Here is a 57,671-nt window from a genome sequence, read left to right on the forward strand (position 1 = left end):
CCTCGTTACTGACGATGACCCCGTAGTTGATCGCGCCGAGCCAGCCACTCATGATGATCCCTACGCTGCCGGCGTGATACATGCCACTGATTTGCTGGCCCAAAGCGCGGCTGACGGCGAGCCCTTCGAACTTGGTACCGAAACTCGCCCCGGATTCATGCATCGTGTAGTGCTGGAACGTTCGCGGCGTGGCGGCTTCGGCGCGGTCGATTTTCTCGCGCACACCCGGGATGTACTTTTCGAGCGCCTCGATCGTCGACTCGACCAACTCCAGTTTACTCGCTTCGTAGTCGACGGGATTCAAATCCGCCCAATCCGACCAGTTCGCATTCGTGCTGCTGACGATTGCAAAACGTTCTTTCTTGGTCGGTCGGGTGCGTGGGTAGTAGAAACTGAAGGTTCGCGAGGTGATGTCACGGCTGAGCAACAGGTCGGTACGGAACTCTTTGGCCGTGCTGGTGAAAAACAGATCGCCGCTCGACTCGTCGATCTCCTCGCCCGGCTTGAGCGCCATGTAGACCTGCGTGCTCGAGTTATTCAGTCGCACCGCCTGGGTCTGCTCCACGAAGTCACGATCGAGTTTTTCGGGGCCGATCATTTTGAGGATCGTCGTGCGAAGGTTCGCGTTGCTGATGACGGCGCGGCAGCGGATCGAGCGGCCATGGACGCGCACGCCCGCGACGCGGCTCCCTTGCAGGGGGCTCTCGGAAACATCAATTTTCTCGACAGGACAATTGATACGAATATCAACGCCGTTGGCGGTGAGCTCCTTCTTCATCCGCGCGACGAGGTCGTCCGTGCCACCCTCATAAATGAACACGCCCTTGCTCATGAAGTTACTGAAGACGATCCCGTAAGTGATCGCCGGGTCCTCGAGTGTCGAGCCGTTGGCGTAAGTGATCGGCTCCATCAGCAATCGCACGACATCGTCGCGACCGGGAAAGAATCGGTCGAAAAGTTGCCGGGTTGTGGTCGCTTGATCGTCGTAAAAATTCATCCCCCGCGCGGTATCGAAAAACTCGTTGACGGTGCTCTCTGGGATCGCGAAGCGGGTCGTGAGCAAACGCGTGAAGTCGTCGCGGTTGAAGGTTGTCGTGAGCGAAAATTGCGGGTTGTCGAAGCGAATGTTCTTGAGCTGCACGATGCGATCGGCAATATCGCGGCTCCAATACCGCCGACACGACTTGACCATGCCATGGGGGAACCCATGCAGCGAGATGTCAAAGGTATGCCCGCCGGGGCGAAGAAACCAAGTCGCCAGTCCGCCGAGCTTGTAGTGCTGCTCGAGCAGGAGCACGCGGTGCCCGGCCCGACCAAGAACGTTGGCCGAGGTCATCCCCGCCAATCCGCTGCCGATCACGACCACGTCGTACTCGTCGGCAATCCCTTTGAGAAAGTCCTTGGCCATGAATTCTGACTTCAGTTGCTATACGTGGATCGTGGGGAAAACAGGAGCGTCAGGCGGCACGCCGAAAGCGCGAGCGCCCCCAATTGTAAGGAAATTCCGCTGTCCGTCGCGGGGACGCCACCAGAAAAGAGAATGCGGCGGCTCACGAATCGCCCAGTCGGGGCGTTGAGTCTTTGCCGCTGCAACGCTACCCTGCCAGCAACGCTGTGAAGCATTTTTCGTAGCAACCGTCGCCAGACGGTGGAGAATCGCAGCCAACCCAAATTCCTCGCTCTGGCGGGCGTAGCTACCTCGCACTGTTTTTGATGTGATCGCTCCAAATTCGGCCTCGAAACTTCCTGACGATCAACGGATTGTCATCACGGGCATCGGCCTGACTTCGCCCAATGGCAACGATTTGGCCTCGTTCCGTGACGCGCTGCTGGAAAAACGCAGCGGCGTCCAGCCCTACGAAATCCGCTACTTCGGCAAAACACTGGCCGGGATCTGCGATTTTAACGCCACCAAATACCAGTCCAAAAAGGACATCCGGCGCGGCACCCGGGCTGGCAGCGTCGGGATCTACACCGCCAACGAGGCGATCGCGGATTCGGGATTGGACTGGAAAAATGTCGACAAATCTCGAGTGGGCATCTACGTCGGTGTGACCGAACACGGCAACGTGGAGACGGAAAACGAGATCTACATCATCAAGGGATTCGACTACGACACGAGCTGTTGGTCCCATCATCACAACCCGCGCACCGTTGCCAACAACCCCGCCGGGGAAATCGCCCTCAACCTCAGCATCACCGGGCCGCACTATACGATCGGCGCCGCCTGCGCGGCCGGAAACGCGGGGATCATCCAGGGGGCACAGATGCTGCGATTGGGCGAATGCGACTTGGCCATTGCCGGGGGCACCAGCGAAAGCATCCACACCTTCGGCATTTTTGCCAGCTTCAACAGCCAAAACGCATTGGCGACCCACACCGACCCGACGGCCGCATCGCGACCGTTTGACAAAGACCGCAGCGGGATCGTCGTCGCGGAGGGTGGGTGTTTGTACACTCTCGAGCGGCTCAGTGACGCCCGGGCTCGGGGCGCGGAAATCTACGGGGAGCTCGTGGGGTACGCGATGAACACGGATGCCACAGATTTCGTGCTGCCCAATCCCGAGCGGCAGGCGCAGTGCGTGCAGATGGCGTTGGACAAAGCGGGTTTGACCGCAAATCAAATTGATATTCTCAGCACGCACGCGACGGGCACGATGAGCGGCGATTCGCAGGAATGCAAAGCCCTGCGAACGATCTTCGGAGACTGCGACAATGTCCGGATTAACAATACCAAGAGCTACATCGGCCACGCCATGGGAGCGGCCGGGGCATTGGAGTTGGCGGGGAATTTGATGTCGTTTCGCGACGGCGTGGTGCACCCGACCATCAATGTCGATGAACTCGATCCAGCCTGCGATCTGCCTGGACTGGTGCTCAATGAACCCGAGCAGAAATCTCGCATTGATTACATTCTGAATAATTCATTCGGGATGCTGGGCATCAATTCCGTGGTCATTATCGGTCGGGTTTAATCGCATAGGCCTTGTGCGATTGCCCTCCGCCCCTGAAACTGTTGCCCCCGTGGTCCCCTTCCGTCCCCTCACGTCCAACCGCGTCCATGACCCCCGCTGAAATTCGCGTTGAAATCTTAGATATCCTCGAAGACATCTCTCCTGATGACGATCTCAATAGTCTCGACGATCAAAAACCATTTCGAGACCAACTGGAACTCGATTCGATGGATTTTCTCGATATCGTGATGGAGCTGCGCAAGCGGCACCGGGTGCAGATTCCCGAGGAGGACTACGGCAATCTCGCCAGCATGCATTCGACGGTGACCTATCTCGAACCGAAGATGAAAGATCTCTAAGCGATCACCGCGTGAATAAGCCCGTAGCTACGTTGGCGAGAACGTGAATCCCACCGTCCGACGACGATAGCTACCCTTGGATTCGATGTCTTTTACTGGCCCGCTATCCATTCGGCTCGTCCCAACCCCACCCGCCAAATAGCTCGAAGCGAATAGCTAGAAGCTAACCAATAGCTTCCCATGTACGATACGATCATCATTGGCGCGGGCATGAGCGGTTTGGCCGCCGGTATTCGCTTGGCCCATTTCGACCAACGCGTGTGCATTCTCGAGCGGCACTACACCATTGGGGGCCTGAATTCGTTCTACCGGATGGGCGGCCGAGATTACGACGTCGGTTTGCACGCGATGACCAACTTCGCTCGCAAGGGTGACAAACGCGGTCCGCTAGCCAAATTGATTCGGCAATTGCGATTTGGATGGGAGGATTTTAAACTCGCCGAGCAGATTGGGTCGTCGATCCGGTTCCCATCCGTTTCACTGGATTTCAATAACGACATCGAGCTGCTCGAAAACGAAATCGCGTCTCGATTTCCCGACCAAATCGATGGTTTCCGCACACTCTGTGGATCGCTGTTGGATTACTCCGACATGGATGGTGGTTCACCGGAGTTCATGCGGAGTTCCCGCGAGGTGCTCGGCGAGCATCTCACCGATCCGCTGCTGATCGAGATGCTGCTGTGCCCGTTGATGTGGTATGGCAATGCTCGCCAAGACGACATGGATTTTGGTCAGTTCTGCATCATGTTCCGCGCCTGCTATCTCGAAGGGTTTGGGCGTCCCTACAAAGGCGTGCGGACCATTCTCAAGAACCTCGTGCGCAAATTCCGGGGACTCGGGGGCGAACTCAAACTACGCCATGGGGTCTCACGCATTCACGTTGAGAATGGCCGGGCCGTTGGTGTGGTGCTGGATGATGGAACCGAAATCGAGGGCAAACGCATCCTGTCGTCCGCCGGCAATATTGAAACCATGCGGATGTGCGACGACATCACGACGCCTGAGATTGCCAAAGCAGGCCAATTATCGTTCATTGAGTCGATCAGCATTCTGGATCGCGATCCCAAAGAACTCGGCTTCGACCGGACGATCGTCTTCTACAACGACTCGGAAAAATTTCACTGGCGACGCCCCGATGATCACCTCTGTGATTCGCGAACGGGCGTGATCTGCAGTCCCAACAACTATATTTATGACGCCGAGGAAGGGAAACTGCCCGATGGAGTCGTACGGATCACAACGCTCGCCAATCACGATCAGTGGTGCGGACTGAGCGAGGCGAAGTACCAAGCTGAGAAGGTGACGCAGTACGATGCTGCGGTCGCCTCGGCGGTCCGTTTCATGCCCGATTTCCGCTCAAATGTGATTGCAACCGACGTATTCACGCCCAAAACGATCCGTCGTTTTACGTTCCACGACAATGGCGCGGTGTACGGTGCCCCCGACAAACAGCTTGACGGCTGCACTCATCTACCCAATCTATACCTATGTGGCACCGACCAAGGGTTTGTGGGCATCGTCGGCGCCATCGTCAGCGGGATTAGCATGGCCAACCGCCACTGCCTTCTCGAGGACGGCTAGCGACGCCAAACCGCTAGCGACGCCAATCAAAAAAACCTCGCGTGACATTCATCACACGAGGTTTTGATTTACGATCAGATTTCAGAGAGCCCAGGGGCTCTTTGAATTAGATATCGGACGCTTTCTCAGCGGCAGCTTTCTCAGCAGCGGCTTTATCAGCAGCAGCCTTGTCGGCGGCGGCTTTCTCAGCAGCAGCCTTGTCGGCGGCGGCTTTATCAGCAGCAGCCTTGTCGGCAGCGGCTTTATCAGCAGCGGCCTTGTCGGCGGCGGCTTTGTCAGCAGCAGCCTTGTCGGCGGCGGCTTTGTCAGCGGCGGCCTTATCGGCAGCAACTTCTGGAGGAGCTGGAGGAGCATCCTTCTCGTCGCTGCTGCTAGGCACGGCGTCGCCGTCCTTAGCCGACTTGTCGTCCTTCGCTTCGGCAGCAGCAGGTTCGCTGGTCGTGCTCACGCTACCGGGAACAAGCGATTCGCCTGGAGCGAGTTCGATGCCGTCGGTCGATTCCACGCTGGCCGATTCCACGACCGATTGACCTTCACCGCAACCAACGCAGCCAGCACCTGTTTGGGGCGATGCTGGTGCTGCACCGCCACAGCAAGGCTGGGCAGGTTTCGCATGGTGGTGGCCGTGATGATGTCCATGATGCGCGTCGCCACCACAGCAAGGCTGCGGTGCGGGCTCACAGCAAGGCTGTGGCGCTGGCTCACAGCAAGGTTCAGCGACTGGTTCACAGCAGGGCTGTGGAGCAGGCTGACAGCACTGATGCTTTGCAAACAGTTTATGAAACAGACCGGCTTCCGCAGGACTGCTCAAAACTACCGAGGCGCCTACGAGCAATGCGAAGGCGGCCGTTCCTTTCACCAAATTCCGACTCATCTAATTCTCCCAAAAGTTTCGGAGTTTTCGGTGCGATCCGAGTTCGCACACTGGAAACATTTGAGGTGCAACCAAGCACCCCTGTGAATTGATTTCACCAGACGGCACCGCACACTGCGAACCGACCGACCCAGAGACGAAAGGACGCCCATTGATTCCAAGGGGCGACTTTGCGGCAACTTTACCGCTTTCGTTCTGCGTTGCTGCCTACATTAGCCACGGCAAAGGCAATGTCAATTGCCTAAACCTCCTAAATCGACAACTCGGCCGCGCCGAGTGCGGTTCACGACCAACGATCGCGAGACCATCGCGCCGACGACCAAGACAACAACGTGATGTTGCGATTGTCCCGCAATCTCTGTGCCAGAGGCCGTGCTGCACCTCGGCGCCCCATCAGACACCGCAGTCAATCGGGTGCGAGGCACTTCCCAGAGAATAGAGGCTCACCAGCGGCATGCATACCCGCCGCGGGAACACTTTAGAGGAACCTAATTCGACATTAACACCGATGCGCGGCGATCGACCAGCATGTTCGAATTCGCGTCACCGACACGTGCTCGTGGCGACCAGAGCACGTCGATTGTGTTCAGACCGATCGGTCTTAGCGAACCGGGGCGGCTTCATCCTGATCGGGCGAAGTCGCCGTTTGTTCATCCGGCTGGCCACCGAGAATTTTTGCCATTTGGTCGCCATTTTCGAAATCGAGCACCATTGGGGGCTCGTCCGCGCTCATTTCCAGAACGAGACCGGAAATTTTCCAGCCATCTTTCTGTAGCATCACCGACCACACGACTTGGTAGGTTTGCGGCTCTCCGGCCGACTCACCCGATTCGCCCGGGACCGCTGGCTCGGTCCAAATGCAATGCACTAATCGCCCGGTGACATTCTCCGCTTCACCCGACGCGTCGATCGGCATTGGAGTGCTACGCGTGACGTCAAAATGGGCGTCCGGTGATCCAATGGGCTGGACGACCTGACCGATTCGCTGCAACTCCGACTGGGCGCGATCGGTCAGCAGGCTCATGGCATTGTGATTTTCACCTCCCCGGCGGATGCGGTCGAGGAAGTGGCTGACCACCGCCTCAGCATCCGATGCCTGTTCGGGGGTTTGTTCCGCCGCGACAGCAGTCGTCGCCGTGGCCGCTGGCGCGCTGGCAGTTTCCTGTTTGCTACAGCCACACAGTGCCGCGCCGCTGGCGAGCACGAACAAACATCCATAATGTGCGAATTGGCGCTTCATTTGATTGATTACCGTCGAGGATCCAGTGATTGGTTGGGGGGAGCGTCGAGATCGAGCGAGTCGATCGATCTACCCGTTTACTCGCTGCACGCATCGAAGGTCAAGGTCGAACCCGATTCCAACGAGAGTGCTCCCCGAGCGTGGGAGGCTAGGCTGTACCGTTCGGTTCTCGCCCCGAATCGGATAAGATCTCGCTCGGGCGAAAGGTGAACCCATCGACCTCAGTTCCCATTTCGCTCTTTGATACCCGCCCAACATTTGCCCCCTACTTATGGAAGCACCTATGAATATCAACGAATATTTCGATGGAAACGTCAAATCGATCGGTTTTGAAAACAGTGAAGGACGCGTGACGTCGGGCGTGATGGCAGCGGGCGAGTACGAATTCGCCACCAGCGAAAATGAATTGATGAAGGTCGTCTCGGGAACCCTGTCGGTACAACTGCCCGGCCAGAACGCATACGAAGACTTCTCGACCGGTCAAGAGTTCAAGGTTGCCGCCAACTTGAAATTCCAGGTCCGCGTGAGCGAGCCGACTGCCTATTTGTGTTTCTATCGCTAAGGGTCCCTTGTTCGCACGCCATTCTCAACGAAAGCACTGGGCATGACTCCCGTTCGAATCGCAATCGTGGGCGGAGGATTGTCGGGGCTCGCCACCGGAACGCATCTGCGACTGCTGGCGGACACTCACGACCTGCCACTGGAAATCACACTTTTTGAAGGGTCCGACCGGATCGGCGGCGTGATTCAGACCGAGCGAATCGTCGGTCGTGGCGGCGAGCCGTTTATCGTCGATCATGGCGCGGACATGTTCACGACGAACCCGCCGGCGGCAATCGACCTGTGCCGGCGACTCGGGGTGGAGGACCGCCTGCTGCGTCCTGAACTCGCAGGCCGCGGGGCGATGATCGCCCGCGGCGATCGCCTGATTCCGATCCCGGACGGGTTTGTGTTGATGCGGGCGACCAAAATCATATCGATGCTGTCCACGCCCTTGCTCTCCCCCGGCGGCAAGTTGCGACTGCTCGCAGAACGATTGGTTCGCCCCCGAGATCCATCCGTCGAGGACGAGAGTGTCGGTTCGTTTGTCTCTCGTCGGTTGGGCCGCGAGTGCCTCGACAACATCGTCGCGCCCTTGGTCGCCGGCATCTACACCGCAGATGTCAACCGGCTCAGCATGGCTGCCACGATGAAACCGCTGTGGGACATGGAGGCGACCGACGGGTCGCTCGCGCGGGCAACCCTGCGGCGAAAACGCTCGGGTGATGACGCAACCGAACGCACGAGCAGTGGAGCACGGTACGAACAGTTCCGAGCCTTTCCCGGTGGCATGATCGAATTGATTCAAACCCTTGCCGATCGACTGGGAAATGAATGCATCCGCTTGCGTTCGCCCGTTGAGTCCTTGCAGACCACCGCGACCGGGATTCAGCTCGGTCCCCACGGTGAATCGTTCGATCGCGTCATCTTGGCATCCCCCGCCCCGGTGTCCACCAAACTGCTCACCACGTTGCAGTCATCGTGTGATAACGGGGCGCAGTCCGACGCGATCGATACCGTTGTCTCGAACCTGGCCGCGATCCGTTACGCATCGACCGCGATCGTCGTGCTCGCTCTCCCGCGTCACGCGATCGCTCGACTGCCGAAAACCTTCGGCTTCGTCGTCCCACCGAATGAGCAGCGGGCGATCCTGGCGGGCAGTTTTGCGAGCGAAAAGTTCGCTGGCCGGGCGCCACACGATCACGTCATCGTGCGCGCGTTTGTGGGCGGTGCGTTGCATCGAGCGATTCTGCAGCAGAGTGACGAGGCGATCGTCGAGATCGTTGCCAACGAACTCGGTGAGTTGATCGGACTGGATCGTTCACGCAACATTCACGATTTCGCGGCATTCGTAAAAGTCGTGCGTTGGAACAACGCCATGCCTCAGTACGACGTCGGGCACGTGAGCAGAGCCGCCGCGATTGATTCTGCGATCCGCGAGATCCCAAACATTGAACTGGTCACCAATGCGTACGGAGGCGTGGGCATCGCCCCGGTGATCGCCGCCGCCGAGCGGGGTGCCCAACGCGTCCTCGCATCGCTTCGCAAGGGGTGACGAGCACCTCGGTCCTCGGTTGGTTGGCGAGCTATCTCGCATGGCCCGATGGGCCGTTCCGCAGGCTCTCGAAACTGGCGAAGTCGAGGGTGTTGGCGACGTCACCAGCCGTCAGGCCGCCCCGGCGGGCTTGCAGGATACCGAACCGCATCACATCGAGACCCTCGACGTTGTGTGCGTCGGTATTGATGACGATGGGGATGCCCATCCGCTTGGCTGCGGCGAGATGGGTGTCGTTGAGGTCCAGCCGCGCGGGATTCGCATTGAGTTCGAGAAACTTTCCATGCTGCACAGCCGCCTGCATGACAGCGTCCATGTCGACATCGTAGGCTTCGCGGCGGTTGATTAATCGTCCCGTGGGGTGCGCCACGCAATCGACGTGCGGGTTTTCGATCGCTCCGAGGATGCGGTCGGTGATCTGATCTCGTGGTTGCTTTTGCCCGAAATGCACGCTCGCGAGAACCCAGTCCGCTTGGCTGAGCACGTCGTCGGGCAAGTCCATTCCGCCGGCTTCCAAAATATCGCATTCGATGCCGCGGAGGATCGTAAGCCGTCCTTCGTATTCCGCTCGAATCTCGCCGACAATCTTCCATTGCTCGAGCAATTGATCGCCGGAGAGTCCGCGTGCCACGCTCACCCGTTGGCTGTGGTCGGTGATCGCGATGTACTGCAAGCCGCGTTGGATCGCGGCATCGGCCATTTCGCGGATGGTATTCTGGCCATCGGTGGCGGAGGTGTGCATGTGCAAGTCACCGCGAATGTCCTCCAGCTCGATCAAATCGGGCAACTCGTTTTTCTCAGCCCACACGAATTCCTGCCGATCCTCACGCAACTCCGGTGCAAAGACTGGCAGACCAATCGCCGCGTACACGTCCTCTTCGGTGGCCCCCGCGACACAGGTCTCATCGTCGATTCGAAAGACGCCGTATTCGTTGATCTTTAACCCGCGTTCTTTGGCGATCCGGCGCACATGGATATTGTGTGCTTGGCTGCCGGTGAAGTACTGCAGGGCGGCGCCGAACTGTTCGGCTTCGACCAAACGCATGTCGACTTGGAAGGCTTTGGCGAGTCGGATCGAGATTTTCGTATCCCCGCGCATGATCGTGGAGACGCGTCTCGGGTAGGCTTCGAAGTGATCCATCACGGCATTGCGATCACCGGCCACAGCCAAAAGATCCAGATCGCCCACCGTCTCGCGCCCGCGACGGTAGCTGCCGGCCCACTGCATTTGCGAGATCCCCTTGCATCCCCGCATGTGTTCGCCGAGCTCGTAGGCGATGTTGTCTGCCGAGGCCCAGTAAATTCGTTCGGAGGCGGCTTTGGCGATCGCGAGCCCATCGAGGATCGTGCTCTCGGTTTTTTTGCCGAAACCTTTGATCGACGCGACCTTCCCCGCGTGACACGCAGCGGCCAGATCATCGAGCGAGTTCAGCTCCAACTCCGCGTGCAGTTTACTCGCTTTTTTCGCACCCAAGCCTGGGATGCGTGCCATCGCAATCACCACTTCGGGAACGGCCTGTCGCAATTCGATCAATTGCGGCAGCGACCCCGTCTGAAGTAGTGTGCCGATCTTTTCAGCGAGTGTTTTGCCGATCCCTGCCAGACTGGCGAGATCCCGATCCGGGTCCGCCGCAATTTGTGCGATCGGTTCGTCGAGGTCACGGATCGCCCGGGCGCCGTTCTGGTAGGCGCGGATACGAAACGGATTTTCGCCGCGAAACTCGAGCAGTTCGGCGAGTTCCTCAAAAACGGCCGCGATCGCGGAATTGTCCATCAGAAAGCATCCTCAAAGGAAAGGGAGACTGAGAGCTTGAGAATCGGGTAGACTAGTAGGCCTAATCGGAGCATCGGAAAAGGAGTAGGCTTCTCAATGGATGTTAACACATGACAGCAATTCCTCGTCGACGTCGCAAGCGTCCTGTCGGTGGCCAAGTTTCGGAGTCGACAGGCAAGTACGTTCACGATGGGGCCGGTCCGTCGTCGCCGGCATTGGTGGGGCGGACGTCGGTCCCTGCGCCGGTGAACCCCTCTCAGCAACCACCCGCGGTGCGTCCACGAGACCCGACGGCGCTCACTGGACTTGCGGTCTGGATTCGCCAGAACCAACCGAGCCGCGATAAAATTCATGCCGAGCAAGCAAGAATCCACGCGGAGATGTTGCGTCTGAGCCGGGCGATCGACCGACCCAACTTCCGCCGTGTCGGACGCGATGACCTGGTTCGATTGATTCACTTGATGGACGAAGCATTTTTTGAATCCCGTGTGTTGCCTGTCGCGAAATCCGAAGGGCTCGATTTCAAGTTTTCCTCGCGGATGACGAGCGCCGCGGGCAAACTCGTCACCCACTATCCCCAAGGCCACAAAAACGCGCCGCGAACGTTTGAATTGATTTTGTCGTCAACGCTGCTGTTCCAAACCTTTGAGGACGTCAACCGCCCGGTAACCGTAACGGGTCGCAAATGTCGCGATCGCCTCGAAGCGATGCAGCGGGTTGCCGAGCATGAGATGACTCATCTGATCGAAATGCTGATCTGGAACACCGGCAACTGCTCCCAGTCTCGATTCCAAGGCATCGCCAATGCATTCTTCGCTCACACCGACTATCAACACGACCTCATCACTCAGCGTGAACGAGCAGCGGCGAAGTTTAATATTCGCGTGGGTGACATGGTCTGCTTTAACAGCAATGGGGCGAAGGTCTTCGGACGCGTCAACCGTATCACGCGCCGGGCGACCGTGCTGGTGATCGACCCCAAGGGAGAGCGTTTCAGCGACGGCGGGCGGTACACCCGCTGGTACGTACCGCTCGAGCAATTGCGGCCGGTCTCCTAGCGAGAAGACAGTAACGAAGCTCGCCGACCCCATCTCGCCGACACTCTGCCAATCGATTGCGCTGAGCGATCAGCGCCGACCTCAACGGTGATGTTGATTGCGGTGTTGGCCGAAGGCCATTTGACCAGGCGGATAGACCGGAGCGGTCCCGTAAACACGTTGGTGAAACATCGCTAAGGAACGTAACGCGTGTGCGCGATAGCCAACGCCAGCATCATCCAGGTCCACTCGCCGCATCGCTGCGGTCAGGTAACGTACTGCCGAGACCACCCGATCGTTGACAATCTCTTCATCGGGCAAGTGCGTCAGCAAAAACTCGAGGATATGTCCGGTCGTTTGAACCTTGCGTGACAGATCACCGTTGTCCTGGGGTGATTCAAACCAGTCGGTACTGAAGGAACCGTCTCGGTTTTGCAGCGTGTAGGTGTACTCGACGAAATCGTCAAGGAACTTCTCGGCGCGTTTCCATTGACCGTCGACCGGTTTCCCCTCGAGGCGACGTTTCCGCAGTGCGTGGGCAAAGCTCATCAAGCGATGCGTCCCCCCGCACGCAGCCCCCACGATGGGTTGATCCAATTCCGCAGCGATCAACCGTTCAAAGTCCCAGGTTTCGCCCCCGACACCTTCCCAGGTGGCATTGGTATCGAGGTAATGGGCCAGTCCGATCAAAGTGAAGGTGAGTTCTTTGCCGTCTTCGCATGCGGCAGCCTCGACCTGCACGAGATCCTCAATCGTGAACCGTTTGTTCTCAGCGTACAACGGATAGTTAGCCGGCACACTCGCGAGCGATAAGGTCGCCAGCCACTGGGCCTGGTGTCCTTGCAGTCCCGTGCCTTCGCGAACCTTGATTTGGCCTCGCTCGGTCGTCATCAAACGATTGCCGCGGCAGACATTATTGCCCGCCATCCAGGCGATTGCGCTATAGTTTCGGCGGCGGGCGATGATACGCGTGTCGGTACCGTAGATCATGATCGCATGCATCATGCCCCAGTTGCTCCGCGCATCGGCCTGCTCGGTTCGAGCGTGGAAACTGCGGAGTGTTTGCAAAATGGGTTGTTGCAGCCGAGCGATCGCAGGATCGAGTTGGGCCACGGCGCCCATGCCAGCATGCGATTTCGCCCGCCCCGTCGCGTCACGCAGGGTGTGCTCGCCCATCGAGGGTTTCGCGGCCGCGTCTTTGGATCCGTACAGACTCTCGATTGTCTTGCTGGTGCCGTCTTGGACGTCGCGTAGATCTGCGGTGTCTTGAGCGGGTTGAAGCGGATCGAGCGGTTCGATTTCGATCGGCTCGATGACGAGCGGCTCGACGTCGACTGACGACAGGTCCGAGGGGGCATCTCCGGCGTCTTTCGTCTCGTGAAGCGTTGTGCCGTCCCACCCATCGACCTCGGCGGGTCCCGCCGCGTCACCTTCATTGTTGCCTTCGTGAGCGTTTGTCTTGCTTTCCAGCGGTATCTCGAGGATCTCGGTGTCGGGCTGATCGGGCAGTTCATCGAGTGCGGGCAGCTGCTCGGTTTTCACCGTCCATGCAGGAATATTCTCCAGTGGAGGCATCTCTTGCACGGGTGATAATTTCGGCAGCCCACTGCCGACCGTTGTTTCGCGCGGCGGGACGACCTCGCTCTTGACAGGGCTTTTTTGAGGCGGTGCCAACTCCGGCAGCGGATCTCGCAGCGGTTGTGGCTGTGACGCTTCGCCGCGAGGTCGCCACGCGTCCTGGGATCGATCGGGTTGATCGTCAATGACCTCAACGGAGGTCGTCACTTCGTCCACAGCGGTCGTTTCGGCGGGCTCGATCCACGCGGGAAACCCACGCCGACTCGCTGTCAGGACAGCCTCTTGTCCGGCGAGTTGCTGCTCGACCACCGCCGTTTCGGGAGTATCCGTGGTCGCGTTCGAAGTCGCTGGCGACAGTGAAATCGCTTCGTCGGCGGGCGTGGCGGGCTGAAGATTGGCCGTTTGTGTCGGCGGTTGGAACGCTGGCACACGCGCCTGCCAACTCCGCTGTGGCTCCCCGAGTTTCGCAATTTCCCGCGTCACCAGAATCGGTGGCGGAGTCGGTTGGGCGACCGCCGCCGCGACGGGGGCGCGGGCCGCTGCTTGGGGCGCGGGCAACACGCTGTCGGCGACTTTCGTGACGGCCGGTTCGGGCGGCAGCAACTGAATCGAGGTGCCCACGGGATTGTTGTATTCCCCAGGCAGTAACCCCAGCACCGAATGCACCGTGGGCGTGGGCCGGAACGTCGGCACTTTGATCTCGACGACTCCGCCGTCAGCCGGACTCGTTGCCCGCGACACTTCCTCCGCAGCGCATGGCAGGGCCGTACCGAGCAGCGTCGGTGACGTGCATCCCATCATCAACCACAGCGCCAACCTTCGGCGACGAGGGCTACAGACAGCGGTTTGGCAGGATGGGTAAAGTACTGGCACAACGACTTCTCCGGAGACAACGGGTTCTACCGTACCTATCGGATCGCTGCGTGGATAAATTCACCCGAATGTTCGCTCCCGGAGGCATCTTTGGATGCGATGGGGTTTGCCTGATCCAACAACAACCTGTCAGCCGATAGAGGTCCATACCCCATCAACATTCCACCGATACGCTCTGTCAAAGACAAATCGTAACTTGGGGAAAGTGGGGAACGGAGACGGACTCGTCTGGGTTCGTCTTGCAACCGATCTCTCCGTTGGAGTAGCTTCCCCACTGGTTCTCTTCGCCGCCTGCGCGAAGCAAATTCGCACGTTCCGCATGGATGCTTGCCGTGTCGCCCCAACCGAAACCATCGCGTGTAGACGCTCAACCCGATCCCGACACGTTTGCACCCTCGCAGGATGCCTCCGGTTCGTTGTCGCAGGTTGAACAGGTGCGGATCATTCGCGACACGATGATGTGCGAATCCCGAGCCATTCGCGAGGCAACCGTGTTTGCGTCGTCCGCCGCCGCTGAGGCTGCGCAACGGGTGGCGACGTGCGCAGGTTCCGTCGTCTTAACGGGCGTGGGCAAGGCCGGCTGGATCGCACAGAAAGTCGTGGCGACCCTGGCCAGCACCGGTTCCCCATCCCACTTCCTACATCCCAGTGAAGCCGTCCACGGTGACTTGGGCCGCGTGCAAGCAAACGATTGGGTGATTGCTTTTTCGAATTCGGGACGCAGCGAAGAAGTCGTCCGGGCATGCGAATACCTCAAGACCCAAGCCGCTGGGCTGGTTGCGATCACGGCGGACGAAACCAATCCGCTGGCCGAACTCGCTGACATTGTTGTTCCGATGGGCCGCCACCGCGAAGCCTGCCCTCACGGATTGGCACCGACCACCACGACAGCGGTGATGCTGGCCATCGGTGACTCGATCGCCCTGCTCGCTTCACGCCTGCGTGGATTTGGCCCAGCCGATTTCGCGAAATATCATCCTGGCGGCGCGCTCGGCCGCAAGCTCTGCTGCGTCGATGACGTGATGCGTGGCTTACACGAATGCCGTCTCTCTCGAGATCACTTGCTCGTCCGCGATGCGATTGCGGGGAAAACCCCCGAGCGGCGCAGCGGTGCAGTGCTGTTGGTCAACGCGGACCAACATCTGACCGGCATCTTTACCGATAGCGACTTAGTCAAGTTGCTGCAGCGCCGACAAGAGAACAGTCTCGACCGGGCGATCCATGAGGTCATGATTCGCACGCCAGTCGTCATTCGCAGCGGCCGACCGCTTTCCGAAGCGGTCGCGATCCTGTCGGAGCGGCACATCAGCGAGCTGCCGGTCGTCAACGCAGAGGGGCGTCCACTCGGGATGATTGACATCACCGACCTGATCGCCGCCGGCGACGTCGCCACGGCCGACGTCGCTACGGCCGACGTCGCTTCGTCGATCCTGCCCCTGCACCCCACCCAACATGAGTCGCCCGCCACGTGAGCCCCACCATACCGACTCCCCAACGGCTGCGTAGCGACGCTGAAATTGCCGCTGAAATCACCTGCATTTTGTCCGACGTCGATGGCGTCATGACCGATGGCCGGATCACGTACCTCGCCGACGAGCACGGCTCGTGTCGTGAATCCAAGTCGTTTCATGCGCGTGATGGGCTGGGCATCAAACTATGGATGCGAAGTGGATTTCACTTTGGAATCATCACGGCTCGCTCCAGCTCACTGGTCGATCACCGCGCCGCCGAACTGGGCATCGAGCACGTCGGGCAAGGCGTGAGTGACAAATGGTCCGTAGCAACATCGATGATGCAAACGATGGGTGTTCGTCCCGACCAGGTTTGTTATATCGGCGATGACTTGCCGGACATGAATGTGATGCGGCGTGTCGGCTTGGCAGCGGCGCCCGACGATGCCGTAACCGACGTGCGAGAGGCAGCCCATTGGACTCTGCGCGCCCGCGGTGGCGAAGGTGCGCTGCGAGAACTGATCGAACGTCTGCTGCGCGGTGGTGATCGGTGGCACGAACACTTGACGAAAGAGGAGTGATGGCGAGTTCTTTTCGCGATTATCTCACCGGTCTTCTCGTGATCGTTGCCGCCGCAGGCGGCTATCATTTCACGGCATCCAAGTGGCTCGAGCCGCCTGTGGTCGAGCACGCACCGATCGCTCGTCGACCCCTGACGGATAATGATGAATCGCTGGCCGATCTCTATCCCCCCGATGCCTGGCAGCGTGGTCGGGCCATCCGTCTCAAGACTCAAGACGGCATGCTCCTATTTCAAAACTGGGAACAGAACAAAGACGAGCGTGATGGGGGCAAGAAATGGCGACTGTGGCCGATCACGATGGTGATTGGACGCGGGCTGTCCGCTGACGAATCGCGTGAACCGATTCTGATCGAAGCTGCCGAGGGCGCGGTCATCGAATTCAGCGCCGCACTGGACGTCATGAGCGGCGTGGCACCCACGATTCAGCGCGGCCAATTACTGGGAGACGTGCATATCCAACGCGTCAGGTCATCCGAAACAGCCGCGCAGATGTTGGCGCAGGCCGATCCGACATCGCCGGCAGACGGCGCGTCCGCCTATCACCTGAACAAGTCAACGCCAGCTGACAACGATGACCAAACGCTGGATATCCGCACCGCGAACGTCGGCATCGATCGGCGAAAAATCTGGACAACCGAAGCGATTGAGATGCACGTGGGCCGTGCCGTCATGGTCGGTCGCGACCTGACATTGCATCTCGCCGCCTCCCAAGGCAGCCCCACGTCCAAGTCGAGTCTCGCCCGCTCGCTCGACCGCATGGAACTCATCTATTTGCGTGAACTCACCCTGCCACTGGGAAGCTCCAGCGACCCCCAATCGCCCGGCGAGGAGGAAGACCGCGGCGTGGTGGAAGTTCACTGCGACGGGCGGATCGAGTATGACTTCGCAATGGACCAACTCTTGCTCGATCGCAATGTGCGCCTGGTCCATCGAACACCCGGCGGCGAGCCCGCTCACTCGGCATACCGCGCCGCCACGGACATCTCCACCAACGGGGCCACACCATCTGCCGAGACGATGGCAGACCTGGATCAGTTTCAGTGCAACACGCTTCGCTTGACGCTGCGAGATCCACTCAACTCCAGCCGCGAGCGGGCGACCGCTTTGGACTGGATCGATCGCCTGGAAGCCACCGGCACCCCCCTGCGATTGTCGATGGGCTCGCAACAGTTGGACCTCACGGCGGGTGAAATCCTCTTTGACCCGCTGCAGGGCTGGCTCGTCGCTCGCTCACGACCCAATCCCGCCTTGGCCGCCGGCCAGCGGGGCGCCGCCTCGCCAGGCTCAGACAGTGACTCGGTGGTGCGGATTCGCCGCGGCGATATGCACGCATCGCTCTCTCAAATCGTCTATCGGTTCGATCCCAAGGTACCTCAACAGCTCGGTTCGGTCGAAGTCGACGGCGGCGGGCAGGTGAACTACGTTGCCGCCGATTCGGTCTTTCAATCATTCTCTTGGCGTGACAGTTTGCGGGTGGCACCGTTGGACGTTGCGACCACCGACGACATGAACGTCCGATTCGGTGTGTGGTGCGAAGGAGCGATCCGTAGCCTCTTGGCCGATGGTGGATCGTTTGAAACCGATCGCATTGAAGGCGTGATCAAACCCACCACGCCAACGAGCACACCGATATCACAAACCTCAGCAGGCCAGCCGGGGAGTTCGGCAAACCTTGACCAAAGCTGGTTCCCCGATCGCTTTGCGGCGATTGGTAACGTGCGTGTGCGCTCACGATCACTGCACGCAAGCACTCCCCAAATGAACCTATTTTTCGAGCAGCGAGCGGTGCCGCCCGACGCCGCGCCCGACACCTCAGCCGATGCCGCGGAAGCCTCCTCGATACGAAACTGGGTCAGCCAACCCTCCCCAGCTCCGGATGGGACCGTTGGCGATGTCGCCAAGACAAATGCGAAGCCCAAACCAGACACACCCCCGGCGACCATTCGCGGTGACCAAGTCACTGCCAAACTGACCTTTGGGGACGGCCAATTGACCGCCACCGACTTGAGCGTCGTCGGGAACGTGGAAGTCACCCATTCGTTGCTTCTGCGCCAACAGGGATCAACTCGCTCCGCGGCGGGCGCTGCAGACGCTCGGACGGGCGAGACGATGACAGCGGTGATGACCGGCGACCAATTGAGATTGCGTGACAGCGGCGGCAGTGGTGATGTGCTGCAGCTGGGCAGCCGCACGGAAGTCCCCGCGAGACTCGAACTCGGCGATGGCTACTTTGTCGGCCCCGAGATTCAGGTGCGGCCGCATGACAATTACATCTGGATCCCCTCGGCGGGTGAGTTTGTCGTTCCCACCGCGTTCCTACCCGCACTCGGTAAGGGTATCGCCGGTAGCGGCGGCAATTCGAACCGAGACGCGGCTGATCCCGCCTCTGCGACACGTTGGACCCAGAGTCCACGCGGGCAGTTCGGAGGCTCGATGACGTTCGATGGACGCGTTGCGACGCTCAACGGTGGCGTGCTCCTGCAAGCCGCGATCGCCCAGGGACGTCAACCGAGCGAATTGAAAATGCTCGGTGATGAACTGACCTTCACGCTCGAAACCCCCGTCGACTTGCGAGCGCCAGGAACTTTCCGGGCGACTCATCTGTCGCAGATCTCGCTACGACAAACATCCGAAAATCCTGTCGAACTTCATGTGGAACGTTACGCCGACGACGGCGTCCGCGAGTCACGGCACGAGATGGTGGTATCCGAGCTGACCTGGTTCCCCGGCCAAACCGCACCCGGAGCATCAACGGATCAAGCGACCCCTTCGCCACTCCAGGGGCATATCGTTGCGCCGGGGGCAGGATCCTACCGCGGATGGTTCCGAACACCGCCTCCCCAGCCTGATACTGCGGACGTTGCGGCGGCCAATCACAGCGGCTACGCCGGAGCAGCCGTCTATAACGAGGGGATGATTGAGGACGAACGGATGCCCGGCAGTCAGCTCAATCTCGCCGCGACCACACCTCCACGGGCACCCTCCATCACGGGTGTCCATTTGATCTATCAAGACGGTATGCGCGGCGACCTCGTTGCCCGGTCACTCACGTTCGATCGCGGCGTGCGAATTGGCCGGAAAATTGTCCCCGATTTCAACACTCGCTTCGACGCAGGCGAGATGGATTTGCTCGACGAAGATGAGTTGACGCTCGACTGCGATCAATTGCGTTTGGCCGTCGATCCGACGGTGGCCGTGCGGCAATCACGGTTCGCCGAAACCGCTCGCGACTCCCAATCGAACATGGCATTGGAAGTTCAAGCGGCCGGCGGGATTCTCTTTCGCACCCGCACCGAAAAGGGGCTGTCCGAAGCGACAGCGGACCGCTGTGGATACGCCGTCGCCAAGGATCTGGTCACCATCGTTGGCGTGCCCGGACGCCCGGCGAGATTCCGGCAAACCGATATGAACGGTCGTCCCGTCGCCGATGCCGCGATCCGCAGCATAACCCTGCGACTCGATCCCCTCAAAATCGTATCATCTCAAGTCGAGGGCCTGAGCACGGGCTTGCGACCGTCCGACTTCCCCACCAAACGCTGACCACCACACCAGCATCAAAAAATCTCGTAGGCGACTAACGAATAGCGAACGATCAGCCCCGCGACGACGACACTGACCATACTCATCAATTTGATCAGGATGTTCAGACTCGGGCCGCTGGTGTCTTTGAATGGATCGCCCACGGTATCGCCCACCACCGCGGCCTTATGGGCGACACTGCCTTTGCCGCCATGGTGTCCGGCTTCGACATACTTCTTGGCGTTGTCCCACATCCCGCCGCTGTTGGCCATGAACACGGCCAAACAAAATCCGCTGGTCAAACAGCCCGTCAACAACCCCAGCACACCGCCGACACCGAGTATCAACCCGGCCGCGATCGGCAGCAGTAATCCCAATAGGCTCGGTAGGATCATCTCACGCTGGGCCGCTTTGGTACTGATTTCGATCGGTCGCTGATAGTCGGGGGTGACCGTACCATCGAGGATGCCAGGGTTTTCGAGGAACTGTCTGCGCACTTCGAGAACCATGCCCTCAGCCGCCCGGCCGACCGAGCGCATCGTCATCGCACAGAATACGAACGCGCTCATCGCCCCCAAGAAGATGCCGACGAGCACTCGCGGGTTCATCAACGTCGTGTCGAAGTAATGCAGGAAGTCTTGCAGGGATGCCTTGGCGACGTCCACACGAACGTCCACGACCATCGAACTCATGACACCGTCGTCGATGGACTGCCACGCCCCAATTTCCTGCCATTCCGCTTGTTGCTGTGCCGTTTGTTGACCACCCGGTAGGATCAAATATGTCTGCGTGCCATCGGGTGTCTTCTCAATCAGCAAATGCTCATTGATTTTAAAGTTGCCGTCCCCGGAGACTTGGGATGCAACATCACGCCCCCAACGGTCAAAGCCGTCTCGTACGCCCTCGATGTAGGCGGCTAGCAATGCCAGGGCGGTCAACGCTGCCGAGCCGATCGCGAATCCCTTTCCCGTCGCGGCCGTGGTATTGCCGAGACTGTCGAGCGCATCGGTTCGCTCGCGAACAATCGGATCCAATCCCGCCATCTCGGCATTGCCGCCCGCATTGTCAGCGATCGGTCCGTAGGCATCCGTCGCCAACGTGATGCCCAGTGTGCTGAGCATGCCCACCGCGGCAATGCCGACGCCGTACAGACCAAGTGAAAACCGGCTGATATCGTTGAAGTCACCGCCGTTGGCGAATCCAAACGCTAACAACATCGCCGCTGAAACGATCACGACCGGCAACCACACGCTCATCATGCCATCGGCAACACCACCGATGATAATCGTCGCAGGACCGGTCTCCGCCTGCGCCGCCAGGTGCTGAGTCGTCGCGTATTCGTCGCTGGTCACCCGCTGGGTCCACCAACCGATCATCCAACCCGCCATCAACCCGACGACCACGCTCACCGCGATGCCGGGCACGATACCGAACAGCATCGTGCCAGGGACCCGCGGCATCAACCACATCGCGAGCAAGACCGCCCCGATCGCGACCAACAGAGACGAACGATTGATGCCTCGAGCGAGTGCCTTTAACAATGATTTCTGTGACAGCGACTCGCCTGTCTTGACGGCATAGACACCCGCGATCGAGCAGGCGATGCCAACCGCCGCGATCGCCAGCGGCAGCAACATCGCATGCAACTGCGCCGCGACGGCGTCGTCCCCCTCCGCCAGCACTCCGTCCTGGCTCATCGCGGCGACACCGAGCGCCGACGCAGCAAGGATGGAACCGGTGTAGGACTCGTACAGGTCCGCTCCCATTCCCGCTACGTCACCGACGTTATCACCCACGTTGTCGGCAATCGTGGCGGGATTGCGGGGCGAATCTTCCGCCAGACTCTGTTCCACCTTGCCGACGAGATCCGCGCCGACGTCGGCGGCCTTGGTAAAAATCCCTCCACCCACGCGTGCAAACAACGCCTGGGCGCTCGCCCCCATCCCGAAAGTGAGCATCGTGATGGAGATCTGACGCAAACTCAGCCGAGCTTCTTCACCACCGAAAACCGGGACCAAATAGTACAGGATTCCGAACCACAGACAGAGATAGAGCAGCCCCATGCCGACCACCGTCAGCCCCATCACCGCTCCGCTGCGGAAAGCGATCCGCAGCCCGGTGTCGAGCGACTCACGCACCCCCGCGGCCGTGCGACTGCTCGCCTGCGTCGCCGTCTTCATGCCAAACCATCCGCACAATCCGCTGAACAGACCGCCCGTTAAAAATGCGATCGGCGTGAACACCGACAGCACATTGAGCCACAGTGCCGCGACGGCCAACAGTGCCGTCACCAACAGAAATACGACCGCCACAACCTTGTTCTGCTGATGGAGGTAGGCTGCGGCGCCCATGCGAACACTCTCGGCGATCGAACACATCGGCTCGGTACCCTCGTCGGCCAACATCATCTCCCGATGGAACCGCCACGCCCACACCAACGACAAAACCGAAGCGAACGTCGCCATCAACCAAACCAGAATAGCGTCCATGATGAGCTCTCTCGAAAAGGTGGTGGGATGGGATCACTGTCCCAACCGAGACCGATCTAATGGGGTTGGCGGTAGTGGATCTTGTCAAAGATCCTCATGCAGCAGGATCTTTGACAAGATCCACTACCACAAAAACTCGCTACTTCTCAGCCGCTGTGATTTTGCCATACAAATGGCCACCTTTGGCGCCATGCTGCCAAGTGCCTGCGTAGCGTCCGCTGTGAATCAGAACACGTGCCGAAAATGTCCCCAGCCCTGGGATCGCCATCGCATCGAGCGTGATGACCGGGGTCGAGCCAGCCCATAAGATGTCGAGATCCATCGGGAATTCACCGTCGACGTCGCCGTAGCGAATCTTGACCTTCATACGGTAGCGATCCTTCTCCGCCAGCGGCTCACAGGACGTGATCGTGTACGACTCCGCCTTGGCAGCGCCGTCTTCGTGGCCGTCGACGGTGAACGCGCCCGTAAACGTGGCCCCCGTCAAGTATCGCGACAACCTCACGCGGCGATCGCTTGGCGAACCTCCCTGGGCGTTCTCCACCACCCCAGGTTTTTCCGGTGAATTTGTTTTCCCCGGCGATTGGGCGAAGGCGGGCACAGCGGTTGCGATTCCCAGCAGAATGGCGAGTAATGGGCCACCTCGCGTGATGGCCGCAGGAGTATTCACGGATCGAGTCTTCATATTCGTGTCCCAGTTAGAGTGGCGAAGAGGTGGCGGTTCGTTTCCGTATTATTGCAGACGGCGCGGTCGATAGGTAGGTTTGCGGCCCTGGAGAGTCACATTCCCATCACCTTCACAGATGACAAACCCTTGAAAACGGAAGCCCACGAGCAGGAACCCGCGTCGCTCGCCAAGGATTTGTTCCCCTATCGCTCGGGTGAGTTACGCCTCGGCCGCCACACACTGCGGTATATCGACGAGGCGCCAGGAGGCGCCGACCAGTCGCCAGGGGCGGGCGACGAGACGGTTCCGACAATCCTGTGTGTCCATGGCAATCCGACCTGGAGTTTTTATTACCGCCGCGTGATCGAGCGATTTTCTCCGCGCTGCCGTGTCGTGGCAGTCGATCATCTCGGGTGCGGGCGGAGTGACAAACCACCGGTGAGCGAATTTCCTTACACCATGGCGGCGCACCGCGACAACTTGATCCGCCTGATCGATGAACTCGATCTCCAAAACATCGTGCTGCTCGCCCACGATTGGGGTGGCGCCATCGGGTTGTCGGCCGTCCACGAGCGCCGCGAGCGTCTGGCGGGAATCACCCTACTGAACACCGCTGCCTTTCCACCGCCGTACATGCCCCGCCGCATCGCCGCTTGCCGCTGGCCGATCGTGGGCACGCCCGCCGTGCGTGGACTGAACCTGTTCGCCCGCGCCGCCACGACGATGACGATGTCACGCACGAAACTGTCCGCGAACGCTACCCGTGGTTTGCTCGCCCCATACAACAATTGGGCCAACCGGGTCGCGATCGACCGCTTTGTTCGAGACATCCCGTTGCACCGGAGTCATCCCACTTTCGCGGTGCTCGCAGAGCTCGAAGCGAATTTACCCGATTTTTCAAACCTGCCGATCCAATTGATCTGGGGGATGCAAGACTGGTGCTTCCGCCCGGAATGCTTGCGACGTTTCGAACAGGTCTGGCCGCACGCCCGCGTCAGCGAACTGGCGACGACAGGGCATTACGTGATGGAGGATTCACCGGAGGAAACACTGGCGATCATCGAGTCATTCCTATCGCCACTGGGTCTGACCGGGCAGGCCGCCACATGAGCGCGTCTGAACCCGTCCTGCCAGACGATGAGGCCGATCCAGCCCATGACATTTGGCGGTTACTGTCGGCCGCCGCGCCGCACCGCGCCGCGGCGATCCGCATGGCCTGCGTGCTCGAAGCGACCGCGCCCAAGGTCGGCAACGTGCATCCGGCCGCGCATTTTCATGATCTGAATTACAGCCATTTTGTCGCCGCCGCCGATGCGGCGGCCGAGGGACTCAGCGAACTCAACGACGCCGGCCAAGTTGGGGCGGCCATTCGTTCGGCCGTCGCCGCCTCCGTGCTTGCGACCGGCACCAACGTCAACTTGGGCATCGTGCTCTTGCTCGCCCCCTTGATTGTCAGTGAACCGACACGGGATCTCGCCCCCCAGGGTCTCCTTGAGCAGCGTTGGTCAGCATGGCAATCGCGGGCCGCGGACCTGCTCGATCATTTGGACGACCAACAAGGAGCCTTGATCGCTGCGGCCATCGCCGGCGCCAACGCCGGTGGGTTGTCCGATGAATCGCTCGGCACCGATCATCCGCTCGACGTGACTCGAAAACACATGGATTCGTACGACATCATGGCGGCCATGCGGTTGGCGGCATCGCGTGACCGAATCGCGGTGCAGTACGCCAACGGCTATCGCGATCTGTTTGAACATGTGGTTCCCACCCTCCACCACTGGGTGGCCAAAACCGGTGACGTGCTCAGCGGGATCGTGTGGGCCCATATCGCACTGATTGCCGAGGATGGAGACAGTTTGATCGCGAGGAAATGCGGGCCAGCCGAATCGGACCGCGTCGCAGGCCTGGCGAAGGAATGCTTGGCAGTGCGGGACCAGCGGGGAGACAGCATCGCGAGCATCCAGCGGCTCGACACCGCCCTGCGTGCGGACGGCAACCGGCTCAACCCGGGTGCGACCGCCGACCTCATCGCCGCCGCACTCTACGTGCTGCTGCGTCGTAACACGATTTCTTAGTTCGCCTGTTGATTGAGGCGAAGTTCGACCAGCCCTGGCGGAGCCCCATGCTGTCAGGCACCGGACAACGCGAGCCCCCCGGCCGGCTCACGCGACTCGGCTCATGAAATCAATACGCCCGCAGGGCTGTTCGGGGGCGATACTCAGGCTCATCCGATATTCATGGTTCGCATGCCCGAAATCCCCGCCGGGACGATGCTGTCAGATGCCTTACGAACGCCCTCTTGGTGCTCAAACCCGCCGATTGAGCCAATCATCCGTGATCAAATCGACGCCCCTCGCGTTGTTCGACGGTAGACGGATCGTTGTTCGGATCCGCACAACCCCACCGACCGCTGCGATCACTCCAGCTTGTCCGCTCTCTTTGCCGATCAATTGTTCTCCTCGGCCAGGCTACGGGTTAAAATAGGACAGATCGATCCATTTTCTCTAGCTACGTATCTTTCATGAGTTCCGTCATCGCCCGGTTTTCCCAAGCCACTGTCGTGCTCGCGGCGGTCCTCGCGCCCGCTGGCCTGCAGGCCCAAGAACCGCTCACCCCGCGCGTCGTCGAACGGATGATTCAACCTCGGGATCCGGCGGTTGAGCAGACGATTCTCCGCGCCCAACGCAGTCCTACGGATTTGGGCAGGTCGATCTCCGCCCTGACCCGGATGGGACAGTTCGAGGGCGTCGAGCAGCTCCTCAGCTCGATCGCAGCTCGCAGGTTCAACGACCAACAGAAGATCCAAGTCGCCGAGCAGATCACGGGAGCGGAGCGTCTTCGGATTGCCACCAACGAGAATATTTCACCACCGTCCGTCGTGGCCCTCGACGGATTGTTTGAACTGCATCACAAAAACCTGGTGTCACCTGACCGGCTCGCCAAAGCCGTGCAGGCGATGACGCTGCAAGATGCCGACCAAACCCTACCGGCGATCCGCACACTCTTTTCGGGTGGCAACGCCTCCACGGCGGCACTCGTCCATGCCATCGTCACGACGAACGATGCGAGCAAACGGGACAAATGGCTGCGGGCGATGCTGCAGATCGATGAACCGTCCGGAGTGAACGCTCTCCGGCGCATTGCATTGTACGGAAACGAGGCTGCTCGCGCCGGCGCCCTGGCGGCGCTGATTCGATTGGCACCACGCGGATCGATCGAAAAGAGCCCGTCGATGACCGACGTGCTGACCGCCTTGTACCGTGGCACACCGGGCGATCCGACTTCCGATGATGCCGCGTCGCTCGCAGCGAACGTCTTTACAAACAGCAATCGCCCCCGCCCCTCCCGCGAAGCGGTGATCGAATTACTCCGCGCCCAACTCGCCCAGGACACGAGACTCGCTAATTTTGGTATGCGTGATTTTGGACGGAGCGAAGTATGGAGGATGAATCCCCAACTCGACGGCGTGCTGGCGCAACGCATCCCCGACTGGATGCTGAAATTTCGCAATGCAGCCGATGCGGCAGCCCGCTTGGTCGCCGTCGGTGACAATGACGTCCGCAGTGTCACCGCGCAGCTCAATGCGACGCTGGCCTACACCGTCGTCGCCGACCCCGACTGGGGCGACGCGGAACAGGTCGCCGCATTTCGCCGTGATCTGCTCGCGCCCGCTTTGGCGACCATGCAAGGTCTGTCGGAAGCCGACTTCGTTTTGGATGCCCTGAGTTCTGCGAGCGAGTCCGACAACGCCCCCGCCATGCTGGGATGGTTGCGAATGATCTCACCGCACGAAAACATCTCGACGATGTCCTGGTTGGTCGCCGACGGTGGCGACGTCTCACCCTTGGTGCTCGCCGTCGATGACGCCAGCGCCGCGGTCCGCTACGAGGCCGCCGCGGCAATCGCTCGCCTGGCTCCTTCTCAGCCCTACGCGGGCAGCAACCGCGTTCTCAGCCGCTGGGAACAGATGAGCGTTTTGCCCAGCCGGGCGACTGCCATCGTGCTGGAAAATCGCCCTGAGGTGGTCGCCGAACTGGAGATGCTGATCAATCAGGCCGGACTCGACGCGCAGTTCGTATCAAGCGTCGCGGGACTGCAGGTTGCCGCCGCACAGGGTGAAGACATGCGTTTGATTCTCAGTAAACGCCAGCCGACGGACGCGTCGGCCATCGAAATGATCGATGTCGTCCGCCGCATTCGTGTCGCACGCGACGTGCCCATCGTGATCTATTCTGATCCACCACCACGCGTCACCGAGGCATTCGAGCCCGAAGAAGATCTGTCCGGTCTGAACGAAGGCGAACTGCAAGCCCATGCCGATGCCGCAGCGATCAAGCCGGACCGGTTTGGCGTGATCGGCGGGATCGAGAACATTCCAGGCATCACGCATCGCGAATTGCTCTATGGCGACCTGGACGTCGACCACACCGGTCGCGAGCCGCTCGATTTGAGCTGGGTGGGCGAGCGACGCTGGGGGAACGAGTCACTCCGGGCCGGATTGATCAGCGAACTGGTTCGACCACGCTCCATCGCGGGCTTGTATGATATTTTGCGAGAGAGTCGTAGCCGTCAACACCTGCCCCCACTCAGCCCCATCGACCGCTCACGATACCGCGAAATCGCTGAACAGGCCCTCGCGTTATGAGCACGCCTGCCGCCAGAATCGTGGAGCGATGCGAGAATCCGCAACCTCGTAACGGGGGACCATCCTCCCGAGCGAGTCGTGCGAAGACGACGCAGTCCTCGATCCTTCGCCGGCGAGACCATGGTCACATCCTACGGATTGCCTGCCTGCTGTTCTTCAGTGCCTACTCCGCACCCGCCCACGCCGCCGAGCCGCTCGTCCGCGAGGGTGTGCACTTGCGATTGACCAGCGATGTCAACGACCCCGTATTGCTCGCCGACTTAGTTGACTCCTTTGATGCCGCCGTCCCCCAGTGGCTGGCGTTCTGGGGGCTGAGCGCCCATGCGGCCGACAACTGGAAGATCGACGGTTATCTGATGCGAGATGCCGACGCATTTCGTCGCAGTGGCGAGTTGCCGGATTCTCTGCCGCCATTCAAAAACGGCTTCGCCACCCCCGATGCGATCTGGGTTCACGATCAATCGACCGCCTATTACAACCGTCATCTCATCCTGCACGAAGGCGTCCACTCACTCGCCTTCACTCTGTTCAGCGGCAGTGGGCCGAGCTGGTACAGCGAAGGCACGGCCGAGTTACTCGCCACCCACCGCGATCGCACCCAGCACGATTTAGACTCCGGCGGGGAAAACGGTCTGCTCGCTCAGTCCACGCAGGAATTTCGCATCAACGAGCTACCGCAGACGGCTGATGAGTCACCCATCTGGGGCCGATACCGTGTCGTGGCCCAGCGCCGCGAAGCCGGTGAACTGCCGACCCTCGCCAGCGTTCTGAAACTACCGACGGATCTGAACGGTGACGTCGAAACCTACACATGGTGTTGGGCGGCGGCGATGATGCTGACGGCCTACGACGACACTCGGGACGCCTATCTCAACGCCGCCCGACAGGGACGCGATTCATCACCCGCGTTCACGACCCAATTTTTTCGTGAAATTAGCGGCCAATGGCCTGCTCTCCAGGCGCGGTGGCAGCTGTGGCTCAACGATCTGGAGTTCGGGTTCGAACGAGCTCGTTACCGCGTGAATCTGTCCACGGATGACCCTCGCTACGATGGGCAAAATCACACCCTCACTATCCCCGCCGAGCGGGGCTGGCAATCGGCCGGTTTCTGGTTCCCCGCAGGGACGCTGCAACTGCGTGCCAGCGGCCAGTGCGTCATCGTCGGCAAGGAAAATTTACAAGCCACCGCCGATGAGACCGTTGCACCTCGCGATTGGCTCAGCACCCCCGCCGGGATTACCGTGCATCGTCATCGTGGATATCCGATCGGACAATTGCAAGTCTGCGTGCTGCCAATCCCGTCCGGGAGGACCAAAGAGGTGGCCGACCTGGATATCCAAACCCCCTTCACAAGCCGTGTTGTCTCGACCGATGGCGACTCCAACGCCCCATTCGCGGCCACCCAGACGATCCAAATTGATCGTCCATCCTGGTTGTTATTCCGGATCCACGACGCTCCCGGGGAGACCGGTCGCTATCAGCGAGCCGACAATCGTGGTGGTTATCAGGTCGAATTCAGTCGCTGAGCACAGCGGTTTCAAAGTTTCTAAGGGATTTTTCCAAATAAACCGCTCCCTGGATCGTTAATAATAGGAGTACGGCACTGCCCTCTCTTCTTCTTCTCGCTCAGGAAAATCTCATGAACCGTCTCCTCGTCCTGCCAGCTCTGCTCAGCCTGGCCATCACGACCCATCTGTCCGGTACCGCGTCCGGCCAAGACGTCAAGATCACCATCCAAACAACTCCCACGGCCAGTGGCGATCCGTCGCCAGGCGAGAAAGCCCCGTTCACGGGTGATCGGCCGGCCGTCGATGTGGCAATTCTGCTCGACACATCCAACTCGATGGACGGGCTGATCAATCAAGCCAAAAATCAGCTGTGGAATATCGTGCAGCAATTCGCCAAAGCGAAGAAGGCTGGCAAGACACCGCAGTTACGGGTCTCGATTTTCGAATATGGCAACTCCAACCTGCCCGCTGCGGAAGACTACATTCGCCAAGTCGTCCCGCTCACCGATGATCTCGACAAGGTCTCCGAAGCTCTTTTTGCCCTGACGACATCGGGTGGCGACGAATACTGCGGCGCGGTGATCAACGAAGCGATCAAGCGGCTCGACTGGAGTGGTGAACCGAATGCCTATCAAGCCATCTTCATCGCAGGGAACGAACCCTTCGATCAAGGTCCTGTCGATTTCCATGCCGCCTGCAAGAAAGCGATCGGCGAAGGCGTCGTCGTCAACACCATCCACTGCGGAAATTACGACCAAGGCGTGCGGGGGCATTGGCAGGCGGGCGCCTCGCTCGCCGAAGGAAAATTCCTGAACATCAATCAAGACGAAAAAGTCGTCCATATCCGCGCCCCCCAAGACAAAATCATCATCGAGCTCAATGCCGCGCTCAATCAAACCTATCTGTGGTACGGGGGTGCCCAACAGCGACGGGCCTACGCGTCCAATCAAGCTCGCCAGGACACCAACGCCGGCAGCGGATTGAGCAGCCGAGCGGCAGTGAAATCCAGTTCCGTGTACCGCAACGTCGGCCGTGACTTGGTCGATACCTACGAAGACGACGCGGCCGCCATCGCCAAGCTGAAGACGGAAGAACTCCCTGCAGAACTACAGGATCTAACCCCCGAGCAGCGGCTCGACCGGATCAAAGCGATGTCCCAAAAACGAGCTGAAATCAAACAGAAACTGGCCGAGGCCAGCCGCGAGCGTCAAGCATACGTCCAAGCCGAGCGAGCCCAACAGCCTGCAACTCCAGGCGAAGCGACCCTCGGGGACGCCTTCTCCGAAGCCGTCGAAGTCCAATTGGAAGCGTCCGGTTTTGAAGTCGAGAAGTAGAGCACCTGCGCAGAAGTTTCCCTCTGGAATTAGCCGATGGGCTGCTAATTCTTTGCGGTTGTCGCACTTTGGGCTTGCGCAGTTTTTATCCCGCAGGGATGGTAGACAGTAGCCGGTGGTTTGAGCGCAGCGAACACCACCGGAAGGAAGGGAGAAGGGGAGGCGGGATCGATGGGTGGTGGGAAGCGGCCTTGAGATCGTCGCGGACTCAGAGCGAATCACTGTGGACCACGGACATCTGTCGAAGTTGCCGCGTGCCCACGTTTTCCAATCGCACCGTCACACGGATTGCCCGCGGTGTCTGCGTAAACGGAGCCGACGTCTCTCGCTCGCTCGCGTCATCGACGCCGAATTCGCCCGGGAACAATGCCGATGCGGTATCGATCCCGTTTGCCGCCAAGTCCGTGATGCCTGCATCGCCTGCGTTGTAAAGATTCCACTTGGTGCCCTGGAACAAGGTTCCGTTATAGCGTCGATCCTGATAAAACCCGTCCCGCTCATACGACGAGGTGTAGGTATCAAACGCGGGCTGGAATAACGTGATGCGATTATTGAGAATCACCGCTCGGCCCGATTTCAACAGCGAGTTGCTGTAGGTCCTCTCCGATGTGGCGGTGGGGAGTGTGGTGGCTCCCGATGCGAATTTCAATCCGGAGAATTGAGACTGAATGTTACTGAGGTTGCCATGCAGGGCAGCCGGAACCGAATGATTCCCCGCGCCAGGGAACGTCGACGTCGTCAGCGTTTCCCAGCCTCGAGTGGCACCGCCGGCGAGTACGGGGTACGCCAAATCAACGAATCCACCGCCCGGAACGGCAGTTGCGGTGTCGTTCAAAACATCGCGATATCCGGCATCGCTGGGGCCAACAACTAAACCGGTGGACGAAAGATAGAATGCAGCGGTCGGATCGAAGATCTGCACGTCGAGCGCACGCACGTTGCTGGCAACCACATCTTCGCCGCTACGATCACCCGACAGTACGAATTTACGATTGAGAAATCCGCTCATTCGCAAAGGGGTGACCACGGAAGCGGTAGCGGCAGTACCGACGTCACGTGGCGGCGGTCGATAGGTTGGAGGAGAGGAATTGTCCGTCAACAACAAACCATTGGATTCCAAATCTTCGAGCGCCAGTACCGGCATCGAGTAATCGGTTGATCCACCGCCGGCGTTCGCCCATCCACTCACAGTGGCCCACGGGACGCGAACGTGCGCGAACCGGTTGTGCGGTTTGGCAAGATCAGCGAGTGAATTCGCAACCACACTCGTCGAGGGTGAGCCATTGGCATTGAGCTGTCGGCGGACGGAAAGATCGGCAACCTGATGCACCCCGCCAACCTCGGTCATCCCCGTCAACCAGTTTGATCCCGCTGTCATTTGTAATAAGGTTCCACCGGTGCTCAGGTTCAAATCAGGTCGAATCAGCAACACGCGGCGGTACAGCATCAACCGGTCCGGCATGTGATCGCCGTCGACATCGATCGCCTCACCACTCGTCGCGTTGCGTTCCGGATTCACGAAGTACACGATTTCGGCGTATCGCGAGCGAATCACGACGGGTGTCTTGGCAGCGACTTCTGTTGTGGAACCAGTGGTGGGGTCGAGTGCGGCATTAAGCATGTACGCAGGCACTTGGCCGGTAAACCACGCTCCCGGAGGCGCGATGGCCGTGAAGGCGAGGTAGTCGTCGAGGTCACCAAATCGACTGTCTTGAGCAACCGTTGAACCTTCTTCGATCGTGGTGCTATAGCGTCCCATGATCGTCGATGTCGCGTCCGTCATCGGGCCTTCGTAGTATTCAAAATACCCGTTGGGCTCAGGATCATCGCCCGTCACGGGCTTGAGCGACACGGTACAGTTCCGCAGTTCATCATTGAGCCGCGTCGTGACATCGCGCAGTTCACTCGACAAGGAAACGTTCCCACGACTATCTCGTACCCGCTCGCCCACGAACGCAAACGCACGCGCCATCGCTGCCATCATGATCAGCGTGATCGCCATGGCAATGAGCATCTCGATCAGAGTGAAACCCTGATTGGTAGTCGTGCGGTCAGTGCGACGAAATGAGTTTAAGAAGTGCGACATAAAAATCAGTCGGTGTTGACGATTAAACAGTGAAATGTATCCCCCCTCTCCCTCCCGCTTCGTGGAGGCGAGGGTCGGGAGCGAGGGAGTTTCTGCGGTGAAAAATACCCAGGGCAACGCCCCGGAAAAAAAGATTAGTGTGCGATTAGCGAAGATTAGTGTTCAAAACACATGCGTTCTTTCGTGCAAGTCATCCAAGACAAATCGTTTCCATTCCAAGTCTCCCTTCCTGCCATAATTGATCAGGTAGCCCACACGCTTCTTGGCGATACGCATGTAGTTGAATAATTGGGCTTCATGATCTGAGATGAGTTCCTTCAAGGATTTCAGTTCTACAACGATCTCTCCGAAGACGAGTAGGTCAGGTCGATACTTGGCGGTCAGGAGAACTTTTTTGAAAAAGACATCCAGTTCAACCTGAGCGACGAAACTAATCCTGCGAAGTCCAAGTTCGATCTCCAAACTCTGTTGATATATTTCTTCAGCCATGCCATAGCCAAGTTCGTTATAAACTTCGAATGCGGCCCCCATTAAGTCGTAACCTTCCTGCTTGAACATGAATATTTCAGTGCGGTTCGAGAAAAAAGTTTTGGAACACTAATCTTCTCTAATCGCACACTAATCAAAGCCAAATGCTGAGTTCGGTTAGTGTGAGTCAGTGGAGGTGTTATCCTAATGTAGGAATAGGTAGATTTACTGTGTCAGCTTCAAGAGAAAAGATTAGTGTGCGATTAGCGAAGACTAGTGTTCTCACTGTCTCCAAATGGAATTAGGATTCTCCATCAAAATGGCTCACGGGTAGTACCTCTCGAACACGACGGTATCGCGAGCGTTCAGATCTTGGCCGGGTTTGAATCCGACTGGGATCGAGCGATCGATGATGAACATGGCCCGGTACCGCTGGGTCTGCCCCGTCGACTCGCCGTACTCGGCGCCAAGATTATTCGTGTTATTGGCATCGACCTCGAACATGCCCACCGTCATGCGGACCAAGAACGTCTGCGAGTTATCCGAAACCAAGTTCGGCATCCGCATCAAGGTTTGATATCGCATAAAAGCATTTCTGCCGCGATCTAATTGCGGCCCAACTGGCGCGGCACCGTCTTGCCTGACAAACGCTGGATACGACTCAGGCGTCACGTTTTCTTCTTTGGCAGGAAGCGTCATTGTCGCTGCTTGCCTGAACAACGTACCGTCGATTGGCTTTCGACGTAGTCGCGTCTGTGCTGCCGTATCCGCAGTGTCGTCGGGCGGTATACGAAGTACAGGGGCAAGTACTCCTCGTCGTGAATCCGTCAAGACTCCCGCGAACTGAGTGGGTAGCTCACTGTCTAGGTGTAATCGGTCGTAATTGTATGGCCCGTTTGCCGGACTTCCGCCCGCGTCCACCACCCCAAATGCTGGTGGTGCCGCGATCGTCGTGACGGGATATCCTCTGCGATTTTGTTTGAATTGATCGAACGCGAACTGGCCCGCACCACCCATTGTTGTGAGATGTCCCTGCATGAGTCCTTCCCAGACCATGGGTTCGCTAAGCGAATTTAAATTAACTCGTCCTTGCCGGCGATTGTCATAGGTCAGGTTAAAGGGCGCGGACATCACGTCCGACATTTGCGAGTTATTCGCTGCACTCGTGCGATTCGGATTGATCATCTCGACTTCACCGCGGTACGGCGGCAAAGTCTGAACGAAATCAAATATGCGGAATAGGTTGTTAGCTTTTGCGCTGTCTGGCGTAGCCGCGTGGAAAAAGTTGAACGCGTACCGATGTGGGGCATAGACCTCAGCGGGATTCGAGTCTCCGCCGCCGGCGGGTGCAGAAGGATAGATTGGAGGATTCGGCGCGTTGACAACTCCAAACTCCTCAAAGAGACGTCCGGCCGAACATGTCGGCACCATCATTAACTCATATGGCGTTGCGAACGGGCGATTGAGCCAGGAGTGAACTCCAAAAGCGGTTTGTGGGAGATTTCGGTCATTGCCTGTAATCGTCGTTCCGGTCGAACTTCCGATGCTCGCCGCAAAACCGACGAAACCACCATTGCATTGACCTCTTTGGGAAATATCTGCGGGCGGGCCTGGCACCGACGTCAGGTACGTATCGGTATTCAAGAATCCAAGTGATGACCGCAGAATAGTCTCATTATCCGGAGCAGCTGTTAAATGAAAGAAATCGAGGTTTGCGGCACTGGCATCATCGACTTGTTTGTCACCACCGCCAGTAAATTCGGAATCGTTCGTTGCGTAGGAGAACAACACGTTTGAGCCGTTACCATTGCGTTGCCGACTGCGGCCCGCGTAGTTGGGCGACATAGCGGGCGGGTTCATCGGATCGTCTAGCTCGCTAGGCGAACATTCTCCACTGAATACGGTAAGGTCAATTGAAAGCCAGTCAACCGTAATATAGGGATTGGTCACGGAGTTGAAAGCGAGTGTAGGGTCGGCAATTCGTTGCAGGAATGCTGAACAGTATGTTGGAATGGTCCCCAACTGAGTCTCACTGCCTTGAGTAGGCAGAATGCCGACAGTCACATCCAAGGGTTCGTCTACCGGCTGCGAGATCGTGGAGTTGCCAAGGTCGAAATAGGCGTCAGTTAGTGGGTAGTCACTACCCGCAAAGCCATCGTTGTTCAAGGGCGTGATCGCTTGGCCCGTTGTTCCGTTGTATTGCCACATGGGTACGGAACCATAATAGGCGTTGTGCAAGGGCTCAGAAACACTGAGTCCTACAACGCCTTGATCAAAGGTGTTGCTGTTCCAACCTGCCGGCAGAAAGCTACCTACCAAAAGCGTCGTAGGTGCTGTGTAATGCGACGCAGCACCGAATAGAGGCGACGTCCGAACTTCCGTGGGAGGATTGGTGGTTGCATCCGTATTTCGGAATTGGACGATCTGAGAACCCATTAACTCAAGACGTTGGCGACTCGGGTAGAGCGGCGTCCCACTACCATTGCTGCGTGAACCGAGATAAGTCGTCTCGCGAGGAGCCAAGACTAGGTACTGTCCGGGTGACAAAAGTCTGCGATCGCCTCCATTGGCGGTGTCAGATGCAAAGAAAACGCCATCGGATTTGGCGAACATGTCGGTGATACCATTTCCGGTGATAATAGCGTCAATGTCAGTGCTATCCGCGTAATCCGTGGACGTAAGCGTCGCGGCAGCATCAATCGGTCCCGGTTGGTTACGCGCTGCACCGAACCAGATGAAACGCTCATATTGCAGTTTTGGATCCGTGAATTCTCCAAGCTCGTCTGGATTGGCGGGGTCAAATGATGCCGTATCTGGATAATCCGTGCGGAGCTGGTCGGGATCCGCAGACGGTTTGTTCGCATGCGGTTCACTAATGGCGATTCGCCAGATCGGCGCTCCACTCACGCCGCCAACTCCTGGGGCAGTCGCAGCCAAGTCAAGATAACCCTGGGTGTTGTACAATTCTTGAGGCAAAGCTGATTTCGTCGCCTGGTCCGTAGTCGAAATCGTTGGGTGCGGCGCATAGAGTTCCAAGAACAATGAACCCTGGGGAACTCGGACTGAGTCCGTATGTGGATCAGGATTCATTGGGTCCGTTTTATTCTTTCCCGACGAGTCCTTGTCTGTATCGCGTACACGTACGTCGTGAAGTGCGAGTGATTCGCTAAACATCAGCTCTGGCGACTCGCAACCCCAGACGTATCCGCGTACAGTGGCACCCTCGTTTGTACCTATATTGCCGTCGACGCTCCAGCCATTGGCGTCTAACGGAGAGATATCGTATTCAAATGCGGTCATGATCGAGTCTGGATCTCGGTAGTCCACGACATTGACCGCCCACTGAGCGATCCGTCTCGCTTTGTATTGAAGTTCCGTCGTCGCATCAAATGGAGTTGCTCCGCTTGCTGGAAATGCGACCGTGTTGGTGTCGCTCGTCAGGGCCATCATGAGCACATAGAGATGCCGAGCGAGTAATTGCCTAGGATTTACCGCCGACGTATCACCGAAGTTGTACGTCGGCGATGTGCCTTGGAACTCGGAAGGAATCGAACCCGCACCTCCAGTGGGAACTTTGAATGCGTCTACATTATTTGACTGAACGATCTCTTGTGCAACTTCTTGAGGTTCATCGATAATCCCATCTCCATCATCGTCAACGCGGTTACCAATCGGCCGGTTTACATCGATCTTTCGACCGAGGCGAATTTCCGGAGCAATCAATTTCTCGATCTCCACAGCAACCGTTGTGCCCAATAGCGATGCAAGAGAGGCGTACGCGGTTCGCTCGTTAGTTCCGAAAACTGCCGGGGGCGGAGTGTCGTCGGAGACACTTAGGGTGGTGATCGATCTCGCGATCTCCGGATTACTTCCAAGAAGAGTAGCTAGAGGTGCGTGCAGACGCTGCGGCAGCATCTCAATGTCAAACTCGTTTGAACGTAGAATTGCTTCCAAGTCATCGCCCTTAAACATGCGATCACCGGAGAGTACGCCGGTTGGATCACTTTCATAAGGGTCATTGAGGGCTTCATCCATCGATTCGTCATAGTTGGCTGTTGACGTGTTATCGGTGGCAACATTGGTTCCGGAAATCGCTGCAACGAGATGCCCAGACAATCCAATCCCAACACCACCTCGTCCATAAGGATCGACGGAATATCCAAATCCACCGTTGACCGTATGGGTGCGGGGCCGATACCCAGTTCGTAGAACATCGAGAGCATCCGCAAGATCCGAGCCTGGCGTAGGATTCGTGCTTGCAGCCGGAGTAGCAGTTGACCTCTGACGTGTTTTGACCAAGTTCGCGAGGTCTGCGAACGGCAAGGCGATCTCGGCGGGGCCGTAACCTAATCCGCGAAAAACGCTAGCCGCTGTTGGAGGCGTGTAGGCTCCAGCCCAATATGCTTGATCTGTGCTTAAATTGACAGTTGTTGGGCTCGTGAGGTGCGATGAATTGTGATGCGCGTTCACATTCAGCCGCGCACTCATGTCCTCGATCATCAGAGCAACGAGCGGTCTAAGCAGCTTCCCGTCGGGCGAGGTAATCAGAGGCAGTCCCATGTCCACCCAAATGCTGTCTGGCGTGCCGTCTAAGTCGTTATCAACATCCCACGGCCCTGTTGTCAGGCTAATGGCAAGTTGGTTAATGCGTGCCTCCGTCCCTGTTCCTCCCATTAATAGCGGTGTTCGCAATGCGAAATTTGTATTGCCGCCGTTGAACTGCTCGTTGATGGCAGCGCTTCCCGCGCCAAACTGATTTGCAGCAATTGGAATGGGACGCATCGTTCCACGCGCGAGACTGGTCATCAAATCTCGGTAGTCTACCGGCGTTCGACTGCTGGAGTCCCACGTGTCGTATTGGTTCAGGATATAGTTAACGACAGATGGGCGATGGAATGACGGGATGACAGCGTCATTGTCATTATGCCGGTAGCTGAGAAACCAGTTGTTGAAATCCGCAGCATCGTAGCCTTCGTCAAAATCGCTTTCTGCGTTCGAGCTGACGATGGTGCTCTTATCAACATTGCCTCCGAAATGGTTTGGCTGCAGTGCCGCAGGCAGAGGGAATCCTATGCTGCCAGACGTTCCAGCAAAGGGATAGGGCTGCGTGACCGCATTCTGATTAATATTGGTGCTATCGTAGCCGAAACCAGGTGAGTTTCGGGGAATGCCGTTGAGCCAGAGTGTTGTACCGGAAAGGATACTTGTCACATCGAGGTCTGAGCGCGGCTCGATGATTATCTGGTGATCGTCCGGCGTTCCAGGATCCATTGAAATGGAATGGAGAATACGGTAGCTCTGATTCTCCGCCACACCGTCCGTGAATGTCAGGACACGCCCCGCAAACGCATCATCCCAGCGACTAGCCGTTGTCGCAGTCACTTGAAACTGGGCAAAACCCGTTGTGCCGATGTACGAACCGCTCCCCACGGTCGTCAACTGCATGCCATCGGTGCGTCCGTAGTAATCGCTCAGCAAATCCTCCCCGTAAAATGGATTTTTGCCATCGCTCGTGCCACGGATCAGCGTCATCAGCGCATCATCGATGATGCCGTTGACGTCGGGGCGGTGGATGTTCCTCGCTGAAATCGCGAACGACGCCTGACGGGATTGGTTGCTGAAGACCAAATAGGCCGCTAACAGCACGCTGAAAAAGGTCAGCGAACTGAGCACGACTAACAAGATGATGCCAGCGGGTGGTTGCTTGCGGTTCATCGGACTTGCTTTTAACACGGAGAAGATAAGAGGGGGAGAAGAAGGAGAGGGGGTGGGAGACAAGGAGTGGTGGGAGGCAAGGAGAGGGGGGACAAGGAGTGGGGGGACAAGGAGTGGGGGGACAAGGAGTGGGGGGACAAGGAGTGGGGGGAGAGAAGGGTGGGGGTGGGAGCGATATTCGGCTACTTCAGGAAATCGGCTAGCAGGATTGTCTTTTGGTTGACCGCGACCACCTCTTCAACGAGCGTGGCGTAGGTCAGTGAATTGGATGCCGCGTCATTGGAGGGATTCGTTGAGAAATCCCAATCGGGGCCGTCCAACATCACCTTGAGTGACCACACCGTTGTAGCGTTACGCGGGTTCGAGGAGTCCGATGCGGGGACAGATAAAGCACCCACGGTGGTGTTGTTCGCGGGTGTGTAAACAGTGGGATCGCCATCGACACCGACAACGCGGTACCAACGAAACACTTGCGATGCAATGCGTGCATTCGGTGCTGCACCGGGCAGCGTCGTCCGCGAAAACATCAACCAATTGCCCGTGGTGAGCTGAGGCAAGGTGGCTCCCGACGATAACAATTCGACCGAACCGCCTGCCCCGCCCGTGAAACCGACCGCATTGGCTACCAAAGTGATACGCTCGGCGACCGCATTTTGGTTGGGCGTTTCCACCACCGCTGTTGGGAAGTCGGTCGTGCGCTCTCGTGATTGAAAGATCACGACGGCCATCGATCCATAACGTGACTTTTCGTCGGGATCGACCGTAATCAGCCAGCTATAGGCGCCGGTGGGAATGCGTTTCCCATCCATAATCGCATTCGTGCCCAAGGTCGCTTTCAAGCCCGTCAGAACGGCGGGAATCGAGCGGTCCTTGGGACGCAATTCGGACAGATCGTTAGGGCTTTCCACCCAGGTCCGCGCGATCTCGAAGCGCTGCGGCAATGTGTAACTGGAAAAGGCATTCAATCCAACACGCTGCAAACGGGGTTGGCCAGCGAAACCGGGTGACACCGTGTAACTGCTCGAGGGATCCATCAACGGATCGTGATCGGTCGAATAGAACGGAAACCACGACATGTCATACTGGGCGGATGCCCCCGGTGCAGTGTTGTCCGCCAACAGCGGATCCAAACAGAATGGTTGGATGACCGGGACCGCAGCGGTGCCCTGGTTCTGCAACCCCGTAAGGGCCGTTTCGCGAATCAACTCTCGCGCCATCACTTCCTTGACGACCCCGTCGGACATCGCTGCGGCCGTGTCGAAATCCAGTGCATCTTGAGCCCGGTGTCCCGCGAGCGGTAGGATCGCGGTCAGACCGACCATGCCGATGAGGATGACGCCGATCGCGAAAGTGACTTCGATCAGGGTGATGCCGGTGCGACGAATGGCTCCCAGGCCGGAGGCCGACATATCTATTGCCGGTGGCGTTAGCCACCGGTTAGCCTGCCCCAAGATTCTTGCAGGCCAGAGGCCGACACAATGTCTGCGCCAGTTGCGACCGTCAAGTCTGTGTCGCCCGCTGGGCTGGCGATCCACGGCTCCCGCGCACCGGTGGCTGACGCCACCGGCCGTTCGTGTAAGGCCCGCTGGGCTGGGAGCCTTGACAGCCAGGGTTAATGCCCAGCGGCCGATTTTAAAGAGTATCTTTTTATTGATATTCATATTCATTCCGCCACCGTGTCCGAGAGGGTTGCAAAGAATCGTGCTTCCTTCACTGCATTCTGATACGCGGCGTCGGTGGTGCTCGTCGTACCAGGTGGTGGAATCGTTCTCACCGTTCCCATCGGGACCGTCGTGACGCGACCCGACGCCGGATTGATCACCACCCACAAGGATTCGGGGGTCATGATGTTGGTGGTTAAGGTCTTGTTTTGCGAAAACGGATCATCCAGTGCCCCGCCCGCAAGCGACGCTACTCCATCGATTTCGCCAACGCAAAAGTAGATCAAACCGTTGGGGAATTCCCGGCCGTGAACCGTGTCATGAATGACCTGCGTGACCGTGCCGCTGGCATTGAATAAAACATCCACCGCTCTCACCGTGCCGGTCGACGCCGGAGCAAATTCGCTGCTGGAGATACCCACCCCTGAATAGTTCAGATCGATCGCCATCCCCTGCGGCAGTGACATGACGGTGCTGGTCGACGGCATGGGACTGCGGTGAATCCGATACTTGACGTTACCTCCCGCTGCACTGGAGCTGGCTGACCCTGGAAATTTGTTAACGAAGGATGTATCGACGGCCATGTTCTCGGCCAGATTAAACGTGACGGGCACGGTCGAACCGCTCACAACACCGATGCCCGTAATCGGAACCGAGCGGCCGCCCGGCAGTTCTAACATGTCGCCGCGTTGGATCGGAGCGAGGTAATCATTGTCAGGCATGACCGAATCATTCAAAATGATGGAGCTGAGATACAGCAAGGGGCTGTCCGAGGTATTGAAATTAGCCGTGTTGACGGGAGATCCCGATAGAGTCGCCACCGCGTCGGCAGCGTCGCCGGAATAGGCCGGCACACCGACGAGTTGTCGCAATCGCAGGCAGGTTGAGCGGGCATAGTTCGTATCGCCCAATCGTTCAAAACGCACGCCTACGGTGCGTCCTTCCGCGATTGCCCGGCTTCGGGCAGCACTCAGGAACGCTTCAATATTCTGCGCGGTGCGGGTTGCTTTTTGGTCACTGATCAATCCCTTCACGATCGGCAAAGCGATCGCCACGAGGATCAAAAAGATCACGAGGACGACAAGCAACTCGACGAGCGTGAAGCCCGCGCGAGCGCGCCGCACAGGAGAACCGCTGCGTTGTAACAAGCCGGCCATTATTGCTCCGCCTGCATGGAAAGGTTGCTGATGTTATCTAGCCGAAAATCAGCATTGTCGGTACCGGTAAGCCCCTGGCCTGGGAACACACTCAAGGAATTGAGCTCTCGAAAACGGCGGAGATACGGATCCGGGAATTGATAGGGATTGATATTTGATCGACCGCTAAATTCCACACCCATAAACTCTCTACCAACGGCCGAATTCGTGGGGATCGCATACGTTGTGTCTGCGTAGGAAATACTCGCAGGCGGAGATGTCGGATTAATTGCGGATTCCGACGTGTAGGGTTCCATTGCAATTCCGAACGATCCATCGCCGCCAGCCGAAATGATCAGGGGGCTCAGAGCCCACGGCTTGACCGACGCTCCGGCGTCGTTGACGTTGATCGCGTCGGAGCTCTTTGGAGTCATCGCGTCAAACGGTTCCGCGTACGCGAAATCGGCGCGAAATAAATCGAAGTCGTCCGGGACGCTGGGGTCAATCGTTCTCGAGGGATCCGAATATCCAATCGGCCATCGAATAAAACCAAGTGGCACGCCCCATCCATCGAGGATTTCAGGGAGCCCATCTCCATCGGTATCGCCGATATTGGACGATGGAATCGATGCGATGCCGGGACTACCACCGACGAATGAGTTGGCCATGATCATGAACAGGCATTCTGCGCCCTCGTTAGCCCTTAATTGGGCGGTAGTCGGGGTGGGTGTCCGGGACAGTGCTTCGCTATATCTGGCAGAATAGTTGTTGACCTTCGGTGACTCGTTATGCACGACATTTAACTCGTATCGAACCGTCCGGTTTGACCGCATCCCGACGATATTGTTTGATGCATTGAGCATAACAGGGCTGGCAGCGGCCGAAACAAGGCATGGCGTGGGGGTCCCAACGAAGTCGATAAAACGATCTGGCATCTCCATCCGTTGTAGATCTCGCAGCATCACCAGCCGCGCCCGGGCCGCTTCCGTTGCCAAGACTTCACGGCTCAGTTCACCTGTTCCCAAGGACTGACGGAGTGTTGGAGTCTCCACAGGAAACGGCCGGTATTTGTACGACTCGTATTGCTCTTGGATCACGCTGTTGCAAGCGGCGATGATGGTGCGAGTGCGGCTGGCGCGGGCGGTGTTGGTCACGCCGCGAACCGCTGCCAGAACCATTCCGGCCATCAAGCCGATAATGACGATGACGACCAGGATCTCGACGAGGGTGAATCCGGAACGAAGGGTTGATGTTCGAATCATGGCTGTCTCTCCTCGGGGTGCAGATCACTCAAGACCGTTTCCCAATGTAGATTGCGTAAAGTTGGTGACGTTGTCTAAATGACCATTGATTTTTTCGCCGCCACCCCACTGGCTGTCTTGAAAGCCTTTCGCGCCGATTAGGGAATTAGCAAAGGTCAGGCTAGTTGCATTCAAGGGGATTCCCGCGTGGTCTGCATCTTTATTCGGCCACATTGGAACACCGGCGTCAGTGAAGTGCACGGGCAACGCAGCGGGATTGGTTGCGTCAATGGAAACCAGTTTCCCAAAGAACAAGTCCGAACCCGGTGAGATGATTTGAAAGGTATTGGGATTTTGGAACTTGACGGCCTCGAAGGATGCCTGCTCTTTCGCTTTGTCGTTTCCGGTATAGCCACCCGCTGGTGGAGGCTGAATCGCTTGATTGGATTTGTAAGGGCGGACCCCACCAACGGACGACGCGAGGTACCCGTTATAGATATTGTTGCTACTGCCGTCCTGGCCTATCACGCCGTAGGTGCGTGAATCAAAGTACACGATCGGGGCGTCGTCACCATCCACGGCTCGATAAGCAGGTAACGGATCAGGCTGCGCTGCAGAAGCGCCATGTGCGTTGTCAACGATATTTAGTAATGCTTCATCGTTGCTGAGCAGTGGACCGGTACCGGTGCGGCTAATCGTCAGACGCTTGGTATCAAAATCGAAGAACGAGTTGTCTCGCGTGGCGTTGTATTGGTAGTCCGTGATGTTCCCTACAGTGCCACCGGACACCAACTCAATCGGACCACCAGGTCCAGTGAGCGGGTTCTGAATGTTTTTACTGAAGCCACCCAGGAAAAAAACGAGAGCTTCCGAGCGGTCCATCGCAGCAGCGCTAAAGTTCCCGACCGTATTGTCCGTTCTGTCGTCTGTCAGGAGCTTAAGAAGCACAAGCTCTGAGGGCGCCATGCGTGGAAACAACTTTTGCAAGTGACGCTCCATGACTGCCAGGCTGCTACCGTCGGGTGGATAGTCGCCGTACTTCGCCTCATACGCCTTGACCGCTTGATCGAGGGCATTGATCTCGAGACGCTGGGCCGATGTTCTGGCCCGGCCGAGCGCATTGTTGATTGCGGGAATCAACACGCCGGCCAAAATCCCGATGATCGCGATCACGACGAGAATTTCGACAAGCGTGAAACCACTGGTGACGGGATGCCGCTGGCTGCGGGATGGCTGGGGTGACGTGATCATCGGAAGTTGGTTGGGTTGAGGGGGAGAAAAGGTCGCTTTGCGGCGGGTTCTTTTTTTAGCTACTAGCGGCTAGCCAGTCGCTTTTCGGTTGAAGCTTTTAGCTAATCGCTAATGACGTCTGGGAAATCTGGCGACAGGGTGGATTGGGATTGGGCGGTGTCCGGGGATTCGTTGAAGTAGTAGCTCATCTTGCCGTCTTGGTCGCATTGCCAACATTCGATTGCTCCGGCTTCGAAGTACAACGCTCGCTTGCATGCCATTTCCGATGCCGAGTTGCTGGGGCTGAGAATTTCGACGCAGATTTCGGGTGGTAACTCAGCGAGTGAGTGATCGCCCATTTGTTCGACTCGCTCACGCGAGTACCAACCGGCATCGACGACTTTGACGCCGTCACTGGTGATGACGCCACATTCCGTCACGGAACATCCACCGAGCAGTTGATCGAGCAAATTCGCGACGCGAAATTGTCGGCGACTGTGAATGAAGGCGGGTGGTGGTGTCATGACAATCTGGCCCTGCGCGTTGGTCTCAATCCGTTCAGGTATGTCTCTCCAACGTGGGTCCGCAATCACCTCGGCCCATCGCTGGCGATTGCTCGTCAGGACGTCTTCACGGTTCGGTAGGTTGATGACTAATTGCATGGGATAAAGTCGCTTCGGGGCGGGTTCTTTCTTTTGCTATTAGCGGCTAGCCAGTCGCTTTGGGGGTATCAACCGGTGGGCGCTAGCCCCGGTTCGTTGAACGCTTCGCGTTTTGTGGGTGGCAACCGGTGGCTAGCGTCCACCGGCTCATCGAGTTGGTTGGAGGTAAAGGTTTGAGCGAATCGCTAGTCGCTAATAACTAGAAGCTTGGCTGCTTTGCGGCCTATGAAAGTCCTGTGATGAGTTGAACGAGGGGCATGAATAGGGAGATCACGATAAAGCCGACGGCGACACCGAGGAACACGATCATGATCGGCTCCATCAATGCCGTGAGGCTGTCCGTCATGATCCGGACTTCTTCGTCGTACGTGTCGGCGACTTTGTAGAGCATCGTGTCGAGTTCGCCGGTTTCTTCCCCGACGTCGACCATGTTGACGACGAGGTCATCGACCACGCGGCCCTTGATTTTGGTCAAGTAAAACAGCACGCACATCGCCATGCCGCCACCGATCATGTAGAGCGACATGAACGTGAGTGATTCCACCATGCCGTCTTTATCGAGTTTGCTACCTTTACTCGTCAGCGCCACACTGAGGACCATCAGCCCAGGAAACGCTCCGAACAATGCCCAGAACACGGCAGCCATGGGGTGAAAGCCGAGCACGGAGTGTTCCGCCAGCGGTTTGCTGATGACTTCCCCTTCGCGGATCTGTTCGGCAACCTTGGTATACAGTTTCTCGAACATCGCGTTGCCGGATGTCTCACGGGTGATGTTCAACCCTTCCATGATCGGCACCCCTGAACTGATCAGCGTGCCGAGAGTTCGTGTTGTCCGAGCAAGAATATTCTTTTCAATCAGGGCGCCGAAAATCGGCACACGCAGGATGAACATGTCGAACCCGACGCGACCATGTTTGAACTTGCGCATCAGCTTGATCAGGATGAAGGCACAGATCGGTAACGCGATCAACAGGAACCAATACCCCGCAACGTAGTTACTCATCGCGATCAGCAACTGGGTCGGCGCAGGCAGCGTCAACCCAAACTCATCGAACATCTTTTCGAACGTGGGGACGATCATGATCATGATGAACGTCAGAATCGCGATCGCGACCGTCACCACGATGACGGGATAGATCAACGCACCTTTGACCTTCCGCTTGAGCGATTCGGAGCTCTCGAGGAAGTCAGCGAGGCGGTTGAGAATCGTCTCGAGTGCACCACCGGCCTCACCGGCCTTGATCATGTTGACGTACAGCCGATTGAATACCTTCGGGCATTTCCCCATCGCTTCGGAGAGCGTCGCCCCACCTTCGATCTCGTCACAAACGTCCATCAAGGCATTCTTCAGCTTGCCCGCTTTCTGGTTGTTTTCGAGAATCCGCAGACTGCGGAGGATCGGCAGGCCCGCGTCTTGCAGAATCGATAGCTGGCGGGTGAACGCGCAGATGTGTTTGGTCTTGGCACCGCCCATGGCAAACGGGCGTTTCTTGCGTTCGCCCGGCGCGGCAGCAGCACCCGCAGCCTGTTTCTTGACGGCGATCTTCGTGACGAAGTACCCCATCTGGCGGATGGTGGTTTGCGCCTCATCCTCGTTGGCTGCATCGATCTCGTCCCGGATCTCTTGTCCGGTCGCGTCCATCGCTTCGAAGGTATAAATAGGCATCGCTCTGCTCTGGCTGTTTTGTTTTTGAGCTATTAGCTACTAGCGAATTAGCTACTAGCTTTTTGGGAATCGAGTGGTGGTAAATGGGCTTCGCGTCGCTCAGACTGTTTTGCGAGCAGCGACTCGCTACTCGCCTCTGGATTGAGTGGTCAGTTTGGAACCTGTAAAAGGCAAATCGCTAAAAAACAAACAGCAGCAGCCCCGCCGCTATCCGCATCCTCCGCTATCCATCAACCACCGTCTCACGAACAATTTCGTCGAGGGTGGTGACGCCTTGTCGGGCGACACCCATGCCGTAGTCCCTCAACGTGATCATGCCGTCGGCTTGGGCTTTGTCGCGTAGTTCGTCGGTACTATCGTTGGCCATGACCATTTCACGAATCGCATCGTTAACGACCATTAATTCGAACAGTGCAATCCGGCCTTTGTACCCAGTATTGTTACAGTTCTCGCAGCCCGTCCCTTTGAAGTAATCCACTTCGTCGACCTCTTCACGATTCAATCCGAGTTCCATCAACAGGTCGGTGCTGACACGCGTCTTCTCACGGCATTTCGTGCAGATACGGCGCACCAGTCGTTGCGCCAGAATGGCTTCGACAGTCGCACAAATCATGAAGGGTTGGATGCCCATGTCGGTCAACCGCGTCACGGTACTCGGGGCATCGTTGGTGTGCAGGGTGCTGAAGACAAGGTGACCCGTCAGCGCGGCTTGAATGGCGATTTCAGCGGTCTCGAGGTCGCGAATTTCTCCGACGAGAATAATGTCGGGATCCTGACGCAAGATAGCGCGGAGGCAGGAGGCGAAGGTGACCCCAGCCTTGGAGTCGATCGGAATCTGAATGATGCCGTCGATGTCGTACTCGACCGGGTCTTCGGTCGTGATGATCTTTTCTTTGATATCGTTCAGTTCGCTGAGCGAGGAATACAGCGTTGTGGTTTTACCGCTGCCGGTCGGACCGGTCACCAACACGATCCCGTTGGGGCGGTCGATCGCTTTGCGGAAGTTCGCGATCGTAACCTCGTCCATGCCGACGTTATCGAGCGACAGGTCGACGACACTCCGGTCGAGCACCCGCATGACCGTCGACTCACCAAAGATCGTCGGCAGCACACTGACGCGAAGGTCAACCGGGTGACCACCGACCATCAGCTCGATCCGGCCGTCCTGCGGCATCCGCCGTTCGGCGATATCGAGGTCCGCCATGACTTTCACGCGTGTCGTGATCGCGAAGGCCAAGTGACGTGGGGGCGGCACCATTTCATAGAGCACGCCCTCTGATTTGATGCGGATGCGGAACTCGTCCTCGAACGGTTCAAAGTGAATGTCGCTGGCGTGATCCTTGATCGCCAACAACAGCACCATGTTGAGCAGTTTGCGGACGGGGGCCGAGTCCGCCAGCGCGGCCGCATCGGTGATATTGAATTTCTCTTGATCGAGGATACTCGCGGCCGCCCTGAGATCTTCGTCGAGTGCGAGCTCCGCAACGAGCTTCTCGACGCTCTCAGATTCACTGTCGTAGTGCTTGGTGATCGCTTGTTTGATGTCATGCTCAGTGGCGACCACAACGCGAATGTCGTACCCCAAGAACGTCCGCAGCTCGTCTTGGATGTTCAGGTTCTGCGGGTCGCAGGTCGCGATCGTGAGCGAATTGGCTGCCTCGTCAAACTTGACGGGCACGCAGCGGTAGAGCTGGGCCATCGTCTCGCTGATTTTCTCGAGCACCTCGGGGGCAATCTTGGCCTCCTCGAGGGACACCGTCTGCATGCCCATCTGCTCGGCAAGGGCCTGGATGAGCTGCTCGTCCGTGACGAGCTGCATGGACTCGGCGACCTTCCCAAACAACGCACCGGGCTGCTGCTCCTGCTCATCGAGCACTGCCTGCAGCTGATCGTCGGTCAGGAAACCGAGGTCGACGAGAATCTGTCCGATGCGACGTGGGGCCATGGTTCTTTTTCTCTCGGAAGCGTCTAGCTACTAGCGGTTCGCTACCAGCTTTTTTTCGGGTGAGTTGGAAGTTGTGAGTGTTCGCGACTAGCTACTTTTCGTCCTCGATGGCGGTGGCTGAGTCATCGAGACCCTTGCGGGCCTGGACGATGCGGCGTGCCAAATCATCAGGGTTCTGGGCTTTTGCCAACGCATCTTCCACCGTGATACGATCGGCCTTCCAGTGAGTGAACAGCGCATCGTCCATCAGCTGCATGCCGAACTTGGCACCCGTTTGCATGGACGAGTTAATGCGGAATGTTTTGTTTTCGCGGATCAGGTTGGAGATCCCCGAGGTCACCACGAGGACTTCATAGGCGGCGACCCGGCCGCCACCGATCTTCGGGATCAGCGTCTGGGCGACGACGCCAATCAGCGTTGAGGCGAGCTGGGTCCGAATCTGGTCTTGGAGGTTCCCCGGAAACGCATCGATGATCCGGTTCACGGTGCCTTGCGCACTATTGGTGTGCAGGGTGCCGAACACCACGTGGCCGGTTTCCGCAGCACTGATGGCGGCTTCGATCGTTTCAAGGTCACGCAATTCGCCGACGAGGATCACGTCGGGGTCCTGACGCAGAGCCCGCCGGATCGCTTCGGAGAAACTCGGCACGTCCACGCCGACTTCGCGCTGATTGATCGTCGATTCTTTGTGTTCGTGATAAAACTCGATCGGGTCCTCGATCGTGATGATGTGGTGATCGACGGTCTCGTTGAGCAAATTGATCAGACTCGCCAGGGTCGTGGACTTCCCCGAACCCGTCGGCCCCGTCACCAAGAACAAACCACGGGGGCGATGGACCAATTTCACCACCACCTCGGGTAGCCCGAGCTGCTCGGGGGTGAGTTTGTCGTTGGGAATCTGACGCAGCACCATCGAAATGAAGCCACGCTGCTTGAAAATGGACACCCGGAATCGTGCCAACTCGCCAAAAGCGAACCCGAAGTCGGCCGAGCCTGTCTCTTGTAACTCCCGCTGACAACGCTCCGGCGTGATGCTCTTCATCAAGCCCACCGTGTCGTCGGCCTCCAGCGTTTTCGTGTCGAGCTTCCGCATCCGGCCACTTAAACGGAAGACCGGTGGCTGCCCAACGACAATGTGGATATCGCTCACGCCCTGCTTCACAGCAGCTTGCAGCAGTTTGTCGATAAGGACTTGGGCCATGTTGAAGTGCTTCTAGCTTCTAGCGACTAGCGAATCACTAGCCGGCGGGAGGTGGATTGTGTCAAACGAAAAGAACTGAACGGAAAAACACCCGCAGCAATGCCTGCTGCAGAAATGAAGTCTGACGAGCGAGGGGATCGTTCGTCAGGAATCAGGCTAATCGAGAGATAAGGAATAAGGTTCGATCAGACACTGAAGATAAATACTGGCGGGCGTGCCAATGCAAGCATTATCGTGAAACACGACCTAAAAGGCAACGATTTTCCCGTGAAAGCAACGATTGCATGTCCTGGCGGCCCGCGCGAGGCTGGTTCATCGCCGCTGCTGACGCGACGACCACAGCCACCAAGGGGGTAGCCACGGCCCGCAATCCCTCACCCTCTCGGGTTCGCTGCGTGAGCGACGCCAGTCTGCTGGCTGTCCATCACGACCGCGACTCAGACGCGGTACCGCAACAGGCGGCCCGATTGCATCTTGGCGCCAGCCGATTCCGCGACCCGACTAACGATCCAATAGGCCGCCGACGGGCCCTGCATGGCGACGAGAGCAACCCCTAGAGCGACGCCAGGTCCTTGGCGATGTGGTCCAGTGCGATGTGTTCCTGCTCGGTCTGCTTCGCAACCCGATAAACCTCTTCAAACGTGGTAATTCCGCGAATCACCTTGAGCATTCCGTCGGCGTAGAGCGTGGACATGCCGTTGCGAATGGCCTCTTCGCGGATGACGTTCGTGGTCGTGCCCTTGAACATAAGTTCACGCAATTTGTTATTGACCAGCATCAACTCGTAGATGCCGATCCGGCCACGGTAGCCCGAACGCCCGCAGTAGGTGCAACCCTTGCCTTTGCTGAACTCCGCCTGGGCCAACATCTCCGGCGGAATCTGTGAATCCTTGATCACACTCTCGGGTGGCTGATACCTCACCTTGCAGCGCGGGCAAATCGTCCGCACCAAACGCTGGGCCAGCACCGCAATCACTGAACTTGCCACCATATAGGAGGGTACACCGATGTCCACCATCCGTGATATAGCACTGGGCGCATCGTTCGTATGCAGTGTACTAAATACCAAGTGTCCAGTTAATGAAGCCTGGATTCCCATCGATGCAGTCTCGTGATCCCGCATTTCGCCGACGAGGATGATATTAGGGGCCTGGCGAAGCATGGCCCGGATGATGCGAGAGAAGTCGAGCCCGATGCTGTGCCGGACTTCGACCTGATTGATTCCCGGCAGGTAGTATTCGACAGGGTCTTCGGCGGTAATGATCTTGCGGTCGGGCCGGTTCAGTGCGTTCAGCGACGCATACAGCGTGGTGGTTTTGCCCGAGCCGGTCGGGCCGGTGACCAGGATAATGCCGTTGGGCCGCTTGATCAGGGAGTTGAAATTGCGGAAGTCGCGTTCGGAGAGCCCGAGTTGCCGCGTGCCGACTTTAATGTTGTCCTTATCGAGCAGTCGCATCACACAGGACTGGCCGTGGTTGGTGGGGATGATGCTCACCCGCAGATCGAGCTGTTTGTCACCGACGGTGATCTTGATCCGCCCGTCAGTGGGGCGACGCTTTTCGGAGATGTCGATTTTCGAGAGAATTTTGATCCGGGCGATGACGGCGGCGAGCATCCGTCGGGGGGCCGCCTCCCGCTCCACGCAAACGCCGTCAATTCGATAACGAATTCGCACCCGGTCCTCAAAGGGCTCAACGTGAATGTCACTCGCCCGCAACTGGACCGCTTCGGCAATCATCAGATTGACCAAGCGGATCACGGGGGCGGAATCGTCGTCACTGCCTCCGTCGTCGATCCCATCGCTGCCACCATCGGTTTCCGTAAAGTCGATGGCCGTGTCGGTGAACTCCTGCAGCATCGAGTCAGCGGATTCACCTTCGACCTGCCCGTAGTACTGGTTGATGGCCCCATTAATGGCTTCCTTGGGGGCCAGCGCCGTTTCGATTTTACGGTTGAGAATGAAGCGAAGTTTCTCGATGGTCTCCAGATCGAAGGGGTTGGCGATCAGAATCGTAAGGGCGTTGTTCTCGTCCTTGTACGGCAGCACCATGTTTTCGCGAGCGACGGACTCGGGGACGAGCTCGATGACGGATTCATGGATCCGAATGGACCGCAGGTCAACATACGGGATCTTGTGGAACTTGGCCGTCGCCTGGGCCACTTCCTCGGGGGTCGCATACTCAAGTTTGATCAACACATCGCCGATTTCAGCCTTGGTATTGCGAGCGATCTCCTCAGCTTCGGTGAGTTGGTCGAGGCCGATAACGCCCCCTTGGAGGAGGAGATCGGTGAAATCTTGGATGGGTTTGCCCATGGCGAGTTCCTTCGTCAGAAAAGATGCGGGTGCGCTTGCATGCAGTAGGATATCACGAGACTGCACAAAAGGTGCGAGAAACGGAAATTTCCATAAACGGGTTGATGAAAAATGCGGGACTTGCGAGCAGACGGCAGGCAGATTTTCCAGGCCGGCGTCGCGGCGGTGCGTGGTGACCAATTAATTCGAAACCGCGTGCGACTCGATGCCGAGCATTTGTGGCTGGGCGAGACCGCCATCGCCAGGAACGCCTTGGATCGCCTGATCGTGGTCGGGGCGGGCAAGGCCTCAGGTGCGATGGCCGTGGGGCTGGTCCAAGCCCTGACGGCGTCCCCGCCGCCCCCAGCGGGCCGTACCTCGCAGGGAGTGGACGAGAGGGGCATTGAAATCATCGGCCACGTCAACGTACCGGCCGGCGGGGAGTCGATTCCTGAGGGGTTGGACTGGCCCGCAGAGCTAAGGCTCTTCCCGGCGCGACCGGCCGCCGTCAACGAGCCAACGACAGAGGCGATCGCGGGGACAGACCGGATCCTCGAGCTGATCCAGTCAGCGGGTGCGCGCGACGTGATCGTGGTCCTGATTTCCGGCGGCGGCAGCGCGCTGCTGTGCCGCCCGGTCGCGGGTGTCACGCTCGCGGAGAAACTGGCCGTCATTCGCCATCTCAGCAGCAGCGGCGCCGACATCACCGAGCTGAACACGGTGCGAAAGCATCTCAGCGATGTCAAAGGTGGCGGACTCGCCCGGGCTGCTGGCGACGCAACGATGGTGACGCTGTTGCTATCCGATGTACTGGGCGACCCCTTGGACCTGATCGCCTCGGGGCCCACGGTGCCTGATCGCTCGTCGCCTGAAGATGCCCTGCAACTGCTCGCAGCCTTCGACCCCGACCGACACTTGCCCGCGGCGGTCTATCGGGCGATCTCCCAAGCACGCGACCGATCCGCTGCCCAGGTGAACGACAAAGAGTTCCCCACCATCGTACTGGGCAACAACGCGGTCGCTGTTGATGCGGCCGGCACGATGGCAGCCACCCTCCGGTACGATCCCGAAACGCAGTCGGCAGACTGCGGCGAGGGATTGGCAGAGGAGGTCGGCGAGGAGCTCGCTGAACGAACGCTGCAGATACTGCGGCATGCCGATGCCACGCAAGAACATGATGCGCTGATCACCGGCGGCGAACCGGTCGTGCGATTGGCGGCCGACTCCGTTCGAGGCCGGGGCGGTCGGAACCAGCAATTAGTCTTGGCAGCCTACCGCTGGCTGCTACGCTCGGGACTATCCGAGGATGAGTGGCGGCGACTGATGATCCTGTCCGCCGGCACCGACGGCGAGGACGGACCGACCAACGCCGCCGGCGCGATCATCGATCGCGAGGTACACGATCGCGCGGTCGAACTGGGATTGGCTCCGGATGAATTCCTGGACCGAAACAACGCATACGAATTCTTCGAGCAAACCGGTGGCTTGCTGATCACGGGCCCAACGGGAACGAATGTATGTGACCTGCGTGTCGCGTTGGTCGATGCGATCGCCTGAGGACCGGCGGAGCCCCACATCGCGGGAGCGACGACGTCCCTGCGACGACTTTTCGATGCCCACCACCTCATGCCTTCTCAACGGCGACGTTCGCTCGGCGGCAGACCAGTCGCCCGCTGTGATCTCATCGCCAACACGCGTGATGACCATCGAGTGCGACGGCAACATCGGGGCGCAACGAATGACTCATCCGACCGCAGCCTACGTTTTGCGAGAGGGGACTCGCTAGCATCCAACAGCACAAGCTGCATGGTGGATCCCAGAAAACCACAGTGGCGTCCGAAACGAGCGATGCCGTCGCGGAACAAGCGCGGAAGGCAGACGCAGTCGCCACCCGCCAACGGCACCTTTCGACTCACATGCGACCGCGAGAGACCCCGGCGAGTTGCTCCCCAACTGAACTCGCATTCGCGTCCCCCCGGCGCGCTGATGCTTCCACCGTTTCATCAGACCGACAAACATCCCGGACGCCACCGCGATGCCTTGAACACCCCGCACACGCGGCTCGGCAATGCGCACCTGACTCGGCACTGCGTACCTGACTCGGCAATGCACACGCGACCGCACACGCGACCGCACACGCGGCTCGTCACAGCGAAACGCACGGCCGAACCGGATACCGGATGAGCGCAAAAAAAGCCACGCTCGTCCGTTTCCGGTCTCACGTGGCCTGGCAGATGAATGATTGGAAGTCCCTCGGCGATGAGGAACTGCCAAGAAGAGCGTTTAGCGACGCTTTTTCTTAGCGGCCTTTTTCTTAACCGCCTTCTTCTTGGTTGCTTTCTTGAGCGTGGACTTCTTAGCGGCTTTCTTGGTCGCCTTCTTCTTCGTTGCTTTCTTCTTCGTCACCTTCTTCTTCGCGACTTTCTTCTTCGTCACTTTCTTCGCCGTCAACTTCTTCGCTGCCGCTTTCTTCACGGCCTTCTTCTTGGTCGCCTTCGTGCCAGCGACTTTCTTCACTGACTTCTTGGCTGCCTTTTTCTTGACACTCTTCTTGACGCTCTGCTTAGCTGCAGTTGCTTTCTTCTTGGCCATCTTTTCCTCCGCGAGAAAGAAAATGGTTGACGAGTCATTGTGACTTTGAAAACACAACGTGCTTGCAAAGCCACCGGCCACGGCCCATCAACACAAACTTGAATGATCACCTCCCCTCGCTTCGATGTTCCACATCGACCTTGCAAGCAAAAGCAATCGTTAACACACTTGCGCGTAACTGTACGCGCTTCCTCAGATTCCGCAACATCTTTTTTAAAAAAAAGCGGTTGCATCGTTAAAGAGTTTTGCTAAGCCGCAAGGGAATTGCAAGCACGCAAGCGCGTTTCAGAGCCGTTCATGTGAAAGTTTTCTAGCGCTGATGATGACTCACGAAACGCTCAGCGATATGGGTTCTGCATCATCTGATAGTTGCCAAAGCCAAGCGACAAGAACAACAGCCCCATGATCGGTTGATGACCTTGTGTCAGTGCGTAGATGGCAACGGCCCCGGCGCTGATCATGCTGATCCACAACCACGTGTCACTGCGATCGCCACTGAGCAACACGAGCGAGCGCATCACGCGTCCACCATCGAGTGGAAACACGGGGACCAAATTCAAGAGTGCCCAGAGGACACTTGGGAAGACGTAGAAGAAAACCACCGTCAACAACGCCACGCTTTCAATCTGCTTGCCATCGAAAGCGCCTTCGAGTTGGCTCAGCGGCCAAGGCATGCTACTGAAGGCAAGAACCTGATACCCAAACGCGCGAACCGCGCCGGCCAACAGGAATGCCGACGCGAGTTGCGCGACAGGTCCCGCCAAGGCAATCAACAGGTCAGCAGACTCACTCAATCGCGGCGGTGAAAACGCGTTCACAAAACCGTCACTCCCTCGGCTGCTCATGCTCGAGGGGATCGCTAAGCCACCGAAGTGATACAGCACGATCGAACTCTCCATCGAGTAGTGTCGAAATGCGAATGCGTGGCCGAGTTCGTGAATCAAAATCGACACGAACAAGCACGCCGTCCACAGGAACAGCAACGGGAAAATACCGGGGCTAAGATCCCTCAGTCCAGCGTCGAACATCGACGCAAAGCTGTGACCAATCACCACCGCGCCGATCCAAAACGTCCACGCGACGCGGACAGGAAACCCGAAGATCATGAAATTCAAGTCGTACGGCGATTCGTTAGGTGCTTGCAGAAACATGAAAGGAAGGGGTCAGGGAGGAAGGGAAGGGTTCAGGGTTCAGGGTTCAGGGAGGAAGGGTTCAGGGTTCAGGGTTCAGGGTTCAGGGTTCAGGGTTCAGGGTTCAGGGTTCAGGGTTCAGGGTTCAGGGGGGGCAGGGTTCAGGGGGGGGCAGGGGCGATGAGTTTCTTTTACATGTTTTCGATCAGGAACGCCCAGAGATCGGCGTATTCATCGATTTTCTTGCTGGTCGGCGTTCCTGCACCGTGGCCGGCTCGGGTCTCGATGCGAATCAATACCGGCTTGTCGCAGCCCTGTGCCGCTTGCAGCGCCGCGGCGAACTTGAAACTGTGCCCCGGCACGACGCGATCGTCACGATCGGCCGTCGTGATCAACGTTGCCGGATAGCACGTCCCTGACTCCAAGTTATGCAGCGGGCTGTACGACAACAGATTGTCGATCTGATCCTCTTCATCACTGCTGCCAAACTCGCTCGCCCAGGCCCAACCGATTGTGAACTTGTGGTAGCGGAGCATGTCCATCACACCGACCGCGGGCAAACACGCAGCGAAAAGATCGGGTCGCTGTGTCATCACGGCACCGACGAGCAGTCCCCCGTTACTGCCGCCACGAATGGCAAGTTTCTCGCGGCGGGTGATGCCTGCATCGATCAAGTGCTCGGCCGCAGCGATGAAGTCATCGAACACGTTTTGCTTGTTCAATCGCATCCCGGCTTCGTGCCATGCACTGCCGTATTCGCCACCACCTCGCAGGTTTGCGACCGCGTACACGCCCCCATTGTCCAACCATGCCGCGATCGCTGGCGAGTACGCGGGAGTCAACGAGATATTGAAGCCACCGTATGCGTAGAGCAACGTGCGATTGCTGCCATCGTTGCGTTGCTCGCGATGCCGTGTGATCAAGATGGGTACACGGGTGCCATCTTTGCTGATGCAGAAGACCTGCTCGGTGACGTACGCATTGACGTCGAACGGCACCTGCGGCTGCAACCACAACTCGCTCTTGCCCGTGGCAACATCAACACGGTGCAAACTCGGTGGCGTGACGTAGTTACTGAACGAGAAAAACGTCTCCGTCGCATCCTGTCGCCCACCAAAGCCTGCTACCGACCCTTTGCCGGGCAGCTCGACATCAGCGATGCGTTGACCCTCGCGGGTGTATCGCACGACTCTGCTGAGTGCATCGCTAAGGTAACTGGCGTAGATCGTTTCCCCGAGCAGCGAGACATCTTCGAGCGTGTCGTCCGTCTGCGAGATGATTGATTGCCACTGCGACCGATCACCCTGATCATTCCCTTCGGGGATGTTAGCGGCATGTTCTAAGTCAATCGCGATCACGCGCCGCCGCGGCGCGTCAAGATCGGTGAGGAAGTAAAGCGTTGAGCCGAGCGATGCGAAAAAGCGATAGTCCGCATCGAACCCAGAGATAATCTTTTGCACTTCGCCGTCGTTCTGTTGCAGATCACGCACAAAGACCTGCGTCTTGGGCTGGGTCCCCTTCCAGTTCTCGATCACGAGATAGCGTCCATCTTCGGTGACCGTTGGCGAGAATCCCCACTGCGGTTGATCCGGACGTGCATAGACAAGGACATCATCGGATTGGGGCGTCCCCAAGCGATGCAGGTAGAGCATCTGATTTTCGTTCGTACCGGTGAGCTCTTCGCCTTCACTCGGTTGGGCATAGCGTGCGTAATAGAAGCCGTCGCCCTCAGGCGTCCACGCGATGCCGCTGAACTTAGACCACCGGACGACATCGTCGGTATCTTTGCCACTGTCAACGTCACGGACGCGCCATGTACGCCAATCGCTACCACCATCGGCGATCGAGTAGGCGAGCAAACGACCATCGTCGCTGGGGTGCCATGACCCCAACGCGATCGTGCCATCTTCACTGAGTGTGTTGGGGTCGATCAGCGTGGTCCGCTGTTCATCGATCTGATCGGCCGAGGTGTCAGCGGGCACCACGTACAACACGCTTTGGTTCTGCAAACCATCGTTGTGCGTGAAGAAATACTTCCCACCACGCTGCATCGGCATTCCGTACCGAGCGTAGTTCCACAGCTC

General features: G+C 58.3%; 41 protein-coding genes (2 of these 41 running past the window's edge). 18 read left to right on the top strand and 23 right to left on the bottom strand.

Translation table 11 applies throughout. The features are described from left to right. Positions 1-1,408 carry the 5' portion of a phytoene desaturase family protein gene (locus SH410x_RS23845; RefSeq protein ID WP_473671404.1) on the bottom strand. It extends 38 nt beyond the left edge of the window, so 1,408 of the gene's 1,446 nt are visible here — the first part of the coding sequence; its start codon is at positions 1,406-1,408; its stop codon lies beyond the left edge, outside the window. Positions 1,409-1,715: 307 nt separating this feature from the next. On the opposite strand from SH410x_RS23845, the gene SH410x_RS23850 reads away from it, so the two are divergent. The 3 genes from SH410x_RS23850 to SH410x_RS23860 all read left to right on the top strand — a co-directional run bounded on the left by SH410x_RS23850 (position 1,716) and on the right by SH410x_RS23860 (position 4,894). Then, complete coding sequence (locus SH410x_RS23850) at positions 1,716-2,975, top strand: beta-ketoacyl-[acyl-carrier-protein] synthase family protein (protein ID WP_473671406.1); 1,260 nt, start codon at positions 1,716-1,718, stop codon at positions 2,973-2,975. An 86-nt stretch (positions 2,976-3,061) separates the two neighbouring features. Next, on the top strand, positions 3,062-3,313 hold the full coding sequence (locus SH410x_RS23855) for an acyl carrier protein (RefSeq protein ID WP_473671408.1): 252 nt from the start codon (positions 3,062-3,064) through the stop codon (positions 3,311-3,313). Positions 3,314-3,493: 180 nt separating this feature from the next. Then, complete coding sequence (locus SH410x_RS23860) at positions 3,494-4,894, top strand: phytoene desaturase family protein (protein ID WP_473671410.1); 1,401 nt, start codon at positions 3,494-3,496, stop codon at positions 4,892-4,894. 106 nt (positions 4,895-5,000) lie between these two features. On the opposite strand, the gene SH410x_RS23865 is transcribed toward SH410x_RS23860, so the two are convergent. The 3 genes from SH410x_RS23865 to SH410x_RS23875 all read right to left on the bottom strand — a co-directional run bounded on the left by SH410x_RS23865 (position 5,001) and on the right by SH410x_RS23875 (position 7,008). Continuing rightward, positions 5,001-5,399, bottom strand: a complete 399-nt coding sequence (locus tag SH410x_RS23865; RefSeq protein WP_473671412.1) for a hypothetical protein — start codon at positions 5,397-5,399, stop codon at positions 5,001-5,003. Beyond that, the gene (locus SH410x_RS23870; RefSeq protein ID WP_473671414.1) at positions 5,339-5,665 is read right to left on the bottom strand and encodes a hypothetical protein; all 327 of its coding nucleotides are present in this window, start codon (positions 5,663-5,665) and stop codon (positions 5,339-5,341) included. The genes SH410x_RS23865 and SH410x_RS23870 overlap by 61 nt, the downstream gene beginning before the upstream one ends. A 704-nt stretch (positions 5,666-6,369) precedes the next feature. After that, positions 6,370-7,008 carry a hypothetical protein gene (locus SH410x_RS23875; protein WP_473671416.1) on the bottom strand — a complete coding sequence of 213 codons (639 nt, stop codon included), beginning with the start codon at positions 7,006-7,008 and terminating at the stop codon, positions 6,370-6,372. A 283-nt stretch (positions 7,009-7,291) separates the two neighbouring features. Between SH410x_RS23875 and ppnP the strand changes: the two genes are divergently transcribed. Further along, positions 7,292-7,570 carry a pyrimidine/purine nucleoside phosphorylase gene (ppnP, locus tag SH410x_RS23880; RefSeq protein WP_473671417.1) on the top strand — a complete coding sequence of 93 codons (279 nt, stop codon included), beginning with the start codon at positions 7,292-7,294 and terminating at the stop codon, positions 7,568-7,570. Between the two features lie 42 nt (positions 7,571-7,612). Continuing rightward, positions 7,613-9,103: a protoporphyrinogen oxidase gene (hemG, locus tag SH410x_RS23885; RefSeq protein WP_473671419.1), complete on the top strand. Its 1,491-nt coding sequence runs from the start codon at positions 7,613-7,615 to the stop codon at positions 9,101-9,103. Between the two features lie 31 nt (positions 9,104-9,134). Here hemG and polX read toward each other — a convergent pair whose 3' ends face one another. After that, positions 9,135-10,877, bottom strand: coding sequence for a DNA polymerase/3'-5' exonuclease PolX (gene polX / locus SH410x_RS23890; RefSeq protein WP_473671420.1), 1,743 nt, complete (start codon positions 10,875-10,877; stop codon positions 9,135-9,137). 110 nt (positions 10,878-10,987) lie between these two features. Between polX and SH410x_RS23895 the strand changes: the two genes are divergently transcribed. Continuing rightward, positions 10,988-11,935: a hypothetical protein gene (locus tag SH410x_RS23895; RefSeq protein WP_473671422.1), complete on the top strand. Its 948-nt coding sequence runs from the start codon at positions 10,988-10,990 to the stop codon at positions 11,933-11,935. An 81-nt stretch (positions 11,936-12,016) separates the two neighbouring features. Here SH410x_RS23895 and SH410x_RS23900 read toward each other — a convergent pair whose 3' ends face one another. Next, positions 12,017-14,365, bottom strand: coding sequence for an ADP-ribosylation factor-directed GTPase activating protein isoform b (locus SH410x_RS23900; RefSeq protein WP_473671424.1), 2,349 nt, complete (start codon positions 14,363-14,365; stop codon positions 12,017-12,019). A gap of 323 nt (positions 14,366-14,688) precedes the next feature. Here SH410x_RS23900 and SH410x_RS23905 point away from each other — a divergent pair, with 323 nt between their 5' ends. Genes SH410x_RS23905 through SH410x_RS23915 form a run of 3 tightly spaced genes read left to right on the top strand, consistent with a single transcriptional unit; the run spans position 14,689 to position 19,939 of the window. Further along, positions 14,689-15,837 (top strand): KpsF/GutQ family sugar-phosphate isomerase, encoded by a 1,149-nt coding sequence (locus SH410x_RS23905; RefSeq protein WP_473671426.1) that lies wholly within the window; start codon positions 14,689-14,691, stop codon positions 15,835-15,837. 26 nt (positions 15,838-15,863) lie between these two features. After that, on the top strand, positions 15,864-16,397 hold the full coding sequence (locus SH410x_RS23910) for a KdsC family phosphatase (RefSeq protein WP_473677387.1): 534 nt from the start codon (positions 15,864-15,866) through the stop codon (positions 16,395-16,397). Beyond that, positions 16,397-19,939, top strand: coding sequence for a hypothetical protein (locus SH410x_RS23915; protein WP_473671428.1), 3,543 nt, complete (start codon positions 16,397-16,399; stop codon positions 19,937-19,939). Before SH410x_RS23910 ends, SH410x_RS23915 begins: the two co-directional genes overlap by 1 nt. Positions 19,940-19,953: 14 nt before the next feature. Here SH410x_RS23915 and SH410x_RS23920 read toward each other — a convergent pair whose 3' ends face one another. Then, positions 19,954-22,407, bottom strand: coding sequence for a sodium-translocating pyrophosphatase (locus SH410x_RS23920; RefSeq protein WP_473671430.1), 2,454 nt, complete (start codon positions 22,405-22,407; stop codon positions 19,954-19,956). A gap of 139 nt (positions 22,408-22,546) precedes the next feature. Then, positions 22,547-23,092 (bottom strand): hypothetical protein, encoded by a 546-nt coding sequence (locus SH410x_RS23925; protein ID WP_473671432.1) that lies wholly within the window; start codon positions 23,090-23,092, stop codon positions 22,547-22,549. 129 nt (positions 23,093-23,221) lie between these two features. Here SH410x_RS23925 and SH410x_RS23930 point away from each other — a divergent pair, with 129 nt between their 5' ends. The 5 genes from SH410x_RS23930 to SH410x_RS23950 all read left to right on the top strand — a co-directional run bounded on the left by SH410x_RS23930 (position 23,222) and on the right by SH410x_RS23950 (position 30,561). Then, positions 23,222-24,184, top strand: coding sequence for an alpha/beta fold hydrolase (locus SH410x_RS23930; protein ID WP_473671433.1), 963 nt, complete (start codon positions 23,222-23,224; stop codon positions 24,182-24,184). Continuing rightward, complete coding sequence (locus SH410x_RS23935) at positions 24,181-25,149, top strand: triphosphoribosyl-dephospho-CoA synthase (protein WP_473671435.1); 969 nt, start codon at positions 24,181-24,183, stop codon at positions 25,147-25,149. Before SH410x_RS23930 ends, SH410x_RS23935 begins: the two co-directional genes overlap by 4 nt. A gap of 446 nt (positions 25,150-25,595) precedes the next feature. Next, complete coding sequence (locus tag SH410x_RS23940; RefSeq protein WP_473671436.1) at positions 25,596-27,719, top strand: hypothetical protein; 2,124 nt, start codon at positions 25,596-25,598, stop codon at positions 27,717-27,719. After that, complete coding sequence (locus SH410x_RS23945) at positions 27,716-29,245, top strand: hypothetical protein (RefSeq protein WP_473671438.1); 1,530 nt, start codon at positions 27,716-27,718, stop codon at positions 29,243-29,245. Before SH410x_RS23940 ends, SH410x_RS23945 begins: the two co-directional genes overlap by 4 nt. A 113-nt stretch (positions 29,246-29,358) precedes the next feature. Then, on the top strand, positions 29,359-30,561 hold the full coding sequence (locus SH410x_RS23950; RefSeq protein ID WP_473671440.1) for a vWA domain-containing protein: 1,203 nt from the start codon (positions 29,359-29,361) through the stop codon (positions 30,559-30,561). Positions 30,562-30,769: 208 nt separating this feature from the next. On the opposite strand, the gene SH410x_RS23955 is transcribed toward SH410x_RS23950, so the two are convergent. The 11 genes from SH410x_RS23955 to SH410x_RS24005 form a co-directional block, all read right to left on the bottom strand. Then, entirely contained in the window at positions 30,770-32,647 is a 1,878-nt protein-coding gene (locus SH410x_RS23955) for a prepilin-type N-terminal cleavage/methylation domain-containing protein (RefSeq protein ID WP_473671442.1), read from the bottom strand. A 162-nt stretch (positions 32,648-32,809) separates the two neighbouring features. Further along, the gene (locus SH410x_RS23960) at positions 32,810-33,205 is read right to left on the bottom strand and encodes a GxxExxY protein (protein WP_473671443.1); all 396 of its coding nucleotides are present in this window, start codon (positions 33,203-33,205) and stop codon (positions 32,810-32,812) included. A gap of 234 nt (positions 33,206-33,439) precedes the next feature. Then, a complete protein-coding gene (locus tag SH410x_RS23965; RefSeq protein ID WP_473671445.1) occupies positions 33,440-38,830 on the bottom strand; it encodes a hypothetical protein in 5,391 nt (1,796 codons plus the stop codon). Positions 38,831-39,012: 182 nt separating this feature from the next. Then, a complete protein-coding gene (locus SH410x_RS23970) occupies positions 39,013-40,239 on the bottom strand; it encodes a type IV pilus modification PilV family protein (RefSeq protein WP_473671447.1) in 1,227 nt (408 codons plus the stop codon). Between the two features lie 254 nt (positions 40,240-40,493). Continuing rightward, positions 40,494-41,648 carry a pilus assembly FimT family protein gene (locus tag SH410x_RS23975; RefSeq protein WP_473671449.1) on the bottom strand — a complete coding sequence of 385 codons (1,155 nt, stop codon included), beginning with the start codon at positions 41,646-41,648 and terminating at the stop codon, positions 40,494-40,496. Next, positions 41,648-42,889, bottom strand: a complete 1,242-nt coding sequence (locus tag SH410x_RS23980) for a prepilin-type N-terminal cleavage/methylation domain-containing protein (protein ID WP_473671451.1) — start codon at positions 42,887-42,889, stop codon at positions 41,648-41,650. Before SH410x_RS23980 ends, SH410x_RS23975 begins: the two co-directional genes overlap by 1 nt. Before the next feature lie 24 nt (positions 42,890-42,913). Then, a complete protein-coding gene (locus SH410x_RS23985; protein ID WP_473671453.1) occupies positions 42,914-44,119 on the bottom strand; it encodes a type II secretion system protein in 1,206 nt (401 codons plus the stop codon). A 101-nt stretch (positions 44,120-44,220) separates the two neighbouring features. Next, positions 44,221-44,760, bottom strand: coding sequence for a Uma2 family endonuclease (locus tag SH410x_RS23990; RefSeq protein ID WP_473671455.1), 540 nt, complete (start codon positions 44,758-44,760; stop codon positions 44,221-44,223). Between the two features lie 223 nt (positions 44,761-44,983). After that, positions 44,984-46,426, bottom strand: a complete 1,443-nt coding sequence (locus SH410x_RS23995) for a type II secretion system F family protein (RefSeq protein ID WP_473671457.1) — start codon at positions 46,424-46,426, stop codon at positions 44,984-44,986. Between the two features lie 223 nt (positions 46,427-46,649). Next, entirely contained in the window at positions 46,650-48,371 is a 1,722-nt protein-coding gene (locus SH410x_RS24000; RefSeq protein WP_473671459.1) for a GspE/PulE family protein, read from the bottom strand. A gap of 91 nt (positions 48,372-48,462) precedes the next feature. Then, positions 48,463-49,572 carry a type IV pilus twitching motility protein PilT gene (locus SH410x_RS24005; RefSeq protein WP_473671460.1) on the bottom strand — a complete coding sequence of 370 codons (1,110 nt, stop codon included), beginning with the start codon at positions 49,570-49,572 and terminating at the stop codon, positions 48,463-48,465. A gap of 284 nt (positions 49,573-49,856) precedes the next feature. On the opposite strand from SH410x_RS24005, the gene SH410x_RS24010 reads away from it, so the two are divergent. Then, positions 49,857-50,129 carry a hypothetical protein gene (locus SH410x_RS24010; protein WP_473671462.1) on the top strand — a complete coding sequence of 91 codons (273 nt, stop codon included), beginning with the start codon at positions 49,857-49,859 and terminating at the stop codon, positions 50,127-50,129. Here SH410x_RS24010 and SH410x_RS24015 read toward each other — a convergent pair. Further along, positions 50,126-51,886, bottom strand: a complete 1,761-nt coding sequence (locus tag SH410x_RS24015) for a GspE/PulE family protein (RefSeq protein WP_473671464.1) — start codon at positions 51,884-51,886, stop codon at positions 50,126-50,128. The two genes, SH410x_RS24010 and SH410x_RS24015, sit on opposite strands and share 4 nt — an antisense overlap. A gap of 111 nt (positions 51,887-51,997) precedes the next feature. Between SH410x_RS24015 and SH410x_RS24020 the strand changes: the two genes are divergently transcribed. The 3 genes from SH410x_RS24020 (at position 51,998) to SH410x_RS24030 (ending at position 54,049) form a co-directional block, all read left to right on the top strand. Beyond that, positions 51,998-53,422: a glycerate kinase type-2 family protein gene (locus SH410x_RS24020; protein ID WP_473671466.1), complete on the top strand. Its 1,425-nt coding sequence runs from the start codon at positions 51,998-52,000 to the stop codon at positions 53,420-53,422. Between the two features lie 55 nt (positions 53,423-53,477). Next, the gene (locus tag SH410x_RS24025) at positions 53,478-53,651 is read left to right on the top strand and encodes a hypothetical protein (protein ID WP_473671468.1); all 174 of its coding nucleotides are present in this window, start codon (positions 53,478-53,480) and stop codon (positions 53,649-53,651) included. Between the two features lie 200 nt (positions 53,652-53,851). Then, positions 53,852-54,049 (top strand): hypothetical protein, encoded by a 198-nt coding sequence (locus SH410x_RS24030; protein ID WP_473671470.1) that lies wholly within the window; start codon positions 53,852-53,854, stop codon positions 54,047-54,049. Positions 54,050-54,148: 99 nt separating this feature from the next. On the opposite strand, the gene SH410x_RS24035 is transcribed toward SH410x_RS24030, so the two are convergent. The 3 genes from SH410x_RS24035 to SH410x_RS24045 all read right to left on the bottom strand — a co-directional run. Next, entirely contained in the window at positions 54,149-54,457 is a 309-nt protein-coding gene (locus SH410x_RS24035) for a hypothetical protein (protein ID WP_473671471.1), read from the bottom strand. A gap of 338 nt (positions 54,458-54,795) precedes the next feature. Next, on the bottom strand, positions 54,796-55,608 hold the full coding sequence (locus SH410x_RS24040; protein WP_473671473.1) for a site-2 protease family protein: 813 nt from the start codon (positions 55,606-55,608) through the stop codon (positions 54,796-54,798). A 170-nt stretch (positions 55,609-55,778) separates the two neighbouring features. Beyond that, positions 55,779-57,671, bottom strand: the 3' portion of a protein-coding gene (locus SH410x_RS24045) for a prolyl oligopeptidase family serine peptidase (RefSeq protein WP_473671475.1). Its footprint extends 336 nt past the window's final position; 1,893 of the gene's 2,229 nt are visible here — the last part of the coding sequence; the start codon falls outside the window, past its right edge; its stop codon occupies positions 55,779-55,781.

The organism is Rhodopirellula sp. SH410 (assembly GCF_055811895.1).

Excerpts from the sequence above, each read along its gene's own strand:
- SH410x_RS23940 (WP_473671436.1), top strand. The coding sequence starts at position 25,596 with ATGAGTTCCGTCATCGCCCGGTTTTCCCAAGCCACTGTCGTGCTCGCG.
- SH410x_RS24035 (WP_473671471.1), bottom strand. The coding sequence starts at position 54,457 with ATGGCCAAGAAGAAAGCAACTGCAGCTAAGCAGAGCGTCAAGAAGAGT.
- SH410x_RS23945 (WP_473671438.1), top strand. The coding sequence starts at position 27,716 with ATGAGCACGCCTGCCGCCAGAATCGTGGAGCGATGCGAGAATCCGCAA.
- SH410x_RS23875 (WP_473671416.1), bottom strand. The coding sequence starts at position 7,008 with ATGAAGCGCCAATTCGCACATTATGGATGTTTGTTCGTGCTCGCCAGC.
- SH410x_RS23955 (WP_473671442.1), bottom strand. The coding sequence starts at position 32,647 with ATGTCGCACTTCTTAAACTCATTTCGTCGCACTGACCGCACGACTACC.
- SH410x_RS24005 (WP_473671460.1), bottom strand. The coding sequence starts at position 49,572 with ATGGCCCAAGTCCTTATCGACAAACTGCTGCAAGCTGCTGTGAAGCAG.
- SH410x_RS24015 (WP_473671464.1), bottom strand. The coding sequence starts at position 51,886 with ATGGGCAAACCCATCCAAGATTTCACCGATCTCCTCCTCCAAGGGGGC.
- SH410x_RS23950 (WP_473671440.1), top strand. The coding sequence starts at position 29,359 with ATGAACCGTCTCCTCGTCCTGCCAGCTCTGCTCAGCCTGGCCATCACG.
- SH410x_RS23905 (WP_473671426.1), top strand. The coding sequence starts at position 14,689 with ATGCTTGCCGTGTCGCCCCAACCGAAACCATCGCGTGTAGACGCTCAA.
- SH410x_RS23965 (WP_473671445.1), bottom strand. The coding sequence starts at position 38,830 with ATGAACCGCAAGCAACCACCCGCTGGCATCATCTTGTTAGTCGTGCTC.
- SH410x_RS23970 (WP_473671447.1), bottom strand. The coding sequence starts at position 40,239 with ATGTCGGCCTCCGGCCTGGGAGCCATTCGTCGCACCGGCATCACCCTG.
- SH410x_RS23980 (WP_473671451.1), bottom strand. The coding sequence starts at position 42,889 with ATGATTCGAACATCAACCCTTCGTTCCGGATTCACCCTCGTCGAGATC.
- SH410x_RS24030 (WP_473671470.1), top strand. The coding sequence starts at position 53,852 with ATGCTTCCACCGTTTCATCAGACCGACAAACATCCCGGACGCCACCGC.
- SH410x_RS23920 (WP_473671430.1), bottom strand. The coding sequence starts at position 22,407 with ATGGACGCTATTCTGGTTTGGTTGATGGCGACGTTCGCTTCGGTTTTG.
- SH410x_RS23975 (WP_473671449.1), bottom strand. The coding sequence starts at position 41,648 with ATGGCCGGCTTGTTACAACGCAGCGGTTCTCCTGTGCGGCGCGCTCGC.
- SH410x_RS24010 (WP_473671462.1), top strand. The coding sequence starts at position 49,857 with ATGTCCTGGCGGCCCGCGCGAGGCTGGTTCATCGCCGCTGCTGACGCG.
- SH410x_RS23860 (WP_473671410.1), top strand. The coding sequence starts at position 3,494 with ATGTACGATACGATCATCATTGGCGCGGGCATGAGCGGTTTGGCCGCC.
- SH410x_RS23935 (WP_473671435.1), top strand. The coding sequence starts at position 24,181 with ATGAGCGCGTCTGAACCCGTCCTGCCAGACGATGAGGCCGATCCAGCC.
- SH410x_RS23960 (WP_473671443.1), bottom strand. The coding sequence starts at position 33,205 with ATGTTCAAGCAGGAAGGTTACGACTTAATGGGGGCCGCATTCGAAGTT.
- SH410x_RS23985 (WP_473671453.1), bottom strand. The coding sequence starts at position 44,119 with ATGATCACGTCACCCCAGCCATCCCGCAGCCAGCGGCATCCCGTCACC.
- SH410x_RS24000 (WP_473671459.1), bottom strand. The coding sequence starts at position 48,371 with ATGGCCCCACGTCGCATCGGACAGATTCTCGTCGACCTCGGTTTCCTG.
- SH410x_RS23925 (WP_473671432.1), bottom strand. The coding sequence starts at position 23,092 with ATGAAGACTCGATCCGTGAATACTCCTGCGGCCATCACGCGAGGTGGC.
- SH410x_RS23855 (WP_473671408.1), top strand. The coding sequence starts at position 3,062 with ATGACCCCCGCTGAAATTCGCGTTGAAATCTTAGATATCCTCGAAGAC.
- SH410x_RS24040 (WP_473671473.1), bottom strand. The coding sequence starts at position 55,608 with ATGTTTCTGCAAGCACCTAACGAATCGCCGTACGACTTGAATTTCATG.
- SH410x_RS23990 (WP_473671455.1), bottom strand. The coding sequence starts at position 44,760 with ATGCAATTAGTCATCAACCTACCGAACCGTGAAGACGTCCTGACGAGC.
- polX (WP_473671420.1), bottom strand. The coding sequence starts at position 10,877 with ATGGACAATTCCGCGATCGCGGCCGTTTTTGAGGAACTCGCCGAACTG.
- SH410x_RS23995 (WP_473671457.1), bottom strand. The coding sequence starts at position 46,426 with ATGCCTATTTATACCTTCGAAGCGATGGACGCGACCGGACAAGAGATC.
- ppnP (WP_473671417.1), top strand. The coding sequence starts at position 7,292 with ATGAATATCAACGAATATTTCGATGGAAACGTCAAATCGATCGGTTTT.
- SH410x_RS23895 (WP_473671422.1), top strand. The coding sequence starts at position 10,988 with ATGACAGCAATTCCTCGTCGACGTCGCAAGCGTCCTGTCGGTGGCCAA.
- SH410x_RS24020 (WP_473671466.1), top strand. The coding sequence starts at position 51,998 with ATGCGGGACTTGCGAGCAGACGGCAGGCAGATTTTCCAGGCCGGCGTC.
- SH410x_RS23915 (WP_473671428.1), top strand. The coding sequence starts at position 16,397 with ATGGCGAGTTCTTTTCGCGATTATCTCACCGGTCTTCTCGTGATCGTT.
- SH410x_RS24025 (WP_473671468.1), top strand. The coding sequence starts at position 53,478 with ATGCCCACCACCTCATGCCTTCTCAACGGCGACGTTCGCTCGGCGGCA.
- hemG (WP_473671419.1), top strand. The coding sequence starts at position 7,613 with ATGACTCCCGTTCGAATCGCAATCGTGGGCGGAGGATTGTCGGGGCTC.